The organism is Streptomyces sp. NPDC006339, from assembly GCF_040612775.1.
In the GTDB taxonomy this organism is placed as follows: Bacteria; Actinomycetota; Actinomycetes; order Streptomycetales; family Streptomycetaceae; genus Streptomyces.
Genome location: NZ_JBEXQW010000008.1, coordinates 54,221 through 109,324, shown reverse-complemented (window position 1 = coordinate 109,324; position 55,104 = coordinate 54,221). Strand labels below are relative to the sequence as shown.

Here is a 55,104-nt window from a genome sequence, read left to right as displayed (position 1 = left end):
GCGCGGACGGCTCCGTCGAGCACACCGGTGACAACCTCACCGGTGAGGGCGAGGGCGACGACGAGCAGGTCAAGGTCAACCTGGCCGCCGTGCCGCAGGACGTCGCCAAGATCGTCTTCCCGGTGTCGATCTACGACGCCGACAACCGGCAGCAGTCCTTCGGCCAGGTCCGCAACGCGTTCATCCGCGTCGTGAACCAGGCCGGCGGCGCCGAGATCGCTCGGTACGACCTGTCCGAGGACGCCTCGACCGAGACGGCCATGGTCTTCGGCGAGCTCTACCGCAACGGGGCGGAGTGGAAGTTCCGCGCCGTCGGCCAGGGCTACGCCTCGGGCCTGCGCGGCATCGCGCAGGACTTCGGCGTCAACGTCTGAGCCGACGCACCGCACCCGTCCGGCGCCGCACCTTCCGTGCGGCGCCGGACGCGCCTCGGGCGCCGCCCGCGCGCGTCCCGCACTCGCAGCAACCACCGGGGAGGAACCACGTCATGGGCGTCACGCTCGCCAAGGGAGGCAATGTCTCCCTCTCCAAGGCCGCACCCGATCTCACCCAGGTGCTCGTGGGCCTCGGCTGGGACGCGCGGTCCACCACCGGAGCCCCCTTCGACCTCGACGCCAGCGCGCTGCTGTGCCAGTCGGGGCGCGTGCTCGGGGACGAGTACTTCGTCTTTTACAACAACCTCACGAGCCCCGAGGGCTCCGTCGAGCACACCGGTGACAACCTCACCGGCGAGGGTGACGGCGACGACGAGTCGCTCATCGTGGACCTCACCAAGGTGCCGGTCCACTGCGACAAGATCATTTTCCCGGTCTCGATCCACGAGGCCGACAACCGCGGCCAGACCTTCGGCCAGGTCTCCAATGCCTTCATTCGCGTGGTCAACCGGGCGGACGGCCAGGAACTCGCCCGCTACGACCTCTCCGAGGACGCCTCCGGCGAGACCGCGATGATCTTCGGTGAGCTCTACCGCTACAACGGCGAATGGAAGTTCCGGGCGGTGGGCCAGGGGTACGCGTCCGGCCTCCGGGGCATCGCTCTAGACTTCGGGGTCAACGTTTCGTAAAGCCGCGTACTTACACGATGGGGTAGACAGTGGTTCTGAAAACCTTCGGGTGGTCGTTCGCCATCACGGCGCTCGGCCTCGCTTTCGCCGCTTGGCAGTGGGGGTGGGAGGCGTTCGGGGTCGTTCTGATCCTGTCGATCCTCGAGATCTCGCTGTCCTTCGACAACGCGGTCGTCAACGCCGGAATCCTGAAGAAGATGAATGCCTTCTGGCAGAAGATCTTCCTCACGATCGGCATCCTGATCGCGGTCTTCGGCATGCGGCTGGTCTTCCCCGTCGCGATCGTCGCCATCAGCGCCAAGGTGGGGCCGATCGAGGCCATCGAACTGGCCATGGACAAGCCGGCGCAGTACGAGGCGCTGGTCACCGACGCCCACGCGGCGATCGCCGCCTTCGGCGGCATGTTCCTGCTGATGATCTTCCTCGACTTCATCTTCGAGGACCGTGACATCAAGTGGCTCGGCTGGCTGGAGCGCCCGCTGGCCAAGCTCGGCAAGGTCGACATGCTGTCGGTCTGCATCGCGCTCGTCGTCCTGCTGGTCACGGCGATGACCTTCGCCACCCACGCGCACACCAGCGCCGGCCACATGGACAAGTCCGCGACCGTGCTGCTCTCCGGCGTCGCCGGCCTCATCACGTACCTCATCGTCGGCGGTCTCTCCGGCTTCTTCGAGAACAAGCTGGAGGAAGAGGAGGAGCGCGAGCACGAGGAGGAGGAGAAGGCCAAGGCCGAGGGCAAGCCGGTCTCCGCGGTCGGCCTGGCCGGCAAGGCGGCGTTCTTCCTCTTCCTGTACCTGGAAGTCCTCGACGCCTCCTTCTCCTTCGACGGTGTCATCGGCGCCTTCGCCATCACCAACCACATCTTCTGGATGGCGCTCGGCCTCGGCATCGGCGCGATGTACGTCCGTTCGCTCACGGTCTACCTGGTCCGCCAGGGCACCCTCGACGAGTACGTCTACCTGGAGCACGGCGCCCACTACGCCATCGGCGCCCTTGCGGTCATCCTGCTCATCACCATCCAGCACGAGATCAGCGAGCTGATCACCGGCGGCATCGGCGTCGTCCTCATCGCGGCGTCCTTCCTGTCCTCCGTCATGAGGAACCGGGCCATCGCGGCGGCCGAGGGGAAAGCCGACCCCTCGGACAAGACCGAGGTGAAGTCCGGGGTGTGACGACCCCGGCAATGAGGAACGCTTCTCTGCGGGGCGGCCGGAGCACCCGGCCGCCCCGCGGTGCGTGAGGCGCCGGACGGGGGCGAAGACGACGTGGGCACGAGCGTGGGGGGTGCGAAGCCATGGGCTTCCTGGACAATCTCTTTCCGGGCAGGGGAGAACCGTTCGACTCGGGCAGCGCCGTGTCGAACTCGATCGACCTGACCAGACGCCGGCCCAGCGTCTCCCTCGGCAAGCAGGGCGCCGCCACCGGCAACCTCCGCGTCAACCTCTCCTGGCGGATGCGGACCTCCGACATCGACCGCCGCCCCCGCCAGTCGCGCAGCCTGCTGCGCCACCCCCTGAAGCTGTTCAAGCCCGAGGAGGTCCAGGCCCACACCCAGGGCGTGGTCAACGTCGACCTCGACCTCGGCTGCCTCTACGAGCTGGCCGACGGCAGCAAGGGCGTGGTGCAGCCGCTCGGCGGCTTCTTCGGCGAGCTGAACGAGCCGCCGTACGTGAAGCTCAGCGGAGACGACCGGTTCGGGGCGCCGTCCGGCGAGACGATCTTTGTCAACCTCGACCACCGGGACGCCATCAAGCGCCTGTTGTTCTTCGTCTACATCTACGACCAGACCCCGGCCTTCGACCGCACCCAGGCCAAGGTCACGCTCTATCCGAGCAACGGCCCGCGGATCGAGATCGAGCTGGACGAGGACGCCCCGCAGGCCCGCTCCTGCGCCGTGTTCACCGTCGAGAACGTCAAGAACGACCTCGTCGTCCGCCGCGAGGTGCGCTTCGTGTACGGCTTCCAGGCCGAGCTGGACCGGCTGTACGGGTGGGGCCTGCAGTGGGGCCGCGGCTACAAGTCGAAGACCTGAGCGCCCCCGGAGCCGTACGGCCGGGGGACGCCCCGGCGGACGCGTCAGCGCCCGACGAACTGCGGCCCCATCGGCGGCATGCGGAACTCCCGGGCCGCGTGCGGATAGCCGTACGCGGGAACGGGCGCGGGAGCAGGTCCGGGAGCGGGCGCCGGCGCCGGGGCGCCCGGGCCGGGCTGCGGATAGCCGTACGCCGGGGCCGGAGGAGCGGTGGGCTGCGGCGGTACGGGCCCCGGAAGCGGCGGCGTCGAGGCGCCGGCCGGGGTGTGGACCATCGTCGCGTCCGGGTCGTGCGCCGGGGCGGAAGGGGCCGGGGCCGGGTCGTGCGCGTCCGTCCCGGCGTCCGCGGCGCCGCCCTCCGCCCCGTCGTCCACCGAGACGCCGAAGTCGGTGGCCAGCCCGACCAGGCCGGTCGGATAGCCCTGGCCCACCGCGCGGAACTTCCAGGTGTCCCCGCGCCGGTACAGCTCGCCGCAGATGATCGCCGTCTCCTCGCCGGTCTCCGCCGACACGTCGAAGAAGGCGAGCGGCTCCCCGTCCGCTGCCCCGGAGGCTCCCGGCGCCGCGTCGTACAGCAGGATCCGCAGGTCGGAGACGCGGCGGAAGGTGTCACCGTCGGAGGAGGCGGCGATCACCACCTGGTCGACCGAGGCGTCCAGCGCGCCCAGATCGGCCTCCACCGTGTCCGTGAGCCCCTCCGGCCCGCGCTTCTTCGCCAGGCGGCGCACCAGCCCCGAAGGGTGGCGCGGCTGGTTGTAGAAGACGAAGTCCTCGTCGGACCGCACGCGCCCGTCCGCGCCGAGCAGCAGAGCCGAGGCGTCCACGTCGGGCACCCCGGGTCCCGGAGTCCAGCGGAGCACGGCCCGTACGGCCGCGGTGTCGAGAGGGACGTTGGAGCCCTTCAGCATCGCGTGCGTCATGCCCGTCATCTTCCCTGCCCGCCCGCCTTCCGGACAACGTGGGGGTCCGGATGCGGACGAGTTACCTGAACTTCACGTACGCGGGGAACTACGGACACCCATACCTACGTACTATTACCGGCCACATGTCGTCAGGGCCTCAGAGGCCAGTCGGGGGAGATACATGCGTCATTTCGGGCACATCCCGGCCGCCACGCGGAGCGGGCTGTTCCACCGGGAGCCCGCCGAGTTCTCGGCCGGTTCCCCCGCGCCCACGCTCGCCGTGGCCCTCGGGGCCACGCTCTACAGCCCCGCCACCCGGCCGCGGCTCGCCGACGACGTGCGCAAACAGGCCGCGCGGGGCGTGGCGTCCATGGTGCTGTGCCTGGAGGACTCCATCAGCGACGCCGAGGTCGAGGCGGGCGAGGACAACCTGGTCCGCCAGTTCGCCGCGCTCGCGGCACCGGCCGGTGCGGCCTCCGGGGACGGTGCGGTCTCCGGGACGGGTGCGTCGGCGGGGGCCGGTGCGGCCTCCGGGGCCGGTGGGGCGGAGGGGGCGGTCGAGGACCTGCCCCTGCTGTTCATCCGGGTCCGCGAGCCGCAGCAGATCACCGACCTCGTCTCCCGGCTCGGCGAAACGGTCCGGCTGCTGTCCGGATTCGTACTGCCCAAGTTCACCGAGACCCGCGGCCGGCCCTTCCTCGAGGCCCTCACCGCCGCCGAGCAGGCATGCGGCCACCGGCTCTTCGCCATGCCCGTCCTGGAGTCCCCCGAACTGCTCCACCTGGAGACCCGGGCGGAGACCCTGGCCGGCATCGCCGCCCTCACCGGCAAGTACCGCGAGCGGATCCTCGCGCTCCGCCTCGGCGTCACCGACTTCTGCTCCCCCTACGGGCTGCGCCGCTCGCCCGACATGACCGCCTACGACGTCCAGATCGTCGCCCACGTCATCGGCGACGTCGTCAACGTCCTCGGCCGCTCCGACGGCACCGGCTTCACCATCACCGGCCCCGTCTGGGAGTACTTCCGCCCCGGCGAGCGCATGTTCAAGCCCCAGTTGCGCCGCAGCCCCTTCCTGCAGGGCCGCGCCGAGGACCTGCGCACCGCGCTCATCGAGCACGACCTCGACGGGCTGCTGCGCGAGATCGAACTCGACCGCGCCAACGGACTCCTCGGCAAGACCTGCATCCACCCCACCCACGTGCTGCCGGTGCACGCGCTGTCCGTCGTCAGCCACGAGGAGTTCAGCGACGCCCAGGACATCCTGCGGCCGGAACGCGACGGTGGCGGCGTGCTCCGATCCGCCTATACGAACAAGATGAACGAGGTGAAGCCGCACCGCGCGTGGGCCGAACGGACCCTGCGGCGCGCCGAGGTCTTCGGCGTCGCCCGCGAGGACGTCGGCTTCGTGGAGCTGCTCACCGCCGGACTCGCCGGCTGACCGCCGGACCTCCGGCTGACGAAGGGACAACGACGACGTGGTGTGGACCGGAACCTGGGTCGCGGAGCGACTGGGCGTCGAACTGATCGGCGACGAGGAGCTACCGGGCCTGCTGGGCCTCGCACTGCGCCGCAACCCCAAGCGCGCCCACCTGCTCGTCTCCAACGTGCTCGGCAAGCACGTCCCGCAGCGCCCCTCGGTGGTGCGGGAGGCGGGCTACGACCTGGGGATACGGGTCCGGCGGCTGCTCGGCGACGAGGAGGCGGCGCGGGCCGTCGTCCTCGGCTACGCGGAGACCGCGACCGGCCTCGGCCACAGCGTCGCCGACGGCCTGGCCCTCGCTCCGTACCTCCACTCCACCCGCCGCCCGGTCCCCGGCGTCGCCCCGGCCGGCGGCTTCGAGGAGTCCCACTCGCACGCCACCTCCCACCTGCTGCTCCCCGAGGACCCGAAGCTGCTGGCGGGCGACGGCCCGCTGGTGCTGGTCGACGACGAGTTCTCCACCGGCAACACGGTCCTCAACACCATCCGTGACCTGCACGAACGCCATCCGCGCGAGCGCTATGTGGTGGTCGCCCTGGTCGACATGCGCGGCCCCGCCGACCGCGACCGCCTCACTGCCTTCGCCGCCGACCTCGGTGCCCGCGTCGACCTGGTCACCCTCGCCGCCGGCACGGTGGGCCTCCCGGACGGCGTCCTGGAGAAGGGCCAGGAGCTGGTGGCCCGGCACGAGGCGGCGGCGCGCGCCGAGGCGGTGGCGGAGCCCGTGGCGTCCGGCGCGGCCGGTGACCGGGGTGCGGCCGGTGACGTGAGTGTCGGCAGTGACTCGGGTGCCGGCGACGCCGCCGCAGCCGCGCGGGCGTCCGCGGCCCTCCCCGCTCCCCGGGCCCCGCTCGGCGCCGCGCCCGCCGCGCCGCCGCGCGCCCCGGTCCGGGTCGACCTGGGCTGGCCGGCCGGTGTGCCCGACGGTGGCCGGCACGGCTTCACCCCGGAGCACCGGGCCCGTCTGGAGGCGGCCCTCCCGGCGATGGCGGCCCGCGTCGCCGAGGCCCTCGGCCACCGGCCGGCGGCCGACGGCGGGGGCGACGGCGGTGCGCCCGCGCCGCGCGTGCTCGTCCTCGGCTTCGAGGAGCTGATGTACGCGCCGCTGCGGCTCGCCGAGGAGCTGGAGCGGGCCGGGACGGACGTCCGCTACTCCACCACCACCCGCTCGCCCGTCCTCGCCGTCGACGATCCCGGGTACGCCATACGGACCCGGCTCGTCTTCCCCGCGCACGACGCCCCGGCCGACGGGCCCGGCGAGCGGTACGCGTACAACGTCGCCGGCGCCGGCTTCGACGCGGTCGTCGCCGTCGTCGACTCCGTCGCCGACACCCCCGCACTCCACGCCCCGGACGGGCTCCTCGCCCGGCTCGCCGCGCACATCCCGCACGTGGTGCTGGCCGTGGTCCCCTCGTACGTACCGCCCTCCGCGTCCCCAGAAGTGCCCGACGCCCTTCAGCCGTCCGACGCCCTTCAGCCGTCCGACGCCCTTCAGTCGTCCGACGCTCCCGAAGCTCCCGAAAGGAGCTCCATGCTGCCCGAGCCCCTCCGCGGCCCCGCCTTCTCCTCGTACGCGCCCGAGGAGGTCGGCTGGCTGCTCCAGGACCTCTCGGACGTGGAGCTCGAGGCCCCGACCGAGGAGCGCGAAGAGGCCATACAGAGCGGCGGCGCGCACTACGCCGAGTCGCTGCCCGTGGAGTACCAGCCCAGCGAGCGCTACCAGGAGCTGTTCCGCAGTGCCCTGGAGGCGTCCGCCGCCCGGATCGCCCGCGCGGTCGGCACGGTCACCGAGACGGTGCTGGCGGAGCGGAGCGCCCGGCGGCCCGGCGGCACCCCCGTCCTCGTGTCCCTGGCCCGGGCCGGCACGCCCGTCGGCGTGCTGATGCGCCGCTGGGCGCGGCACCGGCACGGCCTGGAACTCCCGCACTACGCGGTCTCCATCGTGCGCGGCCGCGGCATCGACGCCAACGCGCTGCGCTGGCTCGCCGCCCACCACGACCCGGCCGACGTGGTCTTCGTCGACGGCTGGACCGGCAAGGGCGCCATCACCCGCGAACTCGCCGCCGCGCTCGCGGAGTCCGGCGAGTTCCAGGGCTTCGACCCGGAGGTCGTCGTCCTCGCCGACCCCGGTTCCTGCGTGCGCACCTACGGCACCCGCGAGGACTTCCTCATCCCCTCCGCCTGCCTCAACTCCACCGTCTCCGGCCTGATCTCGCGCACCGTCCTGCGCTCCGACCTGGTCGGCCCCGACGACTTCCACGGCGCCAAGTTCTACCGGGAGCTGGCCGGATCCGACGTCTCCGGCGTCTTCCTCGACGCCGTCACCGCCCGCTTCGACGAGGTCGCCGACACCGTCGACGCCGACGTCAAGGAACTCCTCGGCACCGACCGGACGCCCACCTGGGAGGGCTGGGCGGCCGTCGAGCGGATCAGCGAGGAGTACGGCATCCACGACGTCAACCTGGTCAAGCCCGGCGTCGGCGAGACCACCCGGGTCCTGCTGCGCCGCGTCCCCTGGAAGATCCTGGCCCAGCGCGGCGCGGACGCCGAACTGGCCCACGTACGCCTGCTGGCCGAGCAGCGCGGCGTACCGGTGGAGGAGGTCGACGGACTGCCGTACACCTGCGTCGGGTTGATCCACCCGCAATACACCAGGGGTGCGACAGGCGCCGACGGCAAGGCGGTGGTGTCCCGATGAGTACCACGCGCGTTCCCGCCGCCCAGGCCCCCGTCCTCGTCGCCAGCGACCTCGACCGCACCCTCATCTACTCGACCGCCGCCCTCGCCCTCGGCATGCCCGACGCCCAGGCGCCCCGGCTGCTCTGCGTCGAGGTCCACGAGTCCAAGCCGCTCTCCTTCATGACCGAGGAGGCCGCCGAAGAGCTGCGGGCGCTGACGGAGGAGACCGTCTTCGTCCCGACGACCACACGGACCCGCAAGCAGTACCAGCGCCTCAGCCTCCCGGGCGCCGGTGAGGACGTACGCGGTGCCTCCACGCCCACGTACGCGATCTGCGCCAACGGCGGCCACCTGCTGGTCGACGGCGTCACCGACCAGGACTGGCACGCCGACGTGCTCCGCCGGATCGCCGACGCCTGCGCCCCGCTCTCCGAGATCCGGGCCTACCTCACCGCCACCACCGACCTCTCCTGGGTGCGCAAGCACCGGGTCGCCGAGGACCTGTTCGCCTACCTCGTCGTCGAGCGCGAACGGCTGCCGGAGGAATGGCTCGCGCGGTTCGGCGCGTGGGCCGGTGAGCGCGGCTGGACGGTCTCGCTGCAGGGCCGCAAGGTGTACGCGGTGCCGAAGCCGCTCACCAAGAGCGCCGCCGTCCGCGAGGTCGCCCGCCGCACCGGGGCCCGCCTCACCCTGGCCGCCGGGGACTCGCTGCTCGACGCCGACCTGCTGCTCGCCGCCGACCGGGCCTGGCGCCCGGGCCACGGCGAACTCGCCGACGCCGCCTGGACCGCGCCCCACGTGGAGGCGCTGGCCGAGCGGGGCGTGGCGGCGGGCGAGGAGATCCTGCGCCGCTTCCGGGCGACGGCGGCAGGCCACGGCTCGCCGCGCCCGCTCTCCGGTGAACCCGCCCTGCCGCCCCCCGCTCTCCCCACGGCCGTCCTGCCTGCCCCTAGTCCGCTCGCTGCGCCCGGTCGGCCCGCGCCCGACGTGCTCCCGGACCCGGCCTGAGCGCCCGTACGACCCGCAGGGCGACGAAGCAGACGGCCGCGGCCGACGCCGTGAGGAGCACCGCCTTCGAGTAGACCGAGACGTAGTCGGTGACCTGCTCCCAGTTCTCGCCGAGGACGTACCCGGCGAGGACGAAGGCGGTGTTCCACAGCGCGCTGCCGAGCGCGGTGAGGGCCAGGAAGACCGGCAGCGGCATCCGCTCGACCCCGGCCGGCACCGAGATCAGGCTGCGGAAGATCGGCACCATCCGGCCGAACAGCACGGCCTTCGTGCCGTGCCGGGCGAACCACGCCTCCGTCCGCTCGATGTCCGCCACCTTCACCAGCGGCAGCCGGGCGGCGATCGCGAGTACCCGCTCCCGGCCGAACAGCGCGCCCACGCCGTACAGCGCGAGCGCGCCGACCACCGAGCCGGCGGTGGTCCACAGCAGTGCCGCGAGCAGGCCCATCCGCCCGCTGGAGGCGGCGAAGCCGGCGAGCGGCAGGATCACCTCGCTGGGGATGGGCGGGAAGAGGTTCTCCAGGGCGACGGCGAGGCCCGCACCGGGCGCGCCGAGGGTTTCCATGAGGCTGTTGATCCAGGTTTCCATGCCGTCGACGCTAGGAATCCGGGCGGTGCGGCGGGATGGTGCGGGCCGCAGGGACGGGTGTGGTTTTCCGCAGGGTGTGGAGGAGCGGGCCGCGCTAGCGTGGACGATCATGAGAGATCTCGGGGCGGCCACGACGACGGCGGGGGCGAGGGCCGGGTCCGGGGCCCGGGCCGGGGCCAAGGGCAAGGGCAAGGACAGGGCCGGGTCCGGAGCCCGGGCGGGGGCCAAGGGCAAGGACAGGGCCGTGGTCGCCGGGCTGCGCACCGCGGTCGGGCTCGCGCTCGGCGCCGCCGTCGCGCTCCTCGAAGTGCTGGCCGCGCTCGCCGTGCTGCCGCTCGCCGTGCTGTCGCTCACGGTGTGGCCGCGCGGCCGGCGGACGGTGACGGCGGTGGCCGGGCGGCTCGTCGGGGTGGAGCGGTGGCGGCTCGACCGCTTCCTGGGCGTCCGCGTCCCGCCGTACGGGCAGGCGCGCACCGTCCCGTACCTCGTCGCGCGCTGGCCGATCGCCCTGCTCGGCGGGATCGTGCTCGGCTGTGCGGCGATCGGCCTGGCGTATCTCGGCTTCGCGCTCGTCGGCTGGCTCTTCGTCGATCTGCGGCAGCCGGTGATGGTCGCCCTCGGCGGCCTCGGCGGGCTGCTCCTGCTCTTCCTCGCTACCCAGGGCGTCCGGCAGGTCGCCCGCATGGAGGGCGAGCTGGCGCTGCGGATGCTCGGCCCCACGCAGACCGACGCGCTGGAGGCGCGGATCGCCGAACTGGCCGCGAGCCGGGCCGAGATCATGGATGTCGTGCACGAGGAACGCCGCCGGATCGAGCGGGACCTCCACGACGGCGTGCAGCAGCGGCTCGTCGCCCTCGGCATGCTCATCGGCCGCGCCCGGCGCAGCCAGGACCCGGAGCGCGCCGCCGCACTGCTGCTCCAGGCCCACGAGGAGAGCCGGCAGGCCCTCGCCGAACTCCGCGAGGTGGCCTGGCGGGTGCACCCCGAGATCCTGGACCGGGCGGGCCTGCGCACCGCCCTGGAGGCGGTGGCCGAACGCGGCCCGCTGCCGGTGCGGCTGGACTACGCCGTCGCCCGCTCCGGGGAGCTGCCGAAGGCGGTGGAGACGGCCGCGTACTTCGTCGTCTCGGAGTCCGTGACGAACGTGGTCAAGCACGCCGGGGCGAGCACGGTGGACGTACGAGTGACGTGGGAGGACGGGGAGTTGGACGTACGGGTACGGGACGACGGCCGCGGCGGCGCGGACCCCGGGGGCAGCGGCCTGGCCGGCCTCGCGAGCCGGGTCGCCGCGCTGGACGGGCGGTTCACGGTGGACAGCCCGGCGGGCGGGCCGACGGAGATCAGGGCGGTGCTGCCGTGCGCGTGATGCTGGCCGAGGACTCGACCCTGCTGCGCGAGGGGCTCGTACGGCTGCTCGCCGAGGAGGGCCACGAGGTGCGGGCCGCCGTCGGCACGGCCGTCGAGCTTCTCGCGGCCGTCGAGGCGGACCCGCCGGACGTGGTCGTCGCCGACGTCCGCATGCCGCCCACCCACACCGACGAAGGGCTGCGGGCGGCGCTGGAGATCCGTTCCCGGCTGCCGGAGGTGGGGGTCCTGGTGCTCTCGCAGTACGTGGAGAAGCGGTACGCGACCGAGCTGCTGACCGGCGGGGCCGGGCCCGCTCCCGGGGAGGGGGCCGGCGTCGGCTATCTGCTCAAGGACCGGGTGGCGCAGGTCGACGAGTTCCTGGACGCCCTGGAGCGGGTGGGGGAGGGGCGCACGGCCTTCGATCCGGAGGTCGTACGCCGCCTCCTCGTCCGCTCCTCGCACACCGACCCGCTGGCCCGGCTGACGCCGAGGGAGACCGAGGTGCTCGCGGCGATGGCGCAGGGCCACACGAACGGGTCGGTGGCGGCGCGGCTGCACGTGTCGCAGAGCGCGGTGGAGAAACACATCAACGCGATCTTCGACAAGCTGGAACTGACCGGCCGCAGCGACGGCTACAGCAAGCGGGTGCTCGCGGTGCTGCGCTATCTGGACAGCTAGGGGCCGGGCCTGGGGGCCCGTGGCCGGGGCCTGCGGTCCTCGGGGCCTGGGGGCCCGGGGGCCTGGGGTCCCGGACCCGGGACCTGCGGTTCGGGGCCGGGGCCCGGTGCCGAACCCGGGCTCAGCCGCAGCAGCCGCCGCCGCAGCAGCCTCCGCCACCGCCGCCCGCTCCGGCTCCGGCTCCGGAGGGGCCGGTCTGGGCGGCCGTGCCGCCGACGGCGACGGCGGAGAGCAGCTTGACGGTGTCGTCGTGCCCGGCGGGGCAGGCGGCGGGGGCGGAGGACTCGGCCATGGGACGGCTGAGCTCGAAGGTGTCGCCGCACGTGCGGCAGCGGTACTCGTAACGAGGCATGGCCACAGGTTACGACTTCGCGCGCTCCTCGCGGATGCGCTCGACGACCTCGTGGGCGGCCGCGCGGATCGCCCCGAGCTCGGTGAGGAAGGCCCAGTAGTCGGGGTGCCGGCCGGTGTCGAGGGAGGCGACGGCCCGGTCGAGCCGGGCCACGGCGGCGTCGAGGGGCTGGGCGTGCCGGGGGTCGGGGGTGTGCCGCCCGGCCATGGCGAGCCGCTGGGCGTCCCGGAGGGCGAAGCGGGCCCGGTCGATCTCGGCCTGCGGGTTCTTGGCGACGGCGTCGAGCCGACGCAGCCGTTCGCCGGCCGCGGAGACCCCCTCGTCGGCGGTGTTCAGCAGGGCGCGGGCGGTGGCGAGCAGGGCGGTGGCGTCGGGCCAGCGCTGCTCCGCGCGGGCCTTCGCGGCCTCCGCGAGCCGGTCCTCGGCCTGCCGGGCGGCGGTGACGGCCTGCTCGGGCACGTGCTGGAGGTCCTGCCAGCAGGCGGCCGAGAAACGGCGGCGCAGCTCGGACAGGACCGGCTCGACGCCCTCGGCCCGGGTGGTGAGCGCCTGGGCGCGGGTACGGAGCGACACGAGCCGCTTGTCGATCTCGGCGGCCCGCTCGGGCACGCGCTCGGCCTCGGCCCGTACGGTCTCGGCCTCGCGCAGCACCGTGTCCGCGCGCTGCAGCGTCGCGGTGACGCCGTGCCGCCCGGCGCCTTCGTTGAGCCGGGTCAGCTCGGGGCCGAGGCGGGCGAGCCGGAGGGCGAGGTCGTCGGCGCGGAAGCCCTGGTCGCGGACCGCGTCGAGAGCGGTGCTCGCGCCGCGGAGCGCCGCTCGCGCCCGCTCGACGGCGGGTGCGAGCCGGGCGAGCTGCGTCTCCGCCCGCTCCAGCAGCGGCGCGAGCCCCTGCTCGAACCGGTCCAGCTCCCCCTTGACCCGTACCAGCTCGTCCCTGGCCCGCTCCAGCTCCGTCCGGGCCCGCCCGGCGGTCGCCGCGTCCAGCTCGTCCCGGTCCAGATCGTGCGCGTCCACGGCGGTGATGTAGCCGTGACTGACCTCGTCGATCCGCCGCCCGAGCGCCGCGAACCCCTCCACGGCGCGCCGGGCGTCCGCCGAGTCGTCCACGGCCGTGATCGTCTCCACGGAGATCCTGAGCCCGCGCTGCGTGGTGTCCAGCTCGTAGAACGCGGCCGCGGCGGCGTCCTTCGCCGCCTGCGCCTCGGCCCGCCGGCTCTCGTCCCGCCCCCCGAACCACCGCCGGGTCCTCTCGGTCGCCACGTCACCCTCTCCCCGTGCTGTGTCCGCCGCCCTGCCGGGTCCGGTTCATTGTCCCACCTGGTGAGGACGCCGACACGGCCCGCTCAGTTCACCCGCCTTATCGGTTTGCGGCACCCACCCGTCGGCCATGTACGCTGTTGCCTCATTCCACGGGTGCGTAGCTCAGGGGTAGAGCGCTGCTCTTACAAAGCAGATGTCGGCGGTTCGAAACCGTCCGCGCCCACCAGCAGGCAGCACGACAAAGGCCCAGGCCACCGGTACTGAACCGGGGAGCCTGGGCCTTGTTCGTTCTTAGGGCCGGGGGCGAGGGAGGGCCGCCATGCCAGTTGCGTCGCCGGACTCCGGCGGCCACCTTCCTGATCTGCTCGTCGACGTGGGCGGCGATGGCGTGGTCACGCCCGTTCACCAGGTGCTGATAGATCAGCGCGGTCGCACCGACGGATGACCCATCCGTTGCATCAGCTCACACGTCGTGGCGCTGCCGGTCGCGGCGAGGGTGTTCCCGGTGTGCGCTGAGGCCGGTTGGAAGGTGGCCGCCCCTTGGCGGGCTGGCGTCGATGCAATGTGTGCATCACTGGCCTGCGGCGAAACCCGATGGGACCGGTAAAACACTGCATCGATCGCTCACCCTAACCGCCGTCGACACTGTCACTGTTAGTGATGACACGTCACACTGTCAGTGCTGACCGCTAGCCTTTGTCGGGTAGCGATCGGACAGCAGTCCAGGCCAGGCCGCTGTGCGACAGCAGGACATCTGCCACACTGGCAAGTAGATTCACGGTGTGGCTTGAAGCGACGCGCGGAGCAGTCGGTAAGGGGTGGTGATGGAAGCAGCGGATTCACGCGAAGAGCGTTCTAAGCACACCCTTCAGACCCTGATCAGTGAAGCACGGGCCACGCAAGACATGCTCGTAGGTCTGTTGGGTTCGAAGGAATGCCTGCACGAGCTAGTGACAGGCGAGCGGCTTCCGACGCTTCATGAAGCCACCTTGCTGGGAGCTTTTCTCAACGTAAGCCCGGCGCTCCTTCTGCAGACGGCTGAACCTAGCCTGGGCGTCAGCCTGCGCCTCGGCGCGGCGGACGGAATGCATGACGCCACCGAGGCGGTACGGCACGCCATACGGCTCTTGAGCGCGGATCGCCTAACCCGCGACTGGGGTTTTGTGCAACCGGTGCGAGCTGTCCGAAACTTCGCTGCGTCAAAGGTCTGGCATCAAGCCAAGGCGGGCGAAAGAACTGCAGCAAGATTGCGCGCTTACCTGGGGATCGAAGACCTTGACGCCATCGAAGACCTTACAGGTCTCGTCGAGAGTCTCGGCTATCCGGTTGAGTACCGGAAGCTGCCGGCAGATGTGCATGGAATCTCAGTTCCGGAGAAATGGCCAAGTGAAACGGCTTGGGTGATTCTGATTAACTCGGACGATGTCTGGACGAGGCAGAGATTCACCCTTGCGCATGAGCTTTGCCATGTCCTTCAAAAGGATGTCGGACAGGTAATTGTGGATCGGGTAAGCATGCCCGATATTGGCCCTGAGAGGGTTGCAAATAACTTCGCCCGGCACCTCCTGCTCCCAGAAGAGGCGTTGCAGGACAAGATCTCGACCCACGGCAAGATTGCTAGCAACTCTGCTGCGGTCGACTTCTTCGCGGACGTCATGCTCACGTATGGGATCAGTAGAGATTCTCTCGCGATTTCCTTGCAGGAAGCGGGGGCGGAGATCACGCAAACCTCGTATTTTAGGTACTGTCAAACAGTTACCGTGCGTGAGATAATGCGACTCTCAGGCAACGCTGAACCCTGGGAAGAGTTGGACGAGGCCCGAGGGGAAGTTATTCCCTCGGAGCGTCTTACTCAGCAGGTTCTAGATGCTTACGGATCGGGCCTGGTGAGTCTACAGAGCGTCGCAGATGTAATCGCTGGCGCGGATATAGAAGCCGCTCGGTCCCAACTGCGCGAGGCCGGATGGTCCTTCCCTGACCCAGCAGGTGTGGCAAATTGAGGGCGCTCGCTTAGGCGCACTCTGTGCAGGAGCCGTCTAGCCCCTTCGCGCAAACGAAGTCAGAGGCGCCGGCGGGGCGATGCGCAGTGGGTACCGACGCGAACGTAGCAGTGATGCTCAGGAAGTCCTGATACATTCGGTCCGCGTTGAGCTGCGAGTCCTCGCATGTCAGCTCGACGAGCAACTGGCCGACGTGCTTCCAGGCGATGCCATTCTGCCGGGCGATGGCGATCGCCCCTCCGTCGTTCGTCAGGAGGATCGTCTCGCGCCCGTGTGCCCGCGTGCGTAGAGCGTTTACGATGCTATGAGCTTCGCCGGTGTGCTTGAGGGCTGATCCCACTTCGTCCGAAGATCGATGGAATTTCACGTTCTGGGCGACCTCGAACTCCTTCAACTGCCTAAGGATTCGATCGAGTTCATTGATCGCCTCCTCGGTGGGAGAGAGCGGGAGCACGCGAATTTCATGGTTGTCGAGCTTCTGTGCTGCGGTTGTCGCACCAAGGCGCAAGAGGTGGTTCTCGGTGACCGAGCGCTGCCCCAAACCGTTAACGAAGCGGCGCACCTCACTAGCTACAGCTTCCGTCACCACGAGGGAGCCGGCGTAGAGGTCGATGACGCGATTCAACCAGGCAGGGCGAAGCGCAAGAGAGCACAAGGTGCCTGTATCGATCCAGGCAAGGGCAACTGGGGCATAGCGGCGCGTGCGAGAGGCGACAGTCGGCTGTTGTGGGGGCAATTGGGGCCGCGGCTGGAGGCTCGCCCGGCGCACGGCCATCCGCTTGGGGGAAGGGCGCCCTAGTTCGTTCAACTCCCCCTCCGCCTGACTCCCGCGCGCTCCCACGTATGTGTTGAAGCGTCACGATCAGGGTAGCCCCCGAGGCAGGTCGATGCACGCCTGTCCCCGCACTCCATGGGCAGGGGGGAGATCTTCAATCAGTCGAGGTCGTCGCCTTCTGGCGCAACGTCCTGAGGTGACATGGCGTCGGGGCACCACTTGCGTACTGGGCACCAGCCGCAGTGCTTCGCTGGTTGCGTTGCCCACGTGGTGTCGTTGTGCCACCCTCGGGCGCGGAGGTGTACCTCTTTTTGCGCCATGCGAAGCAAACCCTGATCATTCAAGTCCCAAGAGAAGACTCTGCTTTCTGTTGGGGATATGACTTCGAGCTCGAATCTCGCCGAATCGCTATGTAAAGGGCCTTTGTATCCGCTCGCGAAGAGGTTGATCAGCCAGGATACGGCAAAGTATTTATCGAAGGCCTCTGCTTCGTCGTTAGGTATCTCCAGTCTGGTTGTCTTCGTTTCGCGAATTACAAGGGTTTCGTCTCGATCTATGTAGACCATGTCTGGCTTGCTAGCGATCACCACATCGGAGTGCTCGTCGTATCCGTAGACGGGTACTTCGCTACCGATGAGCTTTATGTCGTCAGTAATAGGGCAGTTCTCTGCATGATTCCGAATATATTTGCGAACTTCGGAACCTTCGTCCCCATGCAGGTGGGGATCGTCGGTGATTTCACCTTCAAAACTCTCAGGCGTGCAACGCCCTGCGCTGGAGTGGGAGGTGGCCAGTAGGCGATGTACGCTAATTCCGCGGATGGACGCGTGTTTAGCTGTGCTCTCGGCAGGAAGGGAAGATGAGCGCGAGAGTAGCCACTGGGCCGGGCAAGTTTCATAAATCTCGATGTCTCGAGCGCTTACTGACCGCGTGTACGGCCCAGGATTTGACTGCCCGAGGAATCCATTCAGTTTAAGTAGGGAGCTGCAACTGCCTGTGATCTTGCATTCTTTGCAAGAGGGGCCAGGAAAGGAGGCGGTGGCGTTGACGATATCGCGGATCTTGGGGACTGCGAGTGCCTCGTAGTTCGACTGCGCCTCCAGGGGAGTTCCATCGAAAGTAATGGTGGTTGAGCCATCGCTCAACCCTACTTCTACTATGCGAATTTTCTGAAGGCTGCCGAGCGGCCTGACTTGACTGGCCACCATCGCGGCAACAACAGTCCACGGATCCGGCTTCGTGCCTTTGGGGCGAGCCGACCTTACGCGTAGGCGACGCACCTCTCTAATGCCAGAGGTGGTTTCGTAGACTGGGGCCCAGACAGTTAGGAGGTTGTTGGGGCCCATGGGAACGACTGGATCACAGGCCTTTAGTTGGAGCGGTCCGAGTTCCTGCTGAATTACATCATGACAATCGAGATAGTTCTCGATTGCCGTACGTGCGTATAGCTTCATGCCGGGGTGGAGGGAGTAGCGGCTCAGTGACTCGTTGAGGATTTCATTCAGCCCCTCCCACGTATCTGCCTTGGGGTTGCCGTGGACGTCCAACGCAACATTGCGGATCAAGCCAAGGAGGAAGGGCTGGTTGTTGCCTCGCGGGGACCAGTCGGCAGACTGCACCTTTGGGCGCGCCTTCAGCGCACCATGCATCCCGCAGTTCTGCACCGGACGGTCTACGAGGGACGCGCTGACCTTGAGAAGGTTCGTAGGCCCAACAAGCGCCGGCCATCCTACTTGATCCCCCACCTGACCTCCTGTCACGTCGAGAGCAGGCTACGCCTTTAGCGGCGGGTGCGCATGGATGGGCCGGATATTCAGCACGCTCACCACGCCGTCCCTGAGAGGTGCACGCACGGAACCCCGGCTTGGAACCGGGGCTTCTCGTCTTCACAGATGCGGCTAGCGAGCTGAATGCTGTGGAGGCAGCAAGGGGTCTGCCTGCGGACCAGGGGTGCCCGTGCTCTTTTCTGGGAGACGGCGCCCACGGCTCTCTGCCACGCGCACGATCGCCGCCAAGGAGCCCAGGAGGCTCAGTGACAGCGCATGAAGCGCTTCTGAGGTGGTATCCCCGCTGCTCAGCGACTCAGACGCGTTGTTCGGTCGCCAAGTTGAGCTGGATCGCTTCGGTGTTGTCCACCAAGCGGGACAGGTGGCTGTTGGCGTCGTTGGTGCTTAGGAAGCGGGGCCTGTCGTCGGAGCCCGACCAGGGGAGGAGTCGCAGTTCGTTGCGCGGCCTCACCCTTTCGCCTTCCTCTCTTCGGTCGTGGGGTGGGTGGTGAAGACCCGTCAGCGCGGTTGCCGGGAAGGATCGAGAGCGCGGCTTCCACTCCGTGGCCGGTGGTGTCAGCTGCCACGCTGGTGATCGCGAGGAGGGCCAAGCGGAGTTGATGCGGAGACTTGTTGCTTCTTCAGGCGTGGTGAGTCGGGCGCTGACCGTCTCTCGGGTCTCGGCTGATATCGAGTCCGCTGCCTGCGGCCATGGCGGCGGACCGAGCTGGACAGCCGGCGCCAAGTCGCTGGGGACGTAGATGCGGGCCACGCTGTGGGGCGACTGTCCCTCGTGGGTGACGCAGACGAACTCGGTGCGGGCTGTTGGACGGCACCCTCAGCAGGGCTCTGAGATGCCTGCTCGCCCGGAGGTTGGTCGTGTGGACGCTGACCTAGAGCGTGGGATCGAAGGGAGTGCGGCCGCCGCCGGTGTACGCGATGCGCATGAGCGAGGGGCGGATGAAGTTCCCTTGGCCGTGACCTTAGTCGATGAGCCCCCGTGCGGGGGCATCATGAGTTCCATGACTTCTGGAACCGGCTCAGCGCCGACCGAGAGCACCCGTGTCGTCTCGGACGCGGTCGAGGGCGCGGGGCTCCGCTTTTCCTGGGATGCCGATGCTCGGATCGAGGTGCGGAACCTCGGGGGCGAGGTCGTCATAGAGGCGAACGCCGCGGGGCTGAGGACGCTTGCCGGGCATCTTCTGGTGTTGGCCGGTGAAGGGGTTCGGGATGGGGCCCATCTGCACCTCGAGGACGGCAACGGGCTGGAAGACGGGTCCGTCGGCTTGGTCTTGGAGCGCGGCGACGAAGAGTGATCGAGTGGCCCGCGGCCGTGCTGCCCCGGGTCAGTACGTGTTGTGGCGGCGGAGGCGGGAGGGGCGGCCGTCGGGGTCTACCAGGAGGCGGTAGAGGGGCATGGCGAGGGCGCGGGTGAGGCGGGACATGGGTGGGGGGCGGTAGGTGCGGAGCCGGCCGGGGGGTCGGGGGCCGTGGCGGCCCGCCTCGTACCAGGCGTCCAGGGCGGCGGCCCGCTCGGCGAAGAGGGCGAAGGCCCGCGCCGGATCGCACAGCTCGTCCGGCTCGTCCGGTGCGTCCAGGTGCTCGCGGAAGAGTTCGAGCCGCAGGTCGCGCGCGAAGCGGCGGGCCCGGTCGCCGAGACCGGCGGGGTCCGGCGGCGGGCGGTCGTCCACGGTGTCGTCCAGGACCACGCAACTCAGCTCCGAATCGTGCGTCCAGGAGCGGAGGTTGATGTTGTCGGAGCCGACCGACGCCCACACGTCGTCGATCACGCACACCTTGGCGTGCACGTACACGGGCTTCCCCTCGGGATTCTCCAGGCCGTAGACGGCCACCCGGTCGCCGCCCGCCCGGCGCAGTTCGTCGAGGGCCGTGACGCGTCCGACCAGGTTCATCGGCAGCGTGAGCCGTCCGTCCTGCTCGGGCAGGGTGGGGATGACGGCGATCAGCCGCAGATCCGGGTTCTCCCGCAGGGCGCGGGCGAAGAAGCCGACGACGTTCGGCGACCACAGGTACTGGTCCTCCAGGTAGATCAGCGACCGCGCGCGGCGCAGCGCCTTCAGATAACCGCGGGCGATGCTGCGCTCGCCGTCGGGAGCGAACGGGTAGCCGCGCAGCAGCCGGTTCGGATAGGTGCGCAGCACCTGCACGGTGTGGCTGCCGCGCGGGGCGGGGTCCGGCAACTGCGGCGGCAGCGGATCGGCCTCGATGTCCTCGTGGTGCGCGCGCTCGCGCAGCCGGACCACGGGGCTGCGGCTGAGCGGCGAGGGGTCCTCCCAGCGCTCCCGGAAGACCGCTTCGAGGTCGCCGACCGCCGGGCCGCGCACGGCGAGCTGGATGTCGTGCCACGGCGGCCGCCGCCCGTACGCGGACGCGAAGGGCACCGCCTGCGGGTCACCGCCGTGGGCGGCGTCGTCGTTGCGGCTGTGACACAGGTCGATCCCGCCGATGTACGCGACATCGAGCTCGGGACGCCCGGGGTGGCGCAGCACCACGAGCTTCTGGTGGTGCGAGCCGCCGGGACGCACCCGCATGTCGAGCAGGCACTCGGCGCCCGCCCGCTCCAGCTCCTCGCCCAGGTGACGGTTCTCCGTCTCGCTGAACTGCAGCTTGTCCAGGTGGGAGCGCCACACCAGCCCCTTCACGATCACTCCGCGCTGCGCCGCCTCGCCCAGGACCCGGCTGATCTCGGAACCCTCGCCGTCGAGGCGTTCGTCGGGGTCGCCCCGCCAGTCGGTGAACAGCAGCAGGTCCCCGGAGCGCTGGGCCCGTACGGCCCCGAGCAGCTCGGCGAAGTACACCGCGCCGTGCACCAGCGGGCGCACCTCGTTGCCGCGGGTCCAGGCCGCGCCGTCGGGGTGGCGCCGGTCCAGCCGGGTGAAGCCGTTGCCCCGCTCGGTGACGGTGAGCATCCAGTCGCTGTACTTCACGGTGGGGACCTCCACCCGGGCGGCTACCCCCGTGACCCCGCCCCGACGCCTCACGGCCGCCCTCACTCCTGACACCCGAGCGGTTGCGCCGAGTGGTCGCGCCGAGTGGGGTCGCCCTGAGTGGTCCCCGGCCGGGCGCGCGCCGCCTTGACGTGCTCACGGCCGGGGCGGTCTACTCCGGCGCATGGAAGACGTGGGGGACGCGCCCGAAGGGCAGGCGTGGAGCGGGGTCATGACGCCGCAGCGGTACGTGGACGAGCGGCTGGCCCAGTACCAGGAGTGGTACGACCTCAAGGCCACCAGGATGAAGGCGATGCATCTGCGGATGCGGACCGTGTCGGTGGTCGGCGGCGCGCTGGTGCCCGTGCTCGTGAACCTGGACGTCGGGTTCGCGCGCATCACCGCCACCGTGCTCAGCCTGATCGTGGTCGCGTCGGTGTCGCTGGAGAGCGTCTACCGCTACCGCGAGCAGTGGAAGAACTACCGCTCGACCGAGCAGTTGCTCGGCCACGAGCGGGTGTACTTCTCCGCCCGCGTCGGGCCGTACCACGGAATGTCCGACCGGAACGCCTTCACCACCCTCGTCGCCCGCGTGGAGAAGGCGATCGCGAGCGAGAACTCGGCGACGCTCAACGTCATGACCCTCGGCGGGCAGGTGAGCACCGAGCTGCAGCAGTACGGGCTGCCCGTGCAGCGGCAGGGCGAGGCGACGGGCGCGTGACGGAACCGGACGGATCAGGGGGCCTGCGCCTCACCGTGCTCGGGTCCGCCACCCCGTACCCCGCCGCCGGCAACCCCTGCTCCGGATACCTCCTGGAGGGCGGCGGCGTCCGTGTGTGGGTCGACGCGGGCAGCGGGACGCTCGGGGAGCTGCGGCGGTACGCGGGGCTCGGGGAGCTCGACGCCGTGTGGATCTCGCATCTGCACGCCGACCACTGCGCCGACCTGCTCACCGCCTATTACGGGCTGCTCCACGCCGACGTCCGGCGGGCCGCACCCCTGCCGCTGTTCGGTCCGCCCGGCATCGCCGACCGGCTGGCCGGGTTCCTCACCAACGGACCGGACCGCAGCCCGGTCGAACGTGCCTTCGCCGTCACCGAGTTGCACGACGGGCAGCGCGCCCGGCTCGGCGGTCTCACGCTGCTCGCCCGCGCCGTCGAGCACGGCGGACCGCCCGCCTTCGGCCTCCGCGTGGAGGAGGCCGGGGAAGGGGCCAGGGGGAGCGCCGAGGCGGGTGCCGGTGCCGGTGCCGGGATGGGTGCCGTGTTCGCGTACTCCGGGGACTGCGAGCCCTGTCCCGCGCTCGTCGAACTCGCCCGCGACAGCGACCTGTTCCTCTGCGAGGCGGACGGACAGGGGCCCGGTCACCACGCGCCCGAGGAGGCCGGGCGGAGTGCCGCCGACGCGGGCGCGGGGCGGCTGCTCGTGACCCATGTGGGGCCGGCGATCGCACCGGAGGCGGCGGTGCGGCGGGCGGCCGGCGTGTTCGGCGGGCCGGTCGCGTACGCCGCGCCCGGCCGGACGTTCACCGTCACGCGTCGAAGTCGTACTCCAGGACGTACGACGCCGAGTCCAGCGTCATCTCGTTGAGCTCGACCGCCACTCCCGCCTCCGTCACGGCCGTGCGGCTGATGAGGATCACCGGGGTGCCGAAGCCGAGGTCCAGCCGGACGGACTCCTCCGCCGTCGGCATCCGGCAGCGGATCTCCTCACGGAAGCGGGCCGGGCGGTGGCCCCGTTCGGCGAGCCGGGCGTAGGTGCCGCCCGGGCCGGTGTCCGGCTCCGTGATGGCGGTGCCCTCGGCGAGACCCGCCGGCAGGTACGAGACGGACAGCAGCACCGGCTTCTCGTCGAGCACGAAGCGCCGGCTGCGGACGCAGACCGGGTCGTCGGGCGAGCCCAGACCCAGCACCCGGGCCACCCGCGGTCCGGCGGGGGTCTCGGGCGTCACCTCGATCTGGTCCACGACGAGGCTGCGCTCCCCGATGTCGGCCGACCAGACCGAGCGGCCGTCGCCCCACCGGTCGTGGGCGAGCCGGGGGATGCCGCGGCGGCGCAGCGGACGGAAGGAGCGGACGAAGACGCCGGCGCCCTTGCGGGCCTCGGTGAGGCCCTCGTCGCGCAGGACGGACAGGGCCTGGCGGGCGGTCATGCGCGCCACGTCGTAGGTGGCCATCAGGTCGTTCTCGCCGGGGAGCCGGTCGCCCGGCGTGAAGGTGCCCGACTGGATCGCGCTTCTCAACTCGTCGGCGATGCGCTGGTACTTGGGCCGCCGGTCGCTTTCCTGGTCAGTCATGGGTGGACCACTCCCTTCCGTGTGCGGGACACCCTACGGCGCGCCTCTCGGGGCCGGTGCACACGTGTGCGCCGGGCCGCGCGGCCGATCCGTCCTTCGGGCGACATCTCTAGAGATGCGTTGACAGGGGAGGGTCCCGGGGCTTCCCTGGGGGGTGTCCGTCTGATCTCCACAGCCGATGGCGCAGCAGCCGGAACGGAGGGATACGTGCAGCCCGTGCCCGAGGTCGGAGACCTCGTCCGTGACACCGCCACCGGGCGGGTGGGCTTCTACGTGGACAGCGTCGCCGGCCGCTTCCTGATCCGGCCCGTCCACGGGGGCCGCGAGTGGGAGGCGGAACCTGCCGACGTCCAGCCCGCCACGCCCATACGGGAGCTGCGCGCCCGCGCCGCCGAGATCAACGCCCGCAGCCGGCGGAGCCTGGGCACCTGACGTTGTCAGTGGGGCGCGTCACACTGGAGTCATGTGCCGCAGCATCAAGACCCTCCGCCCGCCCGCCCTGTCCCACGAGGCCACCGAGGACGACGTCCGCGCCGCCGCGCTGCAGTACGTCCGCAAGGTCTCCGGCTTCCGCGCGCCCGCCGCCCACAACCGGGAGGTGTTCGACCGGGCCGTGGACGAGATCGCCGAGGCCACCGCCCGCCTGCTCGCCGACCTGGAGATCCGCGGCGCGCGCCCGGCGCCCAACGGACACCCCGAGCACTCCGGGCAGTCCGAGACATCCGAGCACCCCGAGCAGTCCGAGAGATTCGCGCGATCCGAGCAGTCCAAGGGATCCGGGCGATCCGCGCGCCCGGTCAGGCGGCCGGAGCGGGAGCCGCAGCCGGACGCCGTATGACATAGGCCGCCAGCGTGCCCGCGAGGAAGAGCGCCAGGACCGGTACGCAGGCGCCGAGCCAGGTCGCGCCCAGCCAGCGGCCGCCGAGCCAGCCCATGCCCACCCCGTAGGTCGCCCACACCGCCGCCGCCAGGGCCGACCAGGGCAGGAAGTCGCGCAGCCGGCGCCCGGTGGCGCCCGCGCCGAGGGAGACCACGGAGCGGCCGGCGGGTGCGAAGCGGGCCAGGACGACGAGCAGGCCGCCGCCGCGCGCCAGGGTCTCGCCGAGACGTTCCCGCGCCACGGCGAGGCGCCGCGAGCGGGTGACGGCCCGGCCGATACGGCTCTCTCCGCGCCGGGCCAGGCGGTACGCGGCGAGGTCGCCGAGCACGGAGGCCGTGGCCGCGCAGAGGAGCAGGGGGAGCAGGGAGGGGGCGTACGGGACGCCGGCGACGGCCCCGGCCGTCGTCGCCGTGGCGGCGGAGGCGGCCGTGGCGGCGGTGACCACGAGGATGCCGCTCGGCAGCACCGGCAGGAAGACGTCGAGAAGGATCGACGTCACCACCGCCGCGTAGATCCACGGGCCCGCGGTCAGCGATTCCAGTGACCACCCCGCGCCGTCGAGCACGTTCACAGCGCCAGAGCCTACGCGGCGACCGGCGGCCCACCCCCGCCCGGGGCCGGAAAACGGCCCGCCGGGCCCGGAGGACCGTTTTCCGGCCCCGGACGGAGTTCGAGGCGAGGTTCGAGCCGGGGGGTCATTGACGGACCCGGGGGAGGGACCCGGGGGAGGGACGGGCCGCAGGGCTCGCCTCACCCCTCCTCCAAGCCCTACGCGCCGGTCACGCGGCGGCCGTCGCCGTCTTCGTCTCCTCCGGGCGCTCGGCGGGGTCGGTCGTGCCGCGGGTGCGGAAGAGGGTGTCGAGGCCGAGGGCGCCCGAGCCGGTGAAGACCAGGAGGAGGAAGGCCCAGCAGAACAGGGCCGCGGCCTCACCGGCGTTCTGGAGCGGGAAGAGGGCCTGCGGCTGGTGGACGTCGAAGTACGCGTACGCCATGGAGCCGGACGCTATGAAGGCCGCGCCGCGCGTGCACAGGCCCACCAAAACCAGGCCGCCCGCGACGAGCTGGATGACGGCCGCGTACCAGCCCGGCCAGGCACCGGTCGGCAGGGTGCCGCCGCTGCCGTCGGCGCCGCCGAGCACACCGAAGAGGGAGGCGGCGCCGTGGCAGGCGAAGAGCAGACCGATGACGATCCGGAAGAGGCCGAGCGCGTACGGCTGGGCCTGGTTGAGGCGACTCACGAGCGCATGCATGGGGGAAAGGACTCCTTCGGTCTGGCCCGGGCGGACGCCCGGGCCGTGGGGACGGCACACCGATGAGGCCCTCAGGTTAGGCACCCCTCACTATTACTTGCAAGTTCAACAACCGACCTTCGTGGGTCCGCCGAGAACTCAGCAGCCGTTGAGCACCGACTGCAGCGCGCTCTTCTCCGCCGAGTCGACGCTGAGGTTCCAGTGGTACTTGACGTGCACCCACATCCGCGCGTACGTGCACCGGTACGACGTGCGCGGCGGCAGCCACTCCGCCGGATCCTGGTCGCCCTTCGACTGGTTGACGTTGTCGGTGACCGCGATGAGCTGCGGGCGGGTCAGGTCGTTGGCGAAGGACTGACGCTGGCTGGTCGTCCAGGAGTTGGCGCCCGAGCGCCATGCCTCGGCGAGCGGGATGACGTGGTCGATGTCGATGTCGGAGGCGAGGGTCCAGGTGGCGCCGTCGTACTCGGAGTACCAGCTTCCGCTGACCGCCGCGCAGTTGGAGTCCGTGACCACGTTGACGCCGTCCCGCTTGAGGACCACCTCGCGGGTGTTGCAGGTGCCGGACTGGGTGATCCAGTGCGGGAACAGGTCCCGGCTGTAACCGGTGGAGGAACCTTCCGCCTTCACCGTGAGCGAGCTCAGGTACGTACGGGCGGTGGCGGCGCTGACCGGGGTCGGCGGGGCGGCCTGGGCGGCCGGGGCGGTGGCGAGCAGACCGGTGGCGGTGACGGCGGCGGAGGCGGCGAGGACGGCTATGCGACGCGCGTAGACGCGGGCGGCGGACATGCGAACTCCCTTGATGTGGGGGGACCTTGCCGGACGGCTCGGTCATCGTGGCGGCGCCGGGTTTCCGTGGGGGGTGCGCCAGGTAACAGAGTGGCGACATGCTCACGTCACATCAAGAGGGCGAGGGGTGGCGAGAGGGGGGAGGGGGAGTGAGGCCGAGGGGGAGCGGGCGTGAGGGTGAGGGGGAGACAGATCTCGCGCCGGGGGCCGGAGTCGGGGCGGCGGCGGCAGGGCAGACCCTAGGGTTGAGCCGTGCTTCTGGACGTGAATGTCACCTTCGGAGCGGTTCTGGCCGTCCTCCTCGCCGTGGCCGCCGGTGTGGTCGCCCTCGCCCGGCTCGGCCGAGCCCGCGACACACTGGTCGCCGGAGCGCGGGCGGCCGTCCAGCTCGTCGCCGTGTCCCTCGTGATCGGCTGGGTCGTCCGCTCGCTGCCGCTGCTGCTCTGCTTCCTGCTGCTGATGTACGCGGTGGCGGTACGGACCGCGGGCCGGCGCGTCGTCCCGGCACCCGGCCGCGCCTGGCGGTGGGCCGCGGTGCCCATCGCCGCGGGCGTCGCCCCGGTCGTCGCGGCGCTCCTGCTCACCGGCCTCGTGCCGCCGAAGGGCATCACCCTGATCCCGGTCACCGGCATCCTCATCGGCGGCGCGCTCACCGCCACCGTTCTCGGCGGGCGCCGCGCGCTCGACGAACTGGCCGGCCGCAAGGGCGAGGTGGAGGCGGGGCTCGCGATCGGGCTCCTGGAGCGGGACGCCCGCCTGGAGGTGGCCCGGGAGGCGGCGTCGGACGCCCTGCTGCCGGGCATGGACCAGACCCGGACGGTCGGACTCGTCACCCTTCCGGGTGCGTTCGTGGGAATGCTCCTCGGCGGCGCGTCCCCGCTGCGCGCGGGCGCGGTGCAGCTCTTCGTGCTGGTCGCGCTGCTGCTGGTCCAGGCGGTGGCGGTCGCCGTCACCCTGGAGCTCGTCGCCCGGGGCAGGCTCGTCCGCCCGGAGCGGGGCGACGTGCCGGACGCGGACGCGGGGGCGGGGGCGGGCGCGGGACCGGAGTCGGGACGGGAGTCGGGGCCGGAGGCGGGGGCGGCCTCAGGAGGGCGCGCGTCATGGGCCGCCCGTGCCGGCCGCGCGGCCCGTGCCGCCCGGTCGGCCGGGGGTACGCGGGCCGGGCGCGCTACGCGGCGAAAGTGAGGGTGATCGTCCCGTCGGTGCCCGGCTCGACCCGTACGCCGGTCAGATCCGCCACGTGGACGTCAGGGGCGAAGGCGGCGGCCCGCGGTCCCACGCCGACCACCCGCATGCCGGCCGCGCGGCCCGCCCGGATGCCCGCCTCGGAGTCCTCGAAGACGACGCAGTCCTCCGGCGCGAAGCCCAGCGCGGCCGCGCCCTTCAGGAAGCCCTCCGGGTCCGGCTTGCTCGCGCCCACGCACTCGGCGGTCACCCGGGTCTCCGGCATCGCCAGGCCCGCCGCACCCATCCGGGCCCGGGCCAGCGCCTCGTCGGCGGAGGTCACCAGGGCGTGCGGCAGCGCCGCCAGCGCGGCCATGAAGGCGGGCGCTCCCGGCACCGGCACGACCCCGTCGAGATCGGCGGTCTCCTCGGCGAGGATCACCCGGTTGTCCGCGAGGTTCCGCTCCATCGGGCGGTCCGGCAGCAGCAGCGCCATCGTGGCGTAACCCTGACGGCCGTGCACCACCTTCAGCACCTCGGCGGGATCGAGCCCCTCCCGCTCCGCCCACCGCCGCCAGCAGCGCTCCACGACCGCGTCGGAGTCGACGAGCGTGCCGTCCATGTCGAGCAGGAGGGCGCGTGCGGTGAGCGAGCGTGCGGTGAGCGAGTGTGCGGTGGGCGACGCCGGGGTGCTGGCAGTCATGGGGGATCTCCAGGAGGGGTGGTCGGAGACGAAAACAGAGCGGTCCCGCTCGCCGGTCAGGGAGTGCGAGCGGGGCCACTTTGTTCCTCCACGATACAAAACGAGACCCCGCGCCGCCAGTCCCGTCCGCATCCCGGGACCGGGCGGGGGTCAGCGGCCGGTCGTCTCCGCCTCCAGAGCGCGGCGCGTGTACGGGCCGTAGACGCCCCGCGGGTCCTCCTCGATGTCCTGCCACCACTGGAAGTCCGCGACCGCCTGCTCGACCTTCCTCGAGTACGAGCCGTTCACCGGCCCGCTGTAGAGGCCCAGCTCACGGAGCCGCCACTGGAGCTCCTCCACCTCGGGGCCCGTGGAACCGGGGCGCAGGGTCGGGGCCTCCGGGCTCCGGCTCGCGGTCGGGGACGCCGGGCTCGCGGTCGTCGGCCCGGCGGTCGCCGTGGGGTCCACGACCGGGGCGCCGGCGGTCGCCGGCGTACGGCTGCTCGCGGCACTGGCCGATCCGGCCCCGCTCCCGGCCTCGGACCCGGAACCGGAGGCGGAGGGGGCGGAAGAGGCGGACGCGGAGGTCCGGTCGGAGCTCGCGGTGGACGAGGCGGTCGCCGAGGAGGAGGGAGTGGAGGTCGGTGACTCGGAGACGGCCACGTTCTCGGACGCGCTGGTGGTGACCTCGGGCACGAGGGCCCGGTCGTCGGTGTCGTCGTCCCCGCCGATCAGGGCCGTGGCGAGGACGGCGGTGCCGACGACCGCCGCCGCGACCAGGCCCGCGACCAGCACGCCCCGGCCCCGGCCCCGCTCGCGTCCGGCGTGCTCCTCGGGGGCGTACGCCAGCGTGAGCGCGGGCTCGTACCCGTCGCCGTCGCCGTCGCCGTCGCCGTCGGCCTCGCCGTCGTACCCGCCCCCGCCCCTGGCCTCGGTCCCGCCCCTGGCCCCGGTCCCGCCCCCGGTCCCGTCCCCACCCGCGTACGGCGACGGCAGCACCGCCGTCTGCGGTATGGGGGCCGGCGTGGGGGGCGGTATCGGGCCCGGCACCGCCGCCTGGACCTGCGTCGCCGCCTCGGAGGTCACCGCGGCCGGAGCCACCGCCTCCGGCGGCAAGGGCTGCCCGCCCACCGAGGGCTCCCCTGCCGGCATCCCTGCCGAGGGCTCCCTCGGCGGCGCCGCCACCGAGGGCCCCACCGCCCGGGCCGCCGCCTGGACCCCCTCCTGGCCCCCCGCCACCTGCGGCCCCACGGCCGCCGCCGGCAGTACCGCCGTCGCGTCCTCCGGCGTTCCCAGCGTCACGTACGGCCGGATGCGCAGCGGGTCGAAGTCCTCCGCCGCCGCGAGCGCGGCGGCCGCCGCCTCGGCGCGCTCACACGCGCAGCCAGGTCTGTGTACACCGCATTCAGGACAGACGTGTCCGGACATCGCTGGGCCCTCCCCGGTCGACTGCGAGCGATTATGCAGTCCGGCCACCCCTCCCGGGCGAACAGCCGTGCCCACCGCGTTCACCCCCCGCGCCCCTCCGCAGGCCATAACCGGGCAAACCCTCCAGGATGGAGGTCGGAGTCCAGCGGCCCGGACCGGAGGAGACACCCATGGCCCAGGAAGTACGCGCGCCGCACGCCGGCGGCGGCCCCGCGCCGGGAGCGGGACAGAGCCACCGCACCGTCGTCGTCGCGATCGGCGCGCTGCTGCTCGGCATGCTCCTGGCCGCACTCGACCAGACCATCGTGTCCACCGCCCTGCCGACCATCGTCAGCGAGCTCGGCGGCATGGAGCACCTGTCCTGGGTCGTCACCGCCTACATGCTGGCCTCCACCGCCGCCACGCCGCTGTGGGGCAAGCTCGGCGACCAGTACGGGCGCAAGAAGCTCTTCCAGAGCGCCATCGTCCTCTTCCTCATCGGCTCGGCGCTCTGCGGCATCGCCCAGAACATGCCCCAGCTCATCGCCTTCCGCGCCGTCCAGGGCCTCGGCGGCGGCGGACTCATGGTGCTGTCCATGGCGATCGTCGGCGACCTCGTCTCGCCCCGCGAACGCGGCCGCTACCAGGGCCTCTTCGGAGCCGTCTTCGGCGCCACCAGCGTCCTCGGCCCGCTCCTCGGTGGCCTGTTCACCGAACACCTCTCCTGGCGCTGGGTCTTCTACATCAACCTGCCGATCGGCGTCGTCGCCCTCTTCGTCATCGCCGCCGTCCTGCACATCCCGGTCCGCAGCACCCGCCACCGCATCGACTACCTCGGCACCTTCCTCATCGCCTCCGTCGCGACCTGTCTGGTCCTGGTCGCCTCGCTCGGCGGCACCACCTGGGCCTGGGACTCGGCGCAGATCATCGGCCTCGCCGTGCTCGGAGCCGTCCTCCTCGTGTGGTTCGTGTCCGTCGAACGGCGGGCCGCCGAGCCCGTCCTGCCGCTCAAGCTGTTCCGGATCAGGACCTTCACCCTGGTCTCGGTCATCAGCTTCGTCGTCGGCTTCGCGATGTTCGGCGCGATGACCTATCTGCCGACCTTCCTCCAGGTCGTGCAGGGCGTCAGCCCCACCATGTCGGGCGTGCACATGCTGCCCATGGTCCTCGGCATGTTGATCACCTCGACCGCCTCCGGGCAGATCGTCTCCCGCACCGGCCGCTGGAAGGTCTTCCCGCTCGCCGGCACGGCGATCACCGCGCTCGGCCTGGTCCTGCTCAACGAACTCACGGAGACCACCTCGACGTGGGCGATGAGCGTCTTCTTCTTCGTCTTCGGCGCCGGCCTCGGCCTGGTCATGCAGGTGCTCGTCCTCGTCGTGCAGAACGCCGTCTCCTACGAGGACCTCGGCGTCGCCACCTCGGGCGCCACCTTCTTCCGCTCCATCGGCGCCTCGTTCGGCGTCGCGATCTTCGGCACGGTCTTCGCCAACCGGCTCACCCACAAGCTCGAGGACGCCCTCGCCGGACAGCAGCTCCCGCCGGGCGTCGACGCCGGCACGGTGGCCGCCGACCCGCGCGCCATCGGCGCACTCCCGCCCCCGCTGCGGCCGTCGGTGATCCACGCGTACGCGACCTCCATCACCGACGTCTTCCTGTACGCGGCGCCCGTCGTCCTCGTCGCCTTCGCCATCGCCTGGTTCCTGAAGGAGGACCGGCTGCGCGGCTCCGTCACCGCGCCCGACACCAGCCAGACCCTCGCCTCCAACCCCGTCGAGCGCTCCTCCTACGACGAGTGCGCCCGCGCCCTGTCCGTGCTCGGCTCCCGCGAGGGCCGCAAGCACATCTACGAGAAGATCACCGCCCGTGCCGGGCTCGATCTGCTGCCCGCCGCGAGTTGGCTGCTGCTGCGGGTGCGCCGCCACGGCACCGTCGAGCCCGGACGGCTCGCCGACACCACTCCCGTACCGCTGCGGGCGATCACCGAGGCCGCACGGCAGCTCGAGGAACGCCGGCTGGTGGCGCGCGAGGGGATCCAGCTCTTCCTCACCGAGGAGGGGGCGCGGACGGCGGTACGGCTCGCCAAGGCGCGCGAGGAGTCGCTGGCCGAGCTCCTCGGCGACTGGTGGGGGCCGGACCGGCCCACCGACCTCGTCCGCCTGGTGGAGGAGCTGACCGCCGAGCTCGGCGGCTCGGACGCGGAGCGGCCCCGCGCGCCGGGCCCGCCCCGCGACCACCACGCGTGACGGAGCGAGCGGCCGGCGAGACACCTCCTAGAGCTCCTTGCCGTACCAGACCTCCATGTACGGGCCGGTGCAGTACGCCGGTATCTCCGCGTACCCGTGCCGTACGTACAGGGCCCGCGCCTCCACGAGGTCGAGGCGGGTGTTGAGGACCATCCGGCGGGCGCCGAGCGCGCGGGCCGCGTCCTCCAGGCCGCTCAGGAGGAGAGCGGCGCCGCCGGTGCCGCGGAAGGCCGGGCGGATGAACACGCGGGTCAGTTCGGCCCGTTCGGCGTCCAGGAGGACCACGCCGCCGCACGCGGCCGGCTTCCCCTCGTGCCGGCCGACGAGGAACGCGCCGGCGGGCGGGGCGAGGAGCTCCAGACCCTCGTCGATCATCTCCTCGTCGTACTCGTCCTCGGTCAGGACGCGTCCGTAGTAACGGCCCGCCACATCACCGAAGTAGTCGCGGCGCAGGGCGGTGGCGTCCGGGGTGTCGACGCGCTCGGGGGAGAAGATCCAGGTCATGCGCGCCATTGTGCGGCGCGCACGACCCGCCGCGCAGCTCAGTTATTCACGGCCCGGTTCCGCACGGCTCAGTTCTTGGGGGACGCCTGCTGCACGACCTTGAACGACCACAGGGTGGACCCGGTCGCCGCGGGCTTCGGACGGTCGGCGCCGCCCTCGTGGGCGGTCTTCATGGAACCGTTCATCCAGTTCTGGAAGTCCTCCTCGCTGCGCCAGCGGGTGTACACCAGGTACTGGTCGGTGCCCTCCAGCGGGCGCAGCAGCTCGAACCACTCGAAGCCGTCCGAGCCCTCGACGGCGCCGGCGCGCGAGGCGAAGCGCTGTTCGAGGACCTCGCGCTGCTCGGCGGGGACGGTCAGGACGTTGATCTTCACGATGCTCATGGAAGGCAGGATATGGCCGCCTCCGCACCCGTACGGATCAGCCTCCGGGCCGGGTCGCGGCTCAGCCCTCCCTCCGGGGTACGGCTCAGCCCACCACGCGGGCGAGCAGCAGGCCGTCGTAGCCCTTGGTGCCGACCGTCTGGACGGCGGTGGCGTCCAGCCGGGGCTCCCGTGCCACGAGTTCGAACATCTCGCGGGTGCCGGTGATCGCCGGGTCGTCGGGGGCGGCGGTGGCGACCCGGCCGTTGCGTACGACGTTGTCGACGACGATGAGGGTGCCGGGCCGGGACAGCTTCAGTGCCCAGGAGACGTAGTGCGGGTTGTTGACCTTGTCGGCGTCGATGAAGACGAAGTCGAACGGGCCCGCGCCCTCCTGCTCCAGGAGCGGGAGGGTGTCCAGGGCCGCGCCCGTGCGCACCTCGACGATCTTGTCGAGTCCGGCGCGGGCGATGTTGGCGCGGGCCACGTCCGCGTGGTCGGGGGAGTACTCCAGGGTGATCAGCCGGCCGTCGGCGGGCAGCGCCCGGGCCAGCCAGATGGTGCTGTAGCCGCCGAGGGTGCCGATCTCCAGGACGTTGCGCGCGCCCTGGGCGGCGACGAGCAGGTGGAGCAGCTTGCCCTGGTTGGGGGCGACGGCGATCTCGGGCAGACCGGCGGCCGTGGAGTCGGCGAGCGCGGCGGTGAGTGCCTCGTCGGCGGGGGCGAGCAGGTCGGTGAGGTAGTGGTCGACGGTGGTCCAACGTTCCTGATCGTTGCTCATGCGGCCGAACGTACACCGGCCCCTGCCCGGGGCGCCCGCCTGTTCCCGGCCGCGTGCCGCGCGCGTACCGCCGCGAATCCGCCCGCCGTGCCGAGCAGCAGCACGCCGCCGACGGTGAGCAGCCAGACCGGGATGCCGGCGACCGTCCACAGCCGGTCCTTCCAGATCACCTCGCGGTACGGGGTGTCGGTGGCCGCGCGGACGAGTTCGTGGTCGCCGTCGATCCGGGCGGGCTCGGGGAAGGACTGGTCGACGGCGGTGAGGTAGACGGGGCCGGGGCCGGCGACGCGGGCGACGGCACCCTCCGGCTTGTCGACGGTGCCGGCGAACAGCACCTCGGGACGGTCGCCGCCGATGCTGCCCCGGGGCTCCATCCGGTGGTCGGCGAGCACGAACAGGCCGAGGGACTGCGGGGTGGCGGCCAGCCGGGAGAGCCGCATCGGATAGACCGGGGTGTCGTTGCGGAAGGTGATCGCGAGGGGGTCGAGGGCGCCGTACAGCTTCGCGCCGGCCTTCTCGGGGGCGAGGCGGACGGCGACGTACTCCCACTTCCGGTCGATGTACGGGCGCAGTTCGGCGGCGAGCCGGTCGGAGAGCTCGAACCCGTTGCGGCGCAGCCAGTCGCTCAGCGCGGTCGGGTCGGTGGCGGTCAGCCGGGCCACGTCGAAGGGGCCGAGCCGTTCGCGGCCGACGACGCCGACGCCGGGGCCGCCGTCCATCCCGGGCAGGGCGCCCGCGCTGTCGCCGTCCCCGGCGGAGAAGGGCCAGTCGCGGCCGCGCGGCCAGAAGTAGGGGCGGTCCCTGTGCTCGGGCGCGGTGAGCTCTTCGAGCTCCTCGAAGAGCTCGGGGTCGCCGAGGGTGACGTCGGCGCGGTGCGGCACGGGCATGATCCAGGCGGCCCGCTCGGCGTCGCCGTGCACAGTGAAGCGCATGACGATCCGCTCGGTGCCGGTCCGCGCGTCCCAGCGCACGACCGAGGTCTCCCGGTCGACGCCGATCCGCGCCGTCCGGTCGGTGACCATGGCGCCGCAGCCGCACGCGTACGCCGGCGCGACGAGCGAGCCGAGCTGGAGCGCGAGCAGCGCGACGACCAGGGCCAGGAGCCGGTGCGTCGTGCGCGTTCGATGAGTTCGTCGTATCCCCCGCATGCCGGCTGTGACGCGCGAGCGGACCATCCGGTTCCGCCCGCGCGCCCCGCCGACCGGTCCTCGGCTAGGCCACTCTGACCTGGAGCTCCTTGATGCCGTTGAGCCAGGCCGCGCGCAGCCGGCGCGGGTCGCCCGCGAGGGTCAGGTCGGGCAGTTCGTCGGCGAGCGCCTCGAAGATCAGCTCGATCTCCTTGATGGCGAGGGACTTGCCGAGGCAGAAGTGCGGGCCGCCGCCGCCGAAGCCGAGGTGCGGGTTCGGGTCGCGGGTGATGTCGAAGGTCCCGGGGTTCTCGAAGACCTCGGGGTCGTAGTTGGCGGAGGAGTAGAACAGGCCGATCCGGTCGCCCTTGCGGATCTTCTGTCCGCCGAGCTCGGTGTCCTGGGTGGCGGTCCGCTGGAAGGAGACCACCGGGGTCGCCCAGCGCACGATCTCCTCGGCGGCGGTCGCGGGCCGCTCGCGCTTGTAGAGCTCCCACTGCTCGGGATGGGTGAGGAAGGCGTGCATGCCGTGGCTGATGGCGTTGCGGGTGGTCTCGTTGCCGGCGACGGCGAGCAGCAGCACGAAGAAGCCGAACTCGTCGGAGGAGAGGTTGCCCTGGCCCTCGGCGGCGACGAGCCGGCTCACGATGTCCTGGGCGGGGCACTCCTTGCGGGCGGCGGCGAGGTTCATCGCGTAGCCGATGAGCTCCATCGCGGCCTCGGCGCCGATCTCCTCCGTGATGGCGTACTCGGGGTCGTCGTACGCGACCATCTTGTTCGACCAGTCGAAGATCCGGGCCCGGTCCTCCTGGGGGACGCCGATGAGTTCGGCGATGGCCTGCAGCGGCAGCTCGACGGCGACCCTGGTGACGAAGTCGAAGGCGCCGTCCGGTCCGGCGGCGGCCCGCGCCTCCTCGACGATCGCGCGGGCCCGGGTGCGCAGGGCGTGCTCCAGGCTGCGGATGGCGCGCGGGGTGAAGCCGCGCTGGACGATCTGGCGGACCCGGGTGTGCTCGGGCGGGTCCATGTTGAGCATGATCAGCTTCTGGGCCTCGATCTGGTCCCGGGTGATGTGCTCGTTGAAGCGGATGACGGCGGTGTTCTCGCTGGACGAGAACAACTCGGGGTGCGTGGAGACGTACTTGACGTCGGCGTGCCGGGTCACGGCCCAGTAGCCCTCGTCGGCGAAGCCGGTGACGCCGGGGGGCTGGGCGCACCACCAGACGGGAGCGGTCTGCCGGAGCGCCGCGAACTCCGGGTGGGGGACGCGGCTCTGGAGCAGGTCGGGGTCGGTGGCGTCGAACCCTTCGGAGAGGTGGGGACAGGGCATCGGCAACACACTCCATTATCTGATGGGCCATCAGAAGGTGTCCGGAAAGGTAGTAACGAGTTCTACAAGTGGCAAGGCGCGTGGCGGGAACTGTTGCGTCCCCGACCCTTGCGTACCGGCGGTAGCAGTCGGAAGACTGCACGGAGAACTAGAACGCGTACTAGTTCTCCACGCTAGTCCCGCGTCCTGGTTCTCCGTGCTAGTTCCACGTGACGTCGACCGGCAAGGGTGCCGGGACACCCCGCCGGCGAGGAGAGGACGAGCTCATGGCCGCGGAACCCGTCATCGTCGAAGCCGTACGCACCCCCATCGGCAAGCGCGGAGGCGCGCTCGCCAACCTGCACCCCGCCTACCTCCTCGGCGAGACCTATCGCGAACTCCTCGGCCGCACCGGCATCCCCGCCGACTGCGTCGAGCAGATCGTCGGCGGCACCGTCACCCACGCCGGCGAGCAGTCCATGAACCCCACCCGCACCGCCTGGCTCACCATGGGCCTGCCCTACGAGACGGCCGCCACCACCGTCGACGCCCAGTGCGGGTCCTCGCAGCAGGCCGGCCACATGGTCGCCAACATGGTCGCGGCCGGCGTCATCGACATCGGCATCTCCTGCGGCGTGGAGGCGATGAGCCGCGTGCCGCTCGGCTCCGGCTCCAAGCACGGGCCCGGCAAGCCCTGGCCCGACGAGTGGAACGTCGACCTGCCCAACCAGTTCGAGGCCGCCGAGCGCATCGCCCGCCGCCGCGGCCTCACCCGCGAGCGGGTCGACTCCCTCGGCCTGCTCTCCCAGGAGCGGGCCGCCGTCGCCTGGTCCGAGGAACGCTTCAAGCGCGAGACCTTCGCCGTCCAGGTCCCCACCACGGAGGAGGAGCAGGCCGCCGGACAGGGCATGTGGCGGCTCGTCGACCGGGACGAGGGCCTGCGGGACACCAGCATGGAGGCGCTGGCCCGGCTCAAGCCGGTCATGCCGACCGCCGTCCACACCGCCGGCAACTCCTCCCAGATCTCCGACGGCGCCGCCGCCCTCATGTGGGCGTCCAAGCGCATGGCCCGCGCCCTGAAGCTGCGTCCGCGCGCCCGGATCGTCGCCCAGGCCCTGGTCGGCACCGACCCGCACTACCACCTCGACGGGCCGATCGACGCGACCCGGGCCGTCCTGGGCAAGGCGGGGATGTCCCTCAGGGACATCGACCTCGTCGAGATCAACGAGGCGTTCGCCTCGGTCGTGCTGAGCTGGGCGCAGGAGTTCGAGCGGGACCTCGACGGCCTGGAGAAGGTCAACGTCAACGGCGGGGCCATCGCCCTCGGGCACCCGGTGGGCGCGACGGGAGCCCGGCTCATCGCCACGGCCCTGCACGAGCTGGAGCGGACGGACAGGGAATTCGCCCTGATCACCATGTGCGCGGGCGGCGCGCTGGCGACGGGCACGATCATCCAGCGCCTGTAGCGCCGCCCGGGCGGAAGCGGTCGCAGGGCGGGAAACGCCGCAGGCCCCGCCCCTCCGAAGGGAGGGCGGGGCCTTGCGGGTCTGCGCGGTGCGGCGGGTGACTCTTAGTACCAGCCGTGGGTCTGCCAGAAGTTCCAGGCGGCGTTCGGGGAACCGTAGCGGTCGTTCATGTAGTCGAGACCCCACTTGATCTGGGTGGCGGGGTTCGTCTTCCAGTCCGAGCCGGCCGAGGCCATCTTCGAGGCCGGGAGGGCCTGGACCAGGCCGTAGGCGCCGCTGGAGGAGTTGGTGGCGGTGTGGTTCCAGCCGGACTCGTGCTCGACGATCTTGCTGAAGGACGCGTACTGCGACGGCGGCACGATCTTTCGGGCGATCTCCTGCGGGGTGGCGGCCGAGGCCGTACCCGTGTTGCCGAGCACCGCACCCGAGGCGCCGATGAGGACGGCGGCGGAGACGGCGAAGGTCTTCTTGCGGGAGACGGCGCGAGTGGCGATCGAGCGGAACAAAACGTCATACCTAACGTCGGGGACATGGGGTGCGCCGGGCGGTTTCGGCATGCCGGAACCAGGGCCCGGGAGTCCCGGGAACTGGGGGGAACCGGCCTGCCGTGGTGCTGCGCTGAGCACCGGCTGCCTGGCGACGTCCACCAGAGAAGCAGCCTCTCCGGGGGCGGTGCAACGACCCCCTGTACGAGGAGGGTTCGGAGGTCCCGGCCCGGCGGCCACGGTCGGGCGGTGACGGTTTCCGCAGGTCAGGGCCGTATGGGGACGATTTGGGCGGTTCGTCCGGTCTCCTATTCCGGGTCGTACGTGACCTGGGCCCTATGAGGGGCCTCACCCCGAGGGGCCTCTCCGGGGCCCTCGAATGTGACCTGGGCCTCGAAGTTCGCCCGCCGCGTGGCCCGCCGCAGCGCCCGCAGCAGCGGTCCGCCGACGGTCAGGGTGAGGACGACGGTGAGGACGGCGCGGCCGAGGTCCCAGCCGAGGGAGGTGGCGAGGACGTACGCCAGGAAGCGCACCAGGTTCTCGTGCGCCGGGGCGCCGGGCTGGAACGAGATTCCGTGCTCCATGCCGCCGACCGTCACCCAGCCGTACAGATTGGTGACCGTGCCGTACGCGAACGCCGCCACGAACCCGTACGCGGACAGCATCAGCAGCTCCCGCCGGCCCCCGGACCGGCCGATGCCCCGGCCCGGGCCCGGCAGCAGCCCGGCGCCCATCGAGAACCAGCCCATCGCCAGCATCTGCGTCGGCATCCACGGCCCGACCCCGCCCGTGAGCAGCGCCGACGCGAACATCGTCACCGCGCCGAGCACGAAGCCGAAGCCCGGGCCCAGGACCCGGCCGCTCAGCACCATCAGGAAGAACATCGGCTCCAGGCCGGCCGTCCCGGCCCCCAGCGGCCGCAGCGCCGCCCCGACGGCGGCGAGCACGCCCAGCATCGCCACCGCCTTCGCGTCCATCCCGCAGTCGGCGATCGTCGCGACGACGACGGCGATGAGGAGCGGCAGGAGCAGGGCGAAGAACCACGGCGCGTCGGCGGCGTGGTCGGTGACGGCGGAACGGGCGTCGGCGAAGAGCGGCCAGCCGACGGCGAACAGACCGACGACGGACACCAGGATGAGGGCGGTGACCGAGCGCGGGCCCAACCGGATCGGCCGCGCGGCGCGCGGACTCGTGTGTGTGCTCACGTACGCAGGGCCTCCTCGACCTGCTCCACCGTGAGCCAGGGCTCCGGCGCGAGGATCTTCGCGACCTGCGGCGAGAAGGCGGGCGAGGACACCACGACCTCGGCCGTCGGCCCGTCCGCGACCACCTCACCGCCCGCGACGATCACCACACGGTGCGCGAGCTCCGCCGCCAGCTCCACGTCGTGCGTGGCCAGCACGATGGCGTGCCCCTCGGCGGCGAGGGCCCGCAGCCGAGTGACCAGACGGGCCTTCGCCGCGTAGTCCAGTCCCCGGGTCGGCTCGTCCAGGAGCAGCAGCGGCGGCCGGGCGGTCAGGACGACGGCGAGGGCGAGCGCGAGCCGCTGGCCCTCGGACAGGTCCCGGGGATGCGTCTCGTCCGCGACACCCGGCAGCAGCTCCGACACCAGGGCCCGGCAGCTCCCGGGCGCGGCGCCCGCGTCCGCGTCGGCGGCGGCGCACTCGGCCGCCACCGTGTCCGCGTACAGCAGATCCCTCGGCTCCTGCGGTACGAGTCCCACCTGCCGGATCAGGGCACGCGGGTCCGTCGTGTGCGGGGTGAGCCCGGCCACCCGCACGCTGCCGGACGTCGGCGTGATCATCCCGACGAGCGTCCCCAGCAGCGTCGACTTGCCGGCCCCGTTGCGCCCCATCAGCGCCACGGCCTCCCCGGCCCCGACCTCCAGCTCCACCCGCCGCAACGCCTCGACCCGCCCCCGCCGAACCCCCAGGGCGCGCACCTCGACGAGCGGGCGGGCGGCGGGTGCGGTGGCGGAAGCGGGCGCGGACCGGCCACGCCACCGCCCGAAGAGGGAACGTCTCCCACCCCGCCCCTTCCCGAACCCGGGGGCTCCGCCCCCGGCCCCCGAGGCGGTGGCCGCCTGCGGCGCTGCGCCGGCCCGCCTCGCGGCGGCGGTGCCGCCGGAGGCTTCGCCCTGGCCGCCGCTCCCGCCGCCGTCCGCCGCCGCGGCCCCGAAAATCAGCCTCTCCGGCATGTGAGGCGCGGGGGTCCGGGGGCGGAGCCCCCGGTTACGGGAAGGGGCGGGGTGGGGGAGAAGGGCCGCCGCGGGCGCCTCCGCCCGTGCCGGCGCCTCCGCAGGGCCGCCCGCCGGCGCACCCGGCTCGCGCCCCGCCAGCCGTTCCTTCAGCGGCCCCGCCGCGCGCCGCGCGTCCCGCACGGACAGGGGCAGCGGGCTCCAGCCCGCCAGGCGGCCCAGCGAGACCACCGGCGGCCGCACCGGGGACACGGTCATGATCTCGGCCGGCGGGCCCATGACCGCCTCCGGCAGCAGCAGGACCCGGTCCGCGTACTGCACGACCCGCTCCAGGCGGTGCTCCGCCATCAGGACCGTCGTGCCCAGGTCGTGGACCAGGCGCTGGAGCACGGCCAGGACGTCCTCCGCCGCCGACGGGTCGAGCGCCGAGGTCGGCTCGTCGAGGACGAGGACCTTGGGGTGCGGGGTGAGGACCGAGCCGATCGCGACCCGCTGCTGCTGCCCGCCCGACAGCGTGGCGATCGGACGGTCGCGCAGCTCCGCGAGCCCCAGCAGGTCCAGCGTCTCCTCGACGCGCCGCCGCATCACCCCCGGCGCGAGCCCGAGCGACTCCATGCCGTAGGCCAGCTCGTCCTCGACGGTGTCCGTGACGAAGTGGGCGAGCGGGTCCTGCCCCACCGTGCCCACCAGGTCCGCCAGCTCGCGCGGCGGATGCGTGCGCGTGTCGCGGCCGTCCACGGTCACCCGCCCCCTCAGCGTCCCGCCGGTGAAGTGCGGCACGAGCCCGGACACCGCCCCCAGCAGCGTCGACTTCCCCACCCCCGACGGTCCGACGAGCAGCACCAGCTCACCCTCCGGCACGGTCAGGTCCACGTCCTTCAGCGTGGGCGCGGCCTCCCCGTCGTACGTCACCGAGACGTTCTCGAAGCGGATCACCGGGTCGACTCCTTCGGCACGGGGGCCACGAACGCGGGCAGCAGCCCGATCAGCACGGACGCCGCCGGCCACAGCGGCAGCGCGGGCGCCTCCAGCGGGACGACCCCGGGCCGCAGCGCCCCCGGCGCCACCGCCCCGGCCCAGATCATCACGACCGCGACGGCGGCGCCCGACCCGGCGACCAGCCAGGCCCGGACGCCCCACCGGTCGGGCCGGTAGCGGGTGCGCACCGCCCGCCGCCCGCCGAGCCGCAGCCCGGCGACGGCCGCGAGCAGCCCGGCCACCAGCAGCGGAAGCCCGTAACCGGCACCCTGCGCGGCCAGCAGCCCGTACGAGCCGGCGCACACCCCGAGCAGCCCGCCGAGGGTCAGCACGTTGGTGGTGCGCCGTACGGAGGGCGGGACCTGGGCCGTACGGCCGTAGCCGCGCGCGTCCATGGAGGCGGCCACCGCCACCGACCGCTCCAGCGCGCCCTCCAGGACCGGCAGGCCGATCTGGAGCAGGGCCCGCACCCCGCCGGTGGGCCGGCCGCGCAGCCGGCGGGCGGTCCGCAGCCGGACGACGTCGGCGACGAGGTTCGGCGCGAAGGTCATCGCGACGACCACGGCGACCCCCGCCTCGTACAGGGCGCCGGGCAGCGACTTGAGCAGCCGGGCCGGGTTGGCGAGCGCGTTGGCGGCGCCCACGCAGATCAGCAGGGTCGCCAGCTTCAGCCCGTCGTACAGCGCGAACGCCACCTGCTCGGCGGTGACCCGGCCCCCGATCCGCACGCCCCGCGCCCAGTCCGGCATCGGCACCTCGGGCAGCGTGAACAGTTCGTACGAGCCGGGGATCGGCGAGCCGAGGACCAGCGAGAACACCACCCGCAGGCCGACGACGAACAGGCCGAGCTTCACGAACGCGCCGTACGAACGGGCCCAGGGCGCGTCGGTGCGGCGGGCGGCGACGACATAGCCGGCGACGCCGACGAGCAGGCCGAGCAGCAGCGGGTTGGTGGTGCGGGAGGCGGCCACGGCCAGGCCGAGCGCCCAGAGCCACCAGGCTCCGGGGTGCAGGGCGTTGGACCGGTTGGCCTCGGGCGCGCGCAGCCGTACGAACGGGGGCCGGGGCGGCCGTACGAGCGGGGGCGGGGTCGTCCGCGGCGGCGCGGTCACTCGCGGCAGCGGGCTCATCCGCGGCGGCGGCGGGCCTGCCAGACGCCGGCGGCACCGAGGAGGAGCACCGCGGCCCCGCCCGCGACGAGCCCGAGGGACGGCCCGCCGCCGGAGCCGGTGGTGGTGGACACGGCGTGCGCGGGCGTCGGGGTGGCGGTGATCGGGGGCAGGGTGGGCGTGGCGGGACGCGCCGGCTCCGGCCCGGTGTCCGAGACCTGCTCGCCGCAGCCCTTCGCCGGGTAGCCGGCGATCCCGCACAGCAGCGCGTTCGTGTCGTACCGCAGCGGCTTGGCGACCGCCGCCAGCGCCTCCGCGGCGGTGGCGTCCTCGCGCACCTGGGGGCAGCCGGTCCTCAGCACGGGGAGCGGCGGCGTCTCGCCGGGCGGGGCGTCCTCGGGGCGGCCGAAGTCGATGACGACGGCGACCCGCTTGCTGCCGTCCCGCTCCGCCACGCCGGAGCAGATCCGTGCGAAGTCGGGGGCGGCGGAGGGCCGGGTGGCGTCGGCGGAGTCCCGGCTGACGGCGAAGCGGAAGCCGAGGGTGTCGCCGTCGGCGGGCCGGGCGGTCGCCGGGCCCTGCGTGGCGTAGCCCCACCGTCCGCCGTCCCGGCCCTCCCAGAAGGACCAGTAGCGGTAGCCGGACGCCTCGGCGGGCGAGGCGGTGACGCCGAGCGCCAGGAGCGCGGCGCCGAGGCCCGCGACGAGCCTCGGCCCGAAGAAGCGCCTCGGTCCGGGGAAGTGCCTCGTCGTCACTTCTTGCGGCCGCTCACGAGGAAGCCGATGCCGACGCCGACGACCATGCCGATGCCGATGATCCACCACACGTCGAAGCCGGACTCGTCCTCCTCGGCGCCGGCGGACGCCTGGGAGTTGTCGGGCGCCTTGGGGGCGGGGCCGGTGGCGTTGAGCTGCTCCAGCAGGTCGACGGTGCCGAAGCTGCGCGGGTCGGTGTCCATGGCGTGCGCGGCGAACACCAACTGGGCGTAGGCGGCGGGGCCGCCCGCCTTGGCCCAGGCGGCGGAGTGCTTCTCCAGCCAGGCCAGGGCGCCGGCGGCCTCCTTCTTCGCCCCGGCGGCGGCGAGCGCGACGACGGCGTCGGCGGTGTTGCCGAAGTCGGGCTGCTCGGCGGTCTCGGCGGCGCCCGGCATCGGCGGGGTGGTGAGGTGGCCGGTGGGGGCGAGCCGGGCGGCGAGGTAGGCGGCGCCGTTGAGGGCGGCGCGCTCGGCGGTGGGCTTGGGCAGGTCGGTGCAGACCGGGGCCTGCTGGGGCTGCGCGCCGCGGGCGGTGATGCTCTTGCCGAGGCCGGCGAGGGTGGCGGCGGCGGTGGCGTCGGCGTTCGCGAAGAGCTTGCCGGTCTTGTCGGGCTGGTAGGCGAAGGCTCCGCCGTCGCCCGCCTTGCCGGAGGCGCCCCCGGCCGCGCCCGCCTCGGCCGCGGGGTCGGCGCAGGGCAGCGAAAAGGTGAGGAGGGCGTCGTACGGGGTCTTGCCGGCGGCGGACTTCAGGGCGCCGGGCCGGACGCCGGAGGAGGCGAAGGCGCTGATGACGATCGAGGTGGAGTTGGCGTCGCTGGGGCCGCCGGGGCTGTAGCTCCAGCCGCCGTCCTTGTTCTGGACGCTCTTCAGCCAGGCGGCGCCGGCCTTGGCGGCCTTCTCCGTCTTCGCCGGGTCGGCGGACTGGCGGGTGACCGCGGTGAGTGCCTGGACGGCGACGGCGGTGGCGTTGCTGTCCGGCATCGTCGTGGCGTCGCAGGGCTTCGCCGGGTCGGGGCGGTACGAGGCGAAGGAGCCGTTCGCGCACTGCTGGCCGAGCAGCCAGTCCACGGCCCGGTCGGCGGGCTGGATGCCGGAGGTGCGCTGGGCCAGGAAGGCGAGCGACTGGCGCCAGACGCCGTCGTAGGTCGGGTCCGTGGTGCCGTAGAGACCGGCCGGGATCGTGGCGGGGGACGGGGTCGGCGAGGGCGCGGCGGCGGCCGTTCCGGCGGCGGTGGTGCTGAGCACGGCACCGGCCGCGAGTGCGGCGGCGGCGCGGCGAACGCTGATCATGGGTCCCTCTCCTGCGGGCACCGGACACCGGCGCCCGACGGGCCCAGCCTCCGGCGCCGTATTCCTCGACGGTGCCGGCGCTCACGTCCCGTACCGGGCGTTCCGACTCACCGTCCGCTCGGGACGGCTCACGGCATGGGGCCTCCCCAGGCCGCGCGGAGCGCTGGGCGAGGGGAAGGGTCAGTGCCGGACTTCCACCGGCTTCCCCCTGTACGGGCATGACGACGGTCGCCCACTCTACCGGCCGGGCCCTCGGCGCCCCCGGAGCCGTACGTCACACCGCCAGGTAGGCGACGGGGTCGGTGCCCGGCACCGGTTCCGCCCGGCCGCGCTTCACGAGGTGGCGGAGGTGGGCCTCGGCCTCGCTGACGGCGATGGTGCGGGAGCCGTGCGGGATGCGGTCCCAGGGGCGGTTCCACTCCATGCGTTCGGCGAGCTGCCAGGGGGTGAGCGGGGTGGCGAGCAGGGCGAGGAGGCCGGTGAGGCGTTCCTCGTGGTGGGCGAGGAGGGCGCGGACCCGGCCGGTGGCGTCGGGGAAGGCGTGCTGGTGGGCGGGGAGGACCTCGGCGACGCCGAGCCGGCCGACGCGTTCGAGGGAGTCGAGGTAGTCGCCGAGCGGGTCGGTGACGGTGGCGTCGTCGGGGTCCTCGTACAGGCCGATGTGCGGGCTGATGCCGGGCAGCAGGTGGTCGCCGGAGAACAGCCGGCCGTGTCCCGGGAGGCCGGCCGGGTGGGCCTCCTCCAGGTGGAGGCAGACGTGGCCGGGGGTGTGGCCCGGGGTCCAGACCGCCCGCAGCCGGCGTCCGGCCAGGTCGAGGAGCTCGCCGGGGACGATCTCCCGGTCGGGCAGGGCGGCCCGCAGTCCGGGCAGGGTCCGCGTCCGGCCGCCGGCGGCGCGGGCGGCGAGCAGCGGGGCGGTGTGCTCCTCGGGGGCGCCGACGGCGGCGAGCTTGCGGGCCAGGTAGTCGAGCCAGGCGCCGGGCGCGGAGTCGCGGGTGCGGCGGACGACGGCGATGTCGGCGGCGTGCATGGCGATCCAGGCGCCGGACGCCTCCCGGACCTTGCCGGACAGGCCGTGGTGGTCGGGATGGTGGTGGGTGACGACGATCCCGTGGACGTCCCCGGCCGCGAGCCCCAGGGCGCCGAGCCCGGCGGTGAGCTCGGCCCAGGAGTCCGGGTCGTCCCAGCCGGTGTCGACGAGCACGGGCCCGCGGCCGGTGTCGAGGACGTGGACGAGGGTGTGCCCGAGCGGGTTGTCCGGAATGGGCACCCGCAACGACCAGACGCCCCCGCCGTGCTCGGTCACCGTGTCGGTCGCTTGCGCCATGAGCAGCCTCGTCTCCGCGTACCGGTACGGCCATTGCCCACTATAACGAGAACTGGTATCAGTTCTGACAGCCAGTCAGAAATTCACGGCCCACGTGCGGTCCCGGGAGGCAGTCGGTCATGACCGAGCTTGTGGAGCACGGAGAACTGTTCATCGGCGGCGAGCTGACCGCACCGCTCGGCGGCGAGGTCATCGAGGTGATCTCCCCGCACACCGAGGAGGTCATCGGCCGTGTCCCGCACGCCTCGAAGGCCGACGTCGACCGGGCCGTCGCCGCCGCCCGGCGGGCCTTCGACGAGGGGCCGTGGCCGCGGTGGACGCTGGAGGAGCGGATCGAGGTCGTCGGGCGGATCAAGGACGCGATCGCCGTACGGCACGAGGAGATCGCCCGCTCCATCAGCTCCCAGAACGGCTCCCCCTACTCCTGGTCGGTCCTCGCCCAGGCGCTCGGCGCGATGATGGTCTGGGACTCGGCGATCACCGTGGCGCGCGCCTACGCCTACGAGGAGCGGCGCTCCGGTGTCCTCGGCCCGCTGCTCGTGCGCCGGGAGCCGGTCGGGGTCGTGGCGGCCGTCGTCCCGTGGAACGTCCCGCAGTTCACCGCCGCCGCCAAGCTCGGGCCCGCGCTGCTCGCCGGCTGCGCTGTGGTCCTCAAGCCCTCGCCCGAGTCGCCGCTCGACTCGTACATCCTCGGCGAGATCGCGGCCGAGGCCGGGCTGCCGGAGGGCGTCCTGTCGATCCTGCCCGCCGACCGGGAGGTCAGCGAGTACCTGGTCGGCCACCCGGGCGTCGACAAGGTCTCCTTCACCGGCTCCGTCGCGGCCGGCAAGCGCGTGATGGAGGTCGCCTCCCGCAACCTCACCCGCGTCACCCTGGAACTCGGCGGCAAGTCGGCGGCCGTGATCCTGCCCGACGCCGACCTGGAGGCGGCCGTCGCCGGGATCGTCCCGGCCGCCTGGATGAACAACGGCCAGGCGTGCGTCGCCCAGACCCGCATCCTCGCCCCGCGCTCCCGCTACGACGAGATCGCCGAGGCGTTCGCGGCGGCGGCCGGCGCGCTGGTGGTCGGCGACCCGCTCGACCCGGCCACCCAGGTCGGCCCGCTCGTCGCCCGCCGCCAGCAGCAGCGCTCCCTCGACTACATCGCCATCGGCCAGGCCGAGGGCGCCAAGGTCCTGACCGGCGGCGGCCGTCCGGCCGGCCTGGAGCGCGGCTGGTACGTCGAGCCGACCCTCTTCGGCGGCGTGGACAACTCCATGCGCGTCGCCCGCGAGGAGATCTTCGGCCCGGTCATCTGCCTGCTGCCGTACGGGGACGAGGACGAGGCCCTGCGGATCGCCGACGACTCCGACTACGGCCTCAGCGGCAGCGTCTGGACCGCCGACGTCGAGCACGGCATCGACTTCGCCCGCAAGGTCCGCACCGGCACCTTCAACGTCAACACCTTCAGCCTCGACATGCTCGGCCCCTTCGGCGGCTACAAGAACTCCGGCCTGGGCCGCGAGTTCGGCCCCGAGGGCCTGGCCGCCTACCTGGAGCACAAGATGATCCACCTGCCGGCCGGCTACGAGGGGCCGGGAGGCGCGTGATGGGCGACCGCTGGCACGTGGAGGTCGACCGCGGCGTCTGCATCGGCTCCGGCATGTGCGTCCACCACGCCCCCGACGCCTTCCGCCTCGACCCGGCCCGCCAGTCCCACCCCCGCGCGCCCCGGGCGGACGCCGACGAACGCGTCCTGGCGGCGGCGGAGGGCTGCCCGGTGGAGGCGATCTCGCTCACGCTGGTGGAGAGCGGGGAGCCGGTCTTCCCACCGGAGGACTAGCCCCCGGTACGCCGTGCCGCACGCGGGGCCGCACCCCGTGCCGCAGGAGCCGCCGCGCGCGGACGGGCAGGCGGGGGAGAGGTTCCCGTATGCAAAACTACTCCCTTGATCACGGGGGCAAGAGGCCCTTGTGCGCGCGGAATTGGGAGTGTTGTGCGCAAGGCGAACTGGGTGGCCGCGGCCGCCGGTGTGGTGCTGCTGGTCGCGGGCTGTGGGAGCGGCGGCGGTTCGGACAAGGGCGGTGCGTCCGCCACGGGCGGCGGTTCGGCGTCGGCCGGGACGACCGGCGGCGGCTCGGAGGCCGGTGGCGGCGAGGAGCTGACGGCCGAGGCCGTGCTGAAGGAGATCGAGACCGCGGCGAAGGGCGCCGGCTTCACCCAGGACGCGTCCGGCGAGCAGATCCCGCCCGGCCTGGAGAAGTGCATGGTCTCCTGGACCCCCGACGCGGAGAAGGCCGCCGACCCCAAGAAGTCCTACGCGGACACGGTCGCGACCCTCGGCAAGGGCGGCTGGAAGACCGGCCAGTCCCTCTCCCAGGGCGGCTCGACGATCCAGACCCTCACCAAGGGCACCTGGCAGCTCAAGGCCAGCGACCACAGCACGGGCCCGGTCAAGATGGTGATGTTCATCGCCAGCGACGCCACGCCCGTCTGCGAGGCGCTGTTCAAGGCCGACCTGGAGAAGAGCAAGAAGTCCTGAGGGCCGGGTCCTGAGGTCAGCCGCGCCCGGCCCCTGCGCCGGGCGCGGCACCGTCCGTCGAGGCCCCCGAAGCTCCCGGCACCCCCGAGGCGCCCGGCGCCGTCAGGTCGATCAGCCGGCAGACCGTCTCGATGTCGATCTTCACCTGTGCGATCGAGGCCCGCCCCGACAGCCAGGTGATCAGCGCCGAGTGCCAGGTGTGCTCGATCACCCGCACCGCCGACGACTGCTCCGGCGTCGGGTGCTCCGCCCCCATCGCGTCCAGGATGATCGCGGTGGTCAGCCGGGACACCGTGTCCACCTCGGGGCTCACGCTGCGGTCCGCGAAGGTCAGCGCCCGCACCATCGCGTCCGCGAGCTGCGGCTCCCTCTGGAGCGCCCGGAAGGCGCGCATCAGCGTCTCGGCCACCCGCTGCGCCGGGTCCTCGCCCGCCGGCGGCCGCTTCCGCAGCGTCGTGTGCAGGTGCTGCAACTGGTCCTGCATGGTGGCGACCAGCAGGTGGATCTTGGACGGGAAGTAGCGGTAGAGCGTCCCGAGCGCCACGCCGGCCGCCTCGGCGACCTCCCGCATCTGCACGGCGTCGAAACCGCCCCGCCCCGCCAACTGCGCACTGGCGTGCAGGATGCGCCGGCGGCGCGCCTCCTGGCGCTCTGTCAGGGGCGGCGAGGCGGGTCTGTCTTCCGCGGTCATGGGTCCCGTTCCGTGGGGTCGGCTCGCGACAGTATGGCGGGGTGTCCGTCGTGGCGCGAATCACCTGATCCGGCTCGGCCCGCGACGCTACCTGCCGGTAGATTCAGTGCTCCTCGAAGGATCGAGAACGACCAAGTCTGAAACTTGTTCTAGATTAGCGCGAGCGGATACGCTCCCGCGAAACGCACGCTCGAAGGGGGCAGCGAGTGACCGCTGAGGCCATAGAGGCAGGCCCCCGAACGGGCATGACCGACGGTGGTGACCGTCCGTTGCGGATCGCTCTCCTCACGTACAAGGGGAACCCGTTCTGCGGCGGCCAGGGCGTCTACGTCCGCCACCTCTCCCGCGAGCTCGCCCGCCTGGGCCACAGCGTCGAGGTCATCGGCTCCCAGCCGTACCCGACCCTCGACGAGGGCGTGCCGCTCACCGAGATCGCCAGCCTCGACCTCTACCGCCAGCCCGACCCCTTCCGCACCCCGGGCCGCGACGAGTACCGCGACTGGATCGACGCGCTCGAGGTCGCCACCATGTGGACCGGCGGCTTTCCCGAGCCGCTCACCTTCTCCCTGCGGGCCCGCCGCATGCTCGCCGCCCGCCGCGGCGACTTCGACGTCGTCCACGACAACCAGACCCTCGGCTACGGACTCCTCGGCGGCCCCCGCGCCCTCGGCGCCCCGCTCGTCACCACGATCCACCACCCCATCACCGTCGACCGGCAGCTCGAACTCGACGCCGCCGCCGACTGGAAGCGCCGCGCCTCCGTACGCCGCTGGTACGCCTTCACCCGCATGCAGAAGCGGGTCGCCCGCCGCCTGCCGTCCGTCCTCACCGTCTCCGGCACCTCCCGCCAGGAGATCGTCGAGCACCTCGGCGTCCGCGAGGATCGCATCAAGGTCGTCCACATCGGCGCCGACACCGACCTGTGGTCCCCGGATCCGTCCGTCGCCGAGGTCCCCGGCCGGATCGTCACCACCTCCAGCGCCGACGTCCCCCTCAAGGGCCTGATCCACCTGGTCGAGGCGCTCGCCAAGCTCCGCACCGAGCACCCCGACGCCCACCTCGTCGTCGTCGGCAGACGCGCCGAGGACGGGCCGGTCGCCCAGGCCATCGAGCGGTACGGGCTCGACGGCGCCGTCCGCTTCGTCAAGGGCGTCACCGACGCCGAGCTCGTCGACCTCTACCGCTCCGCCCAGGTCGCCTGCGTCCCCTCCCTCTACGAGGGCTTCTCCCTGCCCGCCGCCGAAGGCATGGCCACCGGCACCCCGCTGGTCGCCACCACCGGCGGCGCCATCCCCGAGGTCGCCGGCCCCGACGGGGAGACCTGCCTGGCCGTCCCCCCGGGCGACGCGGACGCCCTCGCCACCGCGCTCGGCCGGGTCCTCGGCGACGCGGAACTGCGCTCCCGGCTCGGCGCCGCGGGCCGGGAGCGGGTGCTCGCCCGCTTCACCTGGGCCAGGGCGGCCCAGGGCACGGCCGAGCTGTACCGCGAGGCCCTCGCCCGCCACGGCCGCGTCGCGGCCCCCCGCCCCTGACACCGCGGCCACCCCCCTCCGCGCAGCCACTGAAAGGCAGACCCCCGTGCTGACCGTCGACTTCACCCGCTTCCCGCTCGCCCCCGGCGACCGCGTGCTCGACCTGGGCTGCGGAGGGGGCCGGCACGCCTTCGAGTGCTACCGGCGCGGCGCCCAGGTCGTCGCCCTCGACCAGAACGGCGAGGAGATCCGCGAGGTCGCCAAGTGGTTCGCCGCCATGAAGGAGGCCGGCGAGGCCCCGGCCGGCGCCACCGCCACCGCCATGGAGGGCGACGCGCTCAACCTGCCCTTCCCCGACGAGTCCTTCGACGTCGTCATCATCTCCGAGGTCATGGAGCACATCCCCGACGACAAGGGCGTGCTCGCCGAGATGGTCCGGGTCCTCAAGCCCGGCGGCCGGATCGCCGTCACCGTGCCCCGCTACGGCCCCGAGAAGGTCTGCTGGGCGCTCTCCGACGCGTACCACGAGGTCGAGGGCGGCCACATCCGCATCTACAAGGCCGACGAACTCCTCGCCAAGATGCGCCAGGCGGGCCTGCGCCCGTACGGCACCCACCACGCCCACGCCCTGCACGCCCCCTACTGGTGGCTCAAGTGCGCCTTCGGCGTCGACAACGACAAGGCGCTCCCGGTCCGCGCGTACCACAAGCTCCTGGTCTGGGACATCATGAAGAAGCCCGCCCTGACCCGGGTCGCCGAGCAACTGCTCAACCCGGTCGTCGGCAAGAGCTTCGTGGCGTACGCGACCAAGCCGCACCTCCCGAAGGCCGACGCCGCCGCGAACGACGCGAACGCCTCCGACACCGCGGGTGCGGCCAAGTGACCTCTCCCGAGCGGATCGCGGAACACCTGGTCCTGCCCGGAGTCCTCACCGCCGAGCAGGCCGCCGAGACCGTGGCCGGCATCCTCGCCGGCCAGCGCGAGGACGGCGCCATCCCCTGGTTCCGCGGCCACCACCTGGACCCCTGGGACCACGTCGAGGCCGCCATGGCCCTCGACACCGCCGGCGAGCACGAGGCCGCCCGGCGCGCCTACGAGTGGCTGGCCCGGCACCAGAACACCGACGGCTCCTGGTACGCCGCCTATCACGACGGCGACCCCGACGACGTCACCGACCGCGGGCGCGAGTCCAACTTCGTCGCGTACGTCGCCGTCGGCGTCTGGCACCACTACCTGTCCACGGGCGACGACGTCTTCCTCGACCGGATGTGGCCCGTCGTCTTCGCGGCCGTCGAGTTCGTCCTCGGGCTCCAGCAGCCCGGCGGCCAGATCGGCTGGAAGCGCGAGGCCGACGGCACGCCCGTGACCGACGCGCTGCTCACCGGCAGCTCCTCCATCCACCAGGCACTGCGCTGCGCCCTCGCCATCGCCGAGGAGCGCGAGGAGCCGCAGCCCGACTGGGAGTTGGCCGCCGGCGCGCTGCGGCACGCGATCCGCCGCCACCCCGAGCGCTTCCTCGACAAGTCCCGCTACTCGATGGACTGGTACTACCCGGTCCTCGGCGGCGCGGTCACCGGGCCCGAGGCCACGGCCCGGATCGACGCCCGGTGGGACGACTTCGTCGTGCCGGGGCTCGGCGTGCGCTGCGTGCTGCCGAACCCCTGGGTCACCGGCGGCGAGAGCTGCGAACTCGCCCTCGCCCTGTGGGCGATGGGCGAGTCGGACCGGGCCCTGGAGATCCTCACCTCCATCGGGCACCTGCGGGCCGCGAACGGCGCCTACTGGACCGGTTACGTCTTCGAGGGCAACCGGGCCGTCTGGCCCGAGGAGCAGACCACCTGGACCGCCGGTTCGCTGCTGCTCGCGGTGGCGGCGCTCGGCGGTGACGAGGCGACGGGCGCCGTCTTCGGCGGCGAACGGCTGCCGCGCGGCCTGGAACCCGACTGCTGCGACTGACCGTCACCGGGCCGTCCTCCCCCACAGGAGGACGGCCCGGGCCGTCGACGGGACGAGGGCGGACGGCCCGGCTCGTGTCCGGGCCGCCGCCGGGTCAGTGGCGGCGCAGCAGGCGCCCCGCCACGAAGTGGCCGACGACGAGGTAGACCACGGCGGCGAGGCCGTAGCCCGCGACGACCCGTGCCCATGCCTCGTCGAAGGTGAAGAGGTCGTGCGACCAGCCGGCCAGCCAACTGGCCACGCTGCGGACGAACTCCACCAGGCCGTTGGCCCGGTTGGCGTCCAGCAGGTACATCAGGATCCAGAGGCCGATGATGGCGGCCATGACATCGGCGAGGACGACGATCACCCTCGCCGCTTGCGTGGTGTTACTCCGTCCGGAAGTCATATCCCTCGGATTGCCGCGCATCGCCGTCCGAAACCCGTCCGGAACCCGTTCGGAGGCGACCGGGTGGCGCGGCCCCGGGGCGGGGGCGAGGCTGACGCCACAGTCCCCGAGGCCCCAGGGAGGTCTCACCGTGCCCACCTTGCTCCGCGCGCGCCGCGCCGCCGTCGCCCTCTTCCTGTCCGGCGCGCTCCTCGCCACGACAGCGGCCTGCGGCGGCGACAACTCCCAGAGCATGACCACGGGCACCCGGGCCACCCCGGCGGCGACGGCCTCGGCGACCTTCGAGCAGCAGAAGCTGGCCAAGACGCGGTTCGTCGCCAACGCGGGTCTGGCGGCGGGCGCCACGTACCAGTGGATCGTCAAGCCGTACCGCGCGGGCAAGTTCAAGAAGGGCGCCGAGGGCCGCACCCTCGCCCTGGTGAAGGCCGGCCTCGCGGGCGCCTTCACGTACAACCGGCTCAAGGCGGCCGTGAACAACGCCAAGGGCGACGCCCTGCTGTCCAAGGCGGTGGCGCCGCTGAGCGCGGGCATCGAGTCCCTGAAGGACCTCGGCACGAAACTCCGCAAGGGCGAGGCCACCGAAGGCGACATCGGCTCCTTCGAGAACATCATCACCGGCGTGAAGGACGCGGGGAGGAGCGCGGGCGCGGAGGTCGTCGACAAGGTCCCGAGCGCCTCGCAGCTCAGCGGCGGCTGAACGGGCCTCCCCCGTACGGCGGAGGAGCCCGGGACGCGCGGAGGAGGCGGCCCGGGCGGCCGTCCGGCCAGGATGAAGCCATGCCCCGAACCCAGCCCGGCCCGGCCCGCACGCCCCGCCTCCAGGCGCCCCCGAGCCGCCCGATGCGCACCGTCGCCGCCCTCACCGCCTGCGCCGGCGCCCTCGCCTACACCGTCGGCAAGGTGGACCTCGCGCGGTCCGGTGAGCTCGGCATGCCGGGCTTCCCGGCACCGGCCGACTCCTACGCCCGCGTCGCCGACGTCGGCACCGCCCAACTGGCCAACGCGGCCCTGGGCCTGCTCATGGCCGTCGTCGCCCTCCTCCTCGTCCGCCCGCCCCGCACCCCGTTCGTCCGCCTGCCGCTCCTGATCGTCTCCTGGGCCGGCATCGCGATGGTGGGAGCGGGCGTCCTCGGCTTCGGCGCCCGCGCGGCCGGCCTCGCACCGGCCCTCGGCCCCGTACCGCCCCACCTCCCCACCGCACTCGCGGCCCTCCTCGTCGGCGCCGTGTGGGTGACCGCCTGGACCGTCGCCACGCTCTCCGCCACCCGCGCGGTCCGCACCCCGCGCACCGGCTGACCCCGGCACGCGGCGGCCCGCCGTCTCAGCCCGCCAGCTCCGCCAGGACCCGCAGGGTCGCCGGGTCCGGGGCCGTGACGAGGAGGTCCGTGATCGGGCCCTTGCGCCATTCCGTGAGGCGTTCGGCGATCCGTTGCCTCGGGCCGACGAGGGAGATCTCGTCGGCGAAGGCGTCCGGCACGGCGCGCACCGCCTCCTCGCGGCGGCCCGCCGCGAACAGCTCCTGGATGTGCCGGGCCTCCGCCTCGTAGCCCATGCGGGCCATCAGGTCGGCGTGGAAGTTGCGGGCCGCGTGGCCCATGCCGCCGATGTAGAAGCCGAGCATCGCCTTGACGGGCAGCAGCCCCTCGGCGATGTCGGCGCAGACCTGGGCGCGGACCATCGGGGCGACCAGGAAGCCGTCCGGGAGCCGGTCGGGCAGCGCGTACACCTCGGCCCAGCGGGTGGGGGACCAGTGGAGCGGCAGCCAGCCGTCGGCGATGCGGAGGGTCTGCGCGATGTTCTTGGGCCCCTCGGCGCCGAGCAGGACGGGCAGATCGGCCCGGAGCGGGTGGGTGATCGGCTTGAGCGGCTTGCCGAGGCCGGTGCCGTCGGGACCGTCGTACGGGTGCGGGTGGTAGCGCCCGTCGAGCGTGACGGGCCCCTCGCGGCGCAGCACCTGCCGCACCACGTCCACGTACTCGCGGGTCGCGGTGAGCGGCGAGCGCGGGAAGGGCCGCCCGTACCAGCCCTCGACGACCTGCGGCCCGGACAGCCCGAGCCCGAGCTGCACGCGGCCGCCGGAGAGGTGGTCGAGGGTGAGGGCGTGCATGGCGGTGGCGGTCGGCGTGCGGGCCGCCATCTGCGCGACGGCCGTGCCGAGCCGGACGCGGGAGGTGTGGGCGGCGATCCAGGTGAGCGCGGTGAAGGCGTCGGAGCCCCATGCCTCGGCCGTCCACACGGAGTGGTAGCCGAGCCGCTCGGCCTCGCGGGCGAGGTCGAGGTGGGCGGGGGAGGGGCCGCGGCCCCAGTAGCCGAGCGCGAGTCCGAGTCTCATGACGACCAGCCTTTCTGACGGCACGTCAGCTCGGCTGGGACTGTACGGCAACGGCCCCCCGCCCGGAAGGGATCCGGACGAGGGGCCGTGAGCCGACTGGCGGGTGCTAGCCGCGCTGGATGCCGGTGGTGTCCTGGAGGACACCGCGGCGGCCGTCCTGCGTCTGCGCGACCAGGGCCTGGCCGCGCTGCTCGACCGCCAGGTACCAGGTGCCGGGGGCCAGTTCGGCGATCGGGGCCGCCGAGCCGTCCTCGCCGTACAGCGGGCGGGCGACCGGGACCGCGAACCAGAACGGCTGGAAGTCCGAGGCCGGCGCCTGCGCGGCCTGGGCCTGCGGCTGGGAGTCCTGCGGGGCGTGCGGCTGCGGCTGCGGCTGCGCGCCGTACGGCTGGCCGCCGAGCGACGGGTCGGGCTGCGCGCCGTACGGCTGCGGCTGCTGCTGGGCACCGGGGTAGCCGTAGC

Annotated in this window: 54 protein-coding genes, 1 tRNA gene and 1 pseudogene (2 of these 56 only partly in view); 27 read left to right on the top strand and 29 right to left on the bottom strand. The window is 72.6% G+C overall.

The features are described 5' to 3' along the window. The 4 genes from ABZ135_RS08870 to ABZ135_RS08855 form a co-directional block, all read left to right on the top strand. Positions 1-374: the 3' portion of a TerD family protein gene (locus ABZ135_RS08870; protein WP_352080695.1), read on the top strand. The gene continues 202 nt to the left of window position 1, outside the view; 374 of the gene's 576 nt are visible here — the last part of the coding sequence; its start codon lies beyond the left edge, outside the window; it ends in the stop codon at positions 372-374. A 113-nt stretch (positions 375-487) separates the two neighbouring features. Next, positions 488-1,063, top strand: a complete 576-nt coding sequence (locus ABZ135_RS08865; RefSeq protein WP_356693297.1) for a TerD family protein — start codon at positions 488-490, stop codon at positions 1,061-1,063. Positions 1,064-1,092: 29 nt separating this feature from the next. Continuing rightward, positions 1,093-2,235, top strand: coding sequence for a DUF475 domain-containing protein (locus ABZ135_RS08860; RefSeq protein ID WP_356693295.1), 1,143 nt, complete (start codon positions 1,093-1,095; stop codon positions 2,233-2,235). 122 nt (positions 2,236-2,357) lie between these two features. After that, the gene (locus ABZ135_RS08855) at positions 2,358-3,095 is read left to right on the top strand and encodes a Tellurium resistance (RefSeq protein WP_356693293.1); all 738 of its coding nucleotides are present in this window, start codon (positions 2,358-2,360) and stop codon (positions 3,093-3,095) included. 44 nt (positions 3,096-3,139) lie between these two features. Here ABZ135_RS08855 and ABZ135_RS08850 read toward each other — a convergent pair whose 3' ends face one another. Continuing rightward, positions 3,140-4,024, bottom strand: a complete 885-nt coding sequence (locus ABZ135_RS08850; RefSeq protein WP_356693291.1) for a TerD family protein — start codon at positions 4,022-4,024, stop codon at positions 3,140-3,142. A gap of 154 nt (positions 4,025-4,178) precedes the next feature. Here ABZ135_RS08850 and ABZ135_RS08845 point away from each other — a divergent pair, with 154 nt between their 5' ends. From ABZ135_RS08845 to ABZ135_RS08835, 3 genes are read left to right on the top strand one after another with little or no spacing between them, the layout of a single operon-like run. Next, positions 4,179-5,435 (top strand): HpcH/HpaI aldolase/citrate lyase family protein, encoded by a 1,257-nt coding sequence (locus ABZ135_RS08845; RefSeq protein WP_356693289.1) that lies wholly within the window; start codon positions 4,179-4,181, stop codon positions 5,433-5,435. A gap of 37 nt (positions 5,436-5,472) precedes the next feature. Next, positions 5,473-8,175, top strand: coding sequence for a phosphoribosyltransferase (locus ABZ135_RS08840; protein WP_356693287.1), 2,703 nt, complete (start codon positions 5,473-5,475; stop codon positions 8,173-8,175). Further along, entirely contained in the window at positions 8,172-9,164 is a 993-nt protein-coding gene (locus tag ABZ135_RS08835; RefSeq protein ID WP_356693285.1) for an HAD family hydrolase, read from the top strand. Before ABZ135_RS08840 ends, ABZ135_RS08835 begins: the two co-directional genes overlap by 4 nt. Here ABZ135_RS08835 and ABZ135_RS08830 read toward each other — a convergent pair. After that, positions 9,106-9,753, bottom strand: coding sequence for a DedA family protein (locus ABZ135_RS08830; protein ID WP_356693283.1), 648 nt, complete (start codon positions 9,751-9,753; stop codon positions 9,106-9,108). The two genes, ABZ135_RS08835 and ABZ135_RS08830, sit on opposite strands and share 59 nt — an antisense overlap. Positions 9,754-9,862: 109 nt before the next feature. Between ABZ135_RS08830 and ABZ135_RS08825 the strand changes: the two genes are divergently transcribed. Continuing rightward, complete coding sequence (locus tag ABZ135_RS08825) at positions 9,863-11,119, top strand: sensor histidine kinase (RefSeq protein ID WP_356693281.1); 1,257 nt, start codon at positions 9,863-9,865, stop codon at positions 11,117-11,119. Continuing rightward, on the top strand, positions 11,110-11,778 hold the full coding sequence (locus tag ABZ135_RS08820) for a response regulator transcription factor (RefSeq protein ID WP_356693279.1): 669 nt from the start codon (positions 11,110-11,112) through the stop codon (positions 11,776-11,778). Before ABZ135_RS08825 ends, ABZ135_RS08820 begins: the two co-directional genes overlap by 10 nt. Before the next feature lie 121 nt (positions 11,779-11,899). On the opposite strand, the gene ABZ135_RS08815 is transcribed toward ABZ135_RS08820, so the two are convergent. Both ABZ135_RS08815 and ABZ135_RS08810 read right to left on the bottom strand, forming a co-directional pair. After that, positions 11,900-12,130, bottom strand: coding sequence for a zinc ribbon domain-containing protein (locus ABZ135_RS08815; protein ID WP_356693277.1), 231 nt, complete (start codon positions 12,128-12,130; stop codon positions 11,900-11,902). A 9-nt stretch (positions 12,131-12,139) separates the two neighbouring features. Continuing rightward, positions 12,140-13,390 (bottom strand): hypothetical protein, encoded by a 1,251-nt coding sequence (locus tag ABZ135_RS08810; RefSeq protein WP_356693275.1) that lies wholly within the window; start codon positions 13,388-13,390, stop codon positions 12,140-12,142. 151 nt (positions 13,391-13,541) lie between these two features. Here ABZ135_RS08810 and ABZ135_RS08805 point away from each other — a divergent pair. Together ABZ135_RS08805 and ABZ135_RS08800 are read left to right on the top strand one after the other, a co-directional pair. Next, positions 13,542-13,616: transfer RNA gene (locus tag ABZ135_RS08805), tRNA-Val, on the top strand. 598 nt (positions 13,617-14,214) lie between these two features. Next, a complete protein-coding gene (locus tag ABZ135_RS08800; RefSeq protein ID WP_356693273.1) occupies positions 14,215-15,390 on the top strand; it encodes an ImmA/IrrE family metallo-endopeptidase in 1,176 nt (391 codons plus the stop codon). 10 nt (positions 15,391-15,400) lie between these two features. Here ABZ135_RS08800 and ABZ135_RS08795 read toward each other — a convergent pair whose 3' ends face one another. Both ABZ135_RS08795 and ABZ135_RS08790 read right to left on the bottom strand, forming a co-directional pair. Further along, positions 15,401-16,015, bottom strand: coding sequence for a hypothetical protein (locus tag ABZ135_RS08795; protein WP_356693271.1), 615 nt, complete (start codon positions 16,013-16,015; stop codon positions 15,401-15,403). A 308-nt stretch (positions 16,016-16,323) separates the two neighbouring features. After that, complete coding sequence (locus ABZ135_RS08790) at positions 16,324-17,814, bottom strand: PD-(D/E)XK nuclease family protein (RefSeq protein ID WP_356693269.1); 1,491 nt, start codon at positions 17,812-17,814, stop codon at positions 16,324-16,326. A 1,139-nt stretch (positions 17,815-18,953) separates the two neighbouring features. On the opposite strand from ABZ135_RS08790, the gene ABZ135_RS08785 reads away from it, so the two are divergent. Then, positions 18,954-19,247 carry a hypothetical protein gene (locus ABZ135_RS08785; RefSeq protein ID WP_356693267.1) on the top strand — a complete coding sequence of 98 codons (294 nt, stop codon included), beginning with the start codon at positions 18,954-18,956 and terminating at the stop codon, positions 19,245-19,247. A 30-nt stretch (positions 19,248-19,277) separates the two neighbouring features. On the opposite strand, the gene ABZ135_RS08780 is transcribed toward ABZ135_RS08785, so the two are convergent. Beyond that, entirely contained in the window at positions 19,278-20,879 is a 1,602-nt protein-coding gene (locus tag ABZ135_RS08780; protein WP_356693266.1) for a phospholipase D family protein, read from the bottom strand. 184 nt (positions 20,880-21,063) lie between these two features. On the opposite strand from ABZ135_RS08780, the gene ABZ135_RS08775 reads away from it, so the two are divergent. Both ABZ135_RS08775 and ABZ135_RS08770 read left to right on the top strand, forming a co-directional pair. Continuing rightward, positions 21,064-21,600 carry a DUF4231 domain-containing protein gene (locus tag ABZ135_RS08775; RefSeq protein ID WP_356693264.1) on the top strand — a complete coding sequence of 179 codons (537 nt, stop codon included), beginning with the start codon at positions 21,064-21,066 and terminating at the stop codon, positions 21,598-21,600. Next, complete coding sequence (locus tag ABZ135_RS08770; RefSeq protein ID WP_356693262.1) at positions 21,597-22,469, top strand: MBL fold metallo-hydrolase; 873 nt, start codon at positions 21,597-21,599, stop codon at positions 22,467-22,469. Before ABZ135_RS08775 ends, ABZ135_RS08770 begins: the two co-directional genes overlap by 4 nt. Here the strand turns inward: ABZ135_RS08770 and ABZ135_RS08765 are convergent. Beyond that, entirely contained in the window at positions 22,411-23,175 is a 765-nt protein-coding gene (locus tag ABZ135_RS08765; protein WP_356693260.1) for a GntR family transcriptional regulator, read from the bottom strand. The two genes, ABZ135_RS08770 and ABZ135_RS08765, sit on opposite strands and share 59 nt — an antisense overlap. 207 nt (positions 23,176-23,382) lie before the next feature. Here ABZ135_RS08765 and ABZ135_RS08760 point away from each other — a divergent pair, with 207 nt between their 5' ends. After that, positions 23,383-23,607: a hypothetical protein gene (locus tag ABZ135_RS08760; RefSeq protein ID WP_356693258.1), complete on the top strand. Its 225-nt coding sequence runs from the start codon at positions 23,383-23,385 to the stop codon at positions 23,605-23,607. 31 nt (positions 23,608-23,638) lie between these two features. After that, positions 23,639-23,845 (top strand): annotated as a pseudogene (locus ABZ135_RS08755) (DUF2277 domain-containing protein); the annotation flags it as partial. Positions 23,846-23,972: 127 nt separating this feature from the next. On the opposite strand, the gene ABZ135_RS08750 reads toward ABZ135_RS08755, so the two are convergent. The 3 genes from ABZ135_RS08750 to ABZ135_RS08740 form a co-directional block, all read right to left on the bottom strand. Further along, the gene (locus tag ABZ135_RS08750) at positions 23,973-24,626 is read right to left on the bottom strand and encodes a VTT domain-containing protein (protein ID WP_356693256.1); all 654 of its coding nucleotides are present in this window, start codon (positions 24,624-24,626) and stop codon (positions 23,973-23,975) included. A gap of 208 nt (positions 24,627-24,834) precedes the next feature. Continuing rightward, entirely contained in the window at positions 24,835-25,305 is a 471-nt protein-coding gene (locus ABZ135_RS08745) for a DoxX family protein (RefSeq protein ID WP_356693254.1), read from the bottom strand. Between the two features lie 138 nt (positions 25,306-25,443). After that, the gene (locus ABZ135_RS08740; protein WP_356693252.1) at positions 25,444-26,094 is read right to left on the bottom strand and encodes an HNH endonuclease family protein; all 651 of its coding nucleotides are present in this window, start codon (positions 26,092-26,094) and stop codon (positions 25,444-25,446) included. Between the two features lie 252 nt (positions 26,095-26,346). On the opposite strand from ABZ135_RS08740, the gene ABZ135_RS08735 reads away from it, so the two are divergent. Further along, entirely contained in the window at positions 26,347-27,279 is a 933-nt protein-coding gene (locus ABZ135_RS08735; protein ID WP_356693250.1) for an ABC transporter permease, read from the top strand. On the opposite strand, the gene ABZ135_RS08730 is transcribed toward ABZ135_RS08735, so the two are convergent. Both ABZ135_RS08730 and ABZ135_RS08725 read right to left on the bottom strand, forming a co-directional pair. After that, positions 27,263-27,961 carry an HAD-IA family hydrolase gene (locus tag ABZ135_RS08730; protein ID WP_356693248.1) on the bottom strand — a complete coding sequence of 233 codons (699 nt, stop codon included), beginning with the start codon at positions 27,959-27,961 and terminating at the stop codon, positions 27,263-27,265. The genes ABZ135_RS08735 and ABZ135_RS08730 overlap by 17 nt on opposite strands. A 150-nt stretch (positions 27,962-28,111) precedes the next feature. After that, on the bottom strand, positions 28,112-29,368 hold the full coding sequence (locus ABZ135_RS08725) for a peptidoglycan-binding protein (RefSeq protein ID WP_356693246.1): 1,257 nt from the start codon (positions 29,366-29,368) through the stop codon (positions 28,112-28,114). Between the two features lie 170 nt (positions 29,369-29,538). On the opposite strand from ABZ135_RS08725, the gene ABZ135_RS08720 reads away from it, so the two are divergent. Then, positions 29,539-31,593, top strand: a complete 2,055-nt coding sequence (locus ABZ135_RS08720; protein WP_356693244.1) for an MFS transporter — start codon at positions 29,539-29,541, stop codon at positions 31,591-31,593. A 27-nt stretch (positions 31,594-31,620) separates the two neighbouring features. Here the strand turns inward: ABZ135_RS08720 and ABZ135_RS08715 are convergent, their stop codons facing one another. The 5 genes from ABZ135_RS08715 to ABZ135_RS08695 form a co-directional block, all read right to left on the bottom strand. Then, the gene (locus ABZ135_RS08715) at positions 31,621-32,106 is read right to left on the bottom strand and encodes a GNAT family N-acetyltransferase (protein WP_356693242.1); all 486 of its coding nucleotides are present in this window, start codon (positions 32,104-32,106) and stop codon (positions 31,621-31,623) included. A gap of 59 nt (positions 32,107-32,165) precedes the next feature. Beyond that, positions 32,166-32,480, bottom strand: a complete 315-nt coding sequence (locus tag ABZ135_RS08710) for an antibiotic biosynthesis monooxygenase (protein ID WP_356693240.1) — start codon at positions 32,478-32,480, stop codon at positions 32,166-32,168. A gap of 85 nt (positions 32,481-32,565) precedes the next feature. Continuing rightward, the gene (locus ABZ135_RS08705) at positions 32,566-33,240 is read right to left on the bottom strand and encodes an O-methyltransferase (RefSeq protein WP_356693238.1); all 675 of its coding nucleotides are present in this window, start codon (positions 33,238-33,240) and stop codon (positions 32,566-32,568) included. Next, complete coding sequence (locus tag ABZ135_RS08700; RefSeq protein ID WP_356693236.1) at positions 33,237-34,388, bottom strand: DUF2330 domain-containing protein; 1,152 nt, start codon at positions 34,386-34,388, stop codon at positions 33,237-33,239. Before ABZ135_RS08700 ends, ABZ135_RS08705 begins: the two co-directional genes overlap by 4 nt. 64 nt (positions 34,389-34,452) lie before the next feature. Next, the gene (locus ABZ135_RS08695; RefSeq protein ID WP_356693234.1) at positions 34,453-35,697 is read right to left on the bottom strand and encodes a cytochrome P450; all 1,245 of its coding nucleotides are present in this window, start codon (positions 35,695-35,697) and stop codon (positions 34,453-34,455) included. 266 nt (positions 35,698-35,963) lie between these two features. On the opposite strand from ABZ135_RS08695, the gene ABZ135_RS08690 reads away from it, so the two are divergent. Then, positions 35,964-37,142 (top strand): steroid 3-ketoacyl-CoA thiolase, encoded by a 1,179-nt coding sequence (locus tag ABZ135_RS08690; RefSeq protein WP_356693232.1) that lies wholly within the window; start codon positions 35,964-35,966, stop codon positions 37,140-37,142. A 104-nt stretch (positions 37,143-37,246) separates the two neighbouring features. Here the strand turns inward: ABZ135_RS08690 and ABZ135_RS08685 are convergent, their stop codons facing one another. From ABZ135_RS08685 to ABZ135_RS08655, 7 genes are all read right to left on the bottom strand, one after another. Further along, positions 37,247-37,648: a transglycosylase SLT domain-containing protein gene (locus ABZ135_RS08685; protein ID WP_356693230.1), complete on the bottom strand. Its 402-nt coding sequence runs from the start codon at positions 37,646-37,648 to the stop codon at positions 37,247-37,249. A gap of 287 nt (positions 37,649-37,935) precedes the next feature. Next, positions 37,936-38,832, bottom strand: coding sequence for an ECF transporter S component (locus tag ABZ135_RS08680; protein ID WP_356693228.1), 897 nt, complete (start codon positions 38,830-38,832; stop codon positions 37,936-37,938). Continuing rightward, positions 38,829-40,760 carry an ATP-binding cassette domain-containing protein gene (locus ABZ135_RS08675; protein WP_356693226.1) on the bottom strand — a complete coding sequence of 644 codons (1,932 nt, stop codon included), beginning with the start codon at positions 40,758-40,760 and terminating at the stop codon, positions 38,829-38,831. Before ABZ135_RS08675 ends, ABZ135_RS08680 begins: the two co-directional genes overlap by 4 nt. Next, a complete protein-coding gene (locus ABZ135_RS08670) occupies positions 40,757-41,848 on the bottom strand; it encodes a CbiQ family ECF transporter T component (protein ID WP_356693483.1) in 1,092 nt (363 codons plus the stop codon). Before ABZ135_RS08670 ends, ABZ135_RS08675 begins: the two co-directional genes overlap by 4 nt. A gap of 80 nt (positions 41,849-41,928) precedes the next feature. Continuing rightward, positions 41,929-42,666, bottom strand: coding sequence for an SCO2322 family protein (locus ABZ135_RS08665; protein ID WP_356693224.1), 738 nt, complete (start codon positions 42,664-42,666; stop codon positions 41,929-41,931). Then, positions 42,663-43,955 (bottom strand): prenyltransferase/squalene oxidase repeat-containing protein, encoded by a 1,293-nt coding sequence (locus ABZ135_RS08660; protein ID WP_356693222.1) that lies wholly within the window; start codon positions 43,953-43,955, stop codon positions 42,663-42,665. The genes ABZ135_RS08665 and ABZ135_RS08660 overlap by 4 nt, the downstream gene beginning before the upstream one ends. A gap of 274 nt (positions 43,956-44,229) precedes the next feature. Continuing rightward, positions 44,230-45,282, bottom strand: a complete 1,053-nt coding sequence (locus ABZ135_RS08655; RefSeq protein ID WP_356693220.1) for an MBL fold metallo-hydrolase — start codon at positions 45,280-45,282, stop codon at positions 44,230-44,232. Between the two features lie 119 nt (positions 45,283-45,401). Between ABZ135_RS08655 and ABZ135_RS08650 the strand changes: the two genes are divergently transcribed. The 3 genes from ABZ135_RS08650 to ABZ135_RS08640 all read left to right on the top strand — a co-directional run bounded on the left by ABZ135_RS08650 (position 45,402) and on the right by ABZ135_RS08640 (position 47,803). Continuing rightward, the gene (locus ABZ135_RS08650) at positions 45,402-46,871 is read left to right on the top strand and encodes an aldehyde dehydrogenase (RefSeq protein ID WP_356693218.1); all 1,470 of its coding nucleotides are present in this window, start codon (positions 45,402-45,404) and stop codon (positions 46,869-46,871) included. Further along, positions 46,871-47,104 carry a ferredoxin gene (locus ABZ135_RS08645; protein WP_356693216.1) on the top strand — a complete coding sequence of 78 codons (234 nt, stop codon included), beginning with the start codon at positions 46,871-46,873 and terminating at the stop codon, positions 47,102-47,104. Before ABZ135_RS08650 ends, ABZ135_RS08645 begins: the two co-directional genes overlap by 1 nt. 153 nt (positions 47,105-47,257) lie before the next feature. Beyond that, on the top strand, positions 47,258-47,803 hold the full coding sequence (locus tag ABZ135_RS08640) for a hypothetical protein (protein WP_356693214.1): 546 nt from the start codon (positions 47,258-47,260) through the stop codon (positions 47,801-47,803). A gap of 16 nt (positions 47,804-47,819) precedes the next feature. On the opposite strand, the gene ABZ135_RS08635 is transcribed toward ABZ135_RS08640, so the two are convergent. Continuing rightward, positions 47,820-48,494 (bottom strand): TetR family transcriptional regulator, encoded by a 675-nt coding sequence (locus ABZ135_RS08635; protein ID WP_356693212.1) that lies wholly within the window; start codon positions 48,492-48,494, stop codon positions 47,820-47,822. A gap of 206 nt (positions 48,495-48,700) precedes the next feature. Between ABZ135_RS08635 and ABZ135_RS08630 the strand changes: the two genes are divergently transcribed. Genes ABZ135_RS08630 through ABZ135_RS08620 form a run of 3 tightly spaced genes read left to right on the top strand, consistent with a single transcriptional unit; the run spans position 48,701 to position 51,922 of the window. Beyond that, positions 48,701-50,026 carry a glycosyltransferase family 4 protein gene (locus ABZ135_RS08630; RefSeq protein WP_356693210.1) on the top strand — a complete coding sequence of 442 codons (1,326 nt, stop codon included), beginning with the start codon at positions 48,701-48,703 and terminating at the stop codon, positions 50,024-50,026. Between the two features lie 46 nt (positions 50,027-50,072). Next, a complete protein-coding gene (locus tag ABZ135_RS08625) occupies positions 50,073-50,849 on the top strand; it encodes a class I SAM-dependent methyltransferase (protein WP_356693208.1) in 777 nt (258 codons plus the stop codon). After that, entirely contained in the window at positions 50,846-51,922 is a 1,077-nt protein-coding gene (locus ABZ135_RS08620) for a prenyltransferase (protein ID WP_356693206.1), read from the top strand. Before ABZ135_RS08625 ends, ABZ135_RS08620 begins: the two co-directional genes overlap by 4 nt. A gap of 94 nt (positions 51,923-52,016) precedes the next feature. Here the strand turns inward: ABZ135_RS08620 and ABZ135_RS08615 are convergent, their stop codons facing one another. Continuing rightward, positions 52,017-52,310, bottom strand: coding sequence for a hypothetical protein (locus ABZ135_RS08615; RefSeq protein ID WP_356693204.1), 294 nt, complete (start codon positions 52,308-52,310; stop codon positions 52,017-52,019). 139 nt (positions 52,311-52,449) lie between these two features. Between ABZ135_RS08615 and ABZ135_RS08610 the strand changes: the two genes are divergently transcribed. Further along, on the top strand, positions 52,450-53,007 hold the full coding sequence (locus ABZ135_RS08610) for a hypothetical protein (RefSeq protein WP_356693481.1): 558 nt from the start codon (positions 52,450-52,452) through the stop codon (positions 53,005-53,007). Positions 53,008-53,087: 80 nt separating this feature from the next. Further along, the gene (locus tag ABZ135_RS08605) at positions 53,088-53,606 is read left to right on the top strand and encodes a hypothetical protein (protein WP_356693202.1); all 519 of its coding nucleotides are present in this window, start codon (positions 53,088-53,090) and stop codon (positions 53,604-53,606) included. A 25-nt stretch (positions 53,607-53,631) separates the two neighbouring features. On the opposite strand, the gene ABZ135_RS08600 is transcribed toward ABZ135_RS08605, so the two are convergent. Together ABZ135_RS08600 and ABZ135_RS08595 are read right to left on the bottom strand one after the other, a co-directional pair. Then, positions 53,632-54,642, bottom strand: coding sequence for an LLM class F420-dependent oxidoreductase (locus ABZ135_RS08600; protein WP_356693200.1), 1,011 nt, complete (start codon positions 54,640-54,642; stop codon positions 53,632-53,634). A gap of 106 nt (positions 54,643-54,748) precedes the next feature. Continuing rightward, positions 54,749-55,104: the final stretch of a DUF5336 domain-containing protein gene (locus tag ABZ135_RS08595; RefSeq protein WP_356693198.1), read on the bottom strand. The gene runs 499 nt beyond the window's last position; 356 of the gene's 855 nt are visible here — the last part of the coding sequence; its start codon lies off the right edge, out of view; the stop codon is at positions 54,749-54,751.

Bases quoted from the DNA above. Each gene is read 5' to 3' on its own strand.
- ABZ135_RS08705 (WP_356693238.1), bottom strand. From the start codon at position 33,240: ATGAGCAACGATCAGGAACGTTGGACCACCGTCGACCACTACCTCACC.
- ABZ135_RS08800 (WP_356693273.1), top strand. From the start codon at position 14,215: ATGGAAGCAGCGGATTCACGCGAAGAGCGTTCTAAGCACACCCTTCAG.
- ABZ135_RS08765 (WP_356693260.1), bottom strand. From the start codon at position 23,175: ATGACTGACCAGGAAAGCGACCGGCGGCCCAAGTACCAGCGCATCGCC.
- ABZ135_RS08645 (WP_356693216.1), top strand. From the start codon at position 46,871: ATGGGCGACCGCTGGCACGTGGAGGTCGACCGCGGCGTCTGCATCGGC.
- ABZ135_RS08655 (WP_356693220.1), bottom strand. From the start codon at position 45,282: ATGGCGCAAGCGACCGACACGGTGACCGAGCACGGCGGGGGCGTCTGG.
- ABZ135_RS08845 (WP_356693289.1), top strand. From the start codon at position 4,179: ATGCGTCATTTCGGGCACATCCCGGCCGCCACGCGGAGCGGGCTGTTC.
- ABZ135_RS08745 (WP_356693254.1), bottom strand. From the start codon at position 25,305: ATGCATGCGCTCGTGAGTCGCCTCAACCAGGCCCAGCCGTACGCGCTC.
- ABZ135_RS08825 (WP_356693281.1), top strand. From the start codon at position 9,863: ATGAGAGATCTCGGGGCGGCCACGACGACGGCGGGGGCGAGGGCCGGG.
- ABZ135_RS08740 (WP_356693252.1), bottom strand. From the start codon at position 26,094: ATGTCCGCCGCCCGCGTCTACGCGCGTCGCATAGCCGTCCTCGCCGCC.
- ABZ135_RS08710 (WP_356693240.1), bottom strand. From the start codon at position 32,480: ATGAGCATCGTGAAGATCAACGTCCTGACCGTCCCCGCCGAGCAGCGC.
- ABZ135_RS08835 (WP_356693285.1), top strand. From the start codon at position 8,172: ATGAGTACCACGCGCGTTCCCGCCGCCCAGGCCCCCGTCCTCGTCGCC.
- ABZ135_RS08700 (WP_356693236.1), bottom strand. From the start codon at position 34,388: ATGCGGGGGATACGACGAACTCATCGAACGCGCACGACGCACCGGCTC.
- ABZ135_RS08650 (WP_356693218.1), top strand. From the start codon at position 45,402: ATGACCGAGCTTGTGGAGCACGGAGAACTGTTCATCGGCGGCGAGCTG.
- ABZ135_RS08850 (WP_356693291.1), bottom strand. From the start codon at position 4,024: ATGACGGGCATGACGCACGCGATGCTGAAGGGCTCCAACGTCCCTCTC.
- ABZ135_RS08830 (WP_356693283.1), bottom strand. From the start codon at position 9,753: ATGGAAACCTGGATCAACAGCCTCATGGAAACCCTCGGCGCGCCCGGT.
- ABZ135_RS08725 (WP_356693246.1), bottom strand. From the start codon at position 29,368: ATGTCCGGACACGTCTGTCCTGAATGCGGTGTACACAGACCTGGCTGC.
- ABZ135_RS08660 (WP_356693222.1), bottom strand. From the start codon at position 43,955: ATGATCAGCGTTCGCCGCGCCGCCGCCGCACTCGCGGCCGGTGCCGTG.
- ABZ135_RS08790 (WP_356693269.1), bottom strand. From the start codon at position 17,814: ATGCATGGTGCGCTGAAGGCGCGCCCAAAGGTGCAGTCTGCCGACTGG.
- ABZ135_RS08635 (WP_356693212.1), bottom strand. From the start codon at position 48,494: ATGACCGCGGAAGACAGACCCGCCTCGCCGCCCCTGACAGAGCGCCAG.
- ABZ135_RS08720 (WP_356693244.1), top strand. From the start codon at position 29,539: ATGGCCCAGGAAGTACGCGCGCCGCACGCCGGCGGCGGCCCCGCGCCG.
- ABZ135_RS08815 (WP_356693277.1), bottom strand. From the start codon at position 12,130: ATGCCTCGTTACGAGTACCGCTGCCGCACGTGCGGCGACACCTTCGAG.
- ABZ135_RS08865 (WP_356693297.1), top strand. From the start codon at position 488: ATGGGCGTCACGCTCGCCAAGGGAGGCAATGTCTCCCTCTCCAAGGCC.
- ABZ135_RS08715 (WP_356693242.1), bottom strand. From the start codon at position 32,106: ATGGCGCGCATGACCTGGATCTTCTCCCCCGAGCGCGTCGACACCCCG.
- ABZ135_RS08855 (WP_356693293.1), top strand. From the start codon at position 2,358: ATGGGCTTCCTGGACAATCTCTTTCCGGGCAGGGGAGAACCGTTCGAC.
- ABZ135_RS08775 (WP_356693264.1), top strand. From the start codon at position 21,064: ATGGAAGACGTGGGGGACGCGCCCGAAGGGCAGGCGTGGAGCGGGGTC.
- ABZ135_RS08690 (WP_356693232.1), top strand. From the start codon at position 35,964: ATGGCCGCGGAACCCGTCATCGTCGAAGCCGTACGCACCCCCATCGGC.
- ABZ135_RS08695 (WP_356693234.1), bottom strand. From the start codon at position 35,697: ATGCCCTGTCCCCACCTCTCCGAAGGGTTCGACGCCACCGACCCCGAC.
- ABZ135_RS08785 (WP_356693267.1), top strand. From the start codon at position 18,954: ATGACTTCTGGAACCGGCTCAGCGCCGACCGAGAGCACCCGTGTCGTC.
- ABZ135_RS08600 (WP_356693200.1), bottom strand. From the start codon at position 54,642: ATGAGACTCGGACTCGCGCTCGGCTACTGGGGCCGCGGCCCCTCCCCC.
- ABZ135_RS08730 (WP_356693248.1), bottom strand. From the start codon at position 27,961: ATGACTGCCAGCACCCCGGCGTCGCCCACCGCACACTCGCTCACCGCA.
- ABZ135_RS08605 (WP_356693202.1), top strand. From the start codon at position 53,088: ATGCCCCGAACCCAGCCCGGCCCGGCCCGCACGCCCCGCCTCCAGGCG.
- ABZ135_RS08615 (WP_356693204.1), bottom strand. From the start codon at position 52,310: ATGACTTCCGGACGGAGTAACACCACGCAAGCGGCGAGGGTGATCGTC.